General features: G+C 42.1%; 69 protein-coding genes (1 of these 69 only partly in view). 68 read left to right on the top strand and 1 reads right to left on the bottom strand.

What is annotated here, in order from left to right; translation table 11 throughout:
* The 60 genes from mgtA to HMPREF9965_RS10495 form a co-directional block, all read left to right on the top strand.
* On the top strand, positions 1-2,478 hold the 3' portion of the coding sequence (gene mgtA, locus HMPREF9965_RS10785; RefSeq protein ID WP_000858844.1) for a magnesium-translocating P-type ATPase. 183 nt of this gene lie to the left of the window's left edge; only the last 2,478 of its 2,661 coding nucleotides appear in the window; its start codon lies beyond the left edge, outside the window; its stop codon occupies positions 2,476-2,478.
* A 134-nt stretch (positions 2,479-2,612) separates the two neighbouring features.
* Positions 2,613-3,011, top strand: a complete 399-nt coding sequence (gene spx / locus HMPREF9965_RS10780) for a transcriptional regulator Spx (protein WP_000591165.1) — start codon at positions 2,613-2,615, stop codon at positions 3,009-3,011.
* A gap of 63 nt (positions 3,012-3,074) precedes the next feature.
* The gene (locus HMPREF9965_RS10775) at positions 3,075-3,644 is read left to right on the top strand and encodes an SP0191 family lipoprotein (RefSeq protein WP_000724882.1); all 570 of its coding nucleotides are present in this window, start codon (positions 3,075-3,077) and stop codon (positions 3,642-3,644) included.
* An 87-nt stretch (positions 3,645-3,731) separates the two neighbouring features.
* On the top strand, positions 3,732-3,998 hold the full coding sequence (locus tag HMPREF9965_RS10770; protein ID WP_000507060.1) for an IreB family regulatory phosphoprotein: 267 nt from the start codon (positions 3,732-3,734) through the stop codon (positions 3,996-3,998).
* A gap of 3 nt (positions 3,999-4,001) precedes the next feature.
* Positions 4,002-4,421 carry a Holliday junction resolvase RuvX gene (ruvX, locus tag HMPREF9965_RS10765; protein WP_004244031.1) on the top strand — a complete coding sequence of 140 codons (420 nt, stop codon included), beginning with the start codon at positions 4,002-4,004 and terminating at the stop codon, positions 4,419-4,421.
* A 15-nt stretch (positions 4,422-4,436) separates the two neighbouring features.
* A complete protein-coding gene (locus tag HMPREF9965_RS10760; protein WP_000017624.1) occupies positions 4,437-4,742 on the top strand; it encodes a DUF1292 domain-containing protein in 306 nt (101 codons plus the stop codon).
* Positions 4,743-5,001: 259 nt separating this feature from the next.
* A complete protein-coding gene (locus HMPREF9965_RS10755; RefSeq protein WP_000464321.1) occupies positions 5,002-6,252 on the top strand; it encodes a bifunctional folylpolyglutamate synthase/dihydrofolate synthase in 1,251 nt (416 codons plus the stop codon).
* A gap of 87 nt (positions 6,253-6,339) precedes the next feature.
* Complete coding sequence (locus HMPREF9965_RS10750) at positions 6,340-6,783, top strand: SP_0198 family lipoprotein (RefSeq protein ID WP_000853135.1); 444 nt, start codon at positions 6,340-6,342, stop codon at positions 6,781-6,783.
* Positions 6,784-6,968: 185 nt separating this feature from the next.
* Positions 6,969-8,120: an iron-containing alcohol dehydrogenase gene (locus tag HMPREF9965_RS10745; RefSeq protein WP_000190426.1), complete on the top strand. Its 1,152-nt coding sequence runs from the start codon at positions 6,969-6,971 to the stop codon at positions 8,118-8,120.
* A gap of 87 nt (positions 8,121-8,207) precedes the next feature.
* The gene (locus HMPREF9965_RS10740; RefSeq protein WP_025170867.1) at positions 8,208-9,476 is read left to right on the top strand and encodes a glycosyltransferase; all 1,269 of its coding nucleotides are present in this window, start codon (positions 8,208-8,210) and stop codon (positions 9,474-9,476) included.
* Positions 9,477-9,479: 3 nt separating this feature from the next.
* Positions 9,480-10,460, top strand: a complete 981-nt coding sequence (locus HMPREF9965_RS10735) for an NAD-dependent epimerase/dehydratase family protein (protein ID WP_000757300.1) — start codon at positions 9,480-9,482, stop codon at positions 10,458-10,460.
* On the top strand, positions 10,435-11,250 hold the full coding sequence (locus HMPREF9965_RS10730; protein WP_000034629.1) for an MBL fold metallo-hydrolase: 816 nt from the start codon (positions 10,435-10,437) through the stop codon (positions 11,248-11,250). The genes HMPREF9965_RS10735 and HMPREF9965_RS10730 overlap by 26 nt, the downstream gene beginning before the upstream one ends.
* A complete protein-coding gene (locus HMPREF9965_RS10725) occupies positions 11,228-12,490 on the top strand; it encodes a F390 synthetase-related protein (protein ID WP_000724373.1) in 1,263 nt (420 codons plus the stop codon). The genes HMPREF9965_RS10730 and HMPREF9965_RS10725 overlap by 23 nt, the downstream gene beginning before the upstream one ends.
* A gap of 14 nt (positions 12,491-12,504) precedes the next feature.
* A complete protein-coding gene (locus HMPREF9965_RS10720; protein ID WP_000141194.1) occupies positions 12,505-13,449 on the top strand; it encodes a 3-oxoacyl-[acyl-carrier-protein] synthase III C-terminal domain-containing protein in 945 nt (314 codons plus the stop codon).
* A 135-nt stretch (positions 13,450-13,584) separates the two neighbouring features.
* The gene (gene cls, locus HMPREF9965_RS10715; protein ID WP_000126968.1) at positions 13,585-15,117 is read left to right on the top strand and encodes a cardiolipin synthase; all 1,533 of its coding nucleotides are present in this window, start codon (positions 13,585-13,587) and stop codon (positions 15,115-15,117) included.
* A 74-nt stretch (positions 15,118-15,191) separates the two neighbouring features.
* Positions 15,192-15,335 carry a hypothetical protein gene (locus tag HMPREF9965_RS13220; RefSeq protein ID WP_000934189.1) on the top strand — a complete coding sequence of 48 codons (144 nt, stop codon included), beginning with the start codon at positions 15,192-15,194 and terminating at the stop codon, positions 15,333-15,335.
* Positions 15,336-15,370: 35 nt separating this feature from the next.
* Positions 15,371-16,927: a hypothetical protein gene (locus HMPREF9965_RS10710; protein WP_001103702.1), complete on the top strand. Its 1,557-nt coding sequence runs from the start codon at positions 15,371-15,373 to the stop codon at positions 16,925-16,927.
* A 116-nt stretch (positions 16,928-17,043) separates the two neighbouring features.
* Positions 17,044-19,251 (top strand): anaerobic ribonucleoside-triphosphate reductase, encoded by a 2,208-nt coding sequence (gene nrdD, locus HMPREF9965_RS10705; protein ID WP_000636184.1) that lies wholly within the window; start codon positions 17,044-17,046, stop codon positions 19,249-19,251.
* An 11-nt stretch (positions 19,252-19,262) separates the two neighbouring features.
* A complete protein-coding gene (locus tag HMPREF9965_RS13075; protein WP_000521630.1) occupies positions 19,263-19,403 on the top strand; it encodes a hypothetical protein in 141 nt (46 codons plus the stop codon).
* A 38-nt stretch (positions 19,404-19,441) separates the two neighbouring features.
* Positions 19,442-19,942 (top strand): GNAT family N-acetyltransferase, encoded by a 501-nt coding sequence (locus tag HMPREF9965_RS10695; protein ID WP_000423433.1) that lies wholly within the window; start codon positions 19,442-19,444, stop codon positions 19,940-19,942.
* A 5-nt stretch (positions 19,943-19,947) separates the two neighbouring features.
* Positions 19,948-20,544, top strand: a complete 597-nt coding sequence (nrdG, locus tag HMPREF9965_RS10690) for an anaerobic ribonucleoside-triphosphate reductase activating protein (RefSeq protein WP_000220159.1) — start codon at positions 19,948-19,950, stop codon at positions 20,542-20,544.
* A complete protein-coding gene (locus tag HMPREF9965_RS10685; RefSeq protein ID WP_000725979.1) occupies positions 20,541-21,170 on the top strand; it encodes a uridine kinase family protein in 630 nt (209 codons plus the stop codon). Before nrdG ends, HMPREF9965_RS10685 begins: the two co-directional genes overlap by 4 nt.
* Before the next feature lie 265 nt (positions 21,171-21,435).
* On the top strand, positions 21,436-21,744 hold the full coding sequence (rpsJ, locus tag HMPREF9965_RS10680) for a 30S ribosomal protein S10 (RefSeq protein ID WP_001284513.1): 309 nt from the start codon (positions 21,436-21,438) through the stop codon (positions 21,742-21,744).
* A gap of 82 nt (positions 21,745-21,826) precedes the next feature.
* Positions 21,827-22,453 (top strand): 50S ribosomal protein L3, encoded by a 627-nt coding sequence (rplC, locus tag HMPREF9965_RS10675; protein WP_000160197.1) that lies wholly within the window; start codon positions 21,827-21,829, stop codon positions 22,451-22,453.
* A 24-nt stretch (positions 22,454-22,477) separates the two neighbouring features.
* A complete protein-coding gene (gene rplD, locus HMPREF9965_RS10670) occupies positions 22,478-23,101 on the top strand; it encodes a 50S ribosomal protein L4 (RefSeq protein ID WP_000024537.1) in 624 nt (207 codons plus the stop codon).
* Entirely contained in the window at positions 23,101-23,397 is a 297-nt protein-coding gene (locus HMPREF9965_RS10665) for a 50S ribosomal protein L23 (RefSeq protein WP_001055345.1), read from the top strand. Before rplD ends, HMPREF9965_RS10665 begins: the two co-directional genes overlap by 1 nt.
* Before the next feature lie 17 nt (positions 23,398-23,414).
* A complete protein-coding gene (rplB, locus tag HMPREF9965_RS10660) occupies positions 23,415-24,248 on the top strand; it encodes a 50S ribosomal protein L2 (RefSeq protein ID WP_000512901.1) in 834 nt (277 codons plus the stop codon).
* 102 nt (positions 24,249-24,350) lie between these two features.
* On the top strand, positions 24,351-24,632 hold the full coding sequence (gene rpsS, locus HMPREF9965_RS10655; RefSeq protein ID WP_000533766.1) for a 30S ribosomal protein S19: 282 nt from the start codon (positions 24,351-24,353) through the stop codon (positions 24,630-24,632).
* 11 nt (positions 24,633-24,643) lie between these two features.
* The gene (gene rplV, locus HMPREF9965_RS10650) at positions 24,644-24,988 is read left to right on the top strand and encodes a 50S ribosomal protein L22 (RefSeq protein WP_000818137.1); all 345 of its coding nucleotides are present in this window, start codon (positions 24,644-24,646) and stop codon (positions 24,986-24,988) included.
* A 12-nt stretch (positions 24,989-25,000) separates the two neighbouring features.
* Positions 25,001-25,654: a 30S ribosomal protein S3 gene (gene rpsC / locus HMPREF9965_RS10645; RefSeq protein ID WP_000529936.1), complete on the top strand. Its 654-nt coding sequence runs from the start codon at positions 25,001-25,003 to the stop codon at positions 25,652-25,654.
* Positions 25,655-25,657: 3 nt separating this feature from the next.
* The gene (rplP, locus tag HMPREF9965_RS10640) at positions 25,658-26,071 is read left to right on the top strand and encodes a 50S ribosomal protein L16 (protein WP_000960948.1); all 414 of its coding nucleotides are present in this window, start codon (positions 25,658-25,660) and stop codon (positions 26,069-26,071) included.
* 9 nt (positions 26,072-26,080) lie between these two features.
* Positions 26,081-26,287: a 50S ribosomal protein L29 gene (gene rpmC / locus HMPREF9965_RS10635; protein WP_000772918.1), complete on the top strand. Its 207-nt coding sequence runs from the start codon at positions 26,081-26,083 to the stop codon at positions 26,285-26,287.
* 24 nt (positions 26,288-26,311) lie between these two features.
* A complete protein-coding gene (gene rpsQ, locus HMPREF9965_RS10630; protein WP_000440801.1) occupies positions 26,312-26,572 on the top strand; it encodes a 30S ribosomal protein S17 in 261 nt (86 codons plus the stop codon).
* 25 nt (positions 26,573-26,597) lie between these two features.
* A complete protein-coding gene (gene rplN, locus HMPREF9965_RS10625) occupies positions 26,598-26,966 on the top strand; it encodes a 50S ribosomal protein L14 (protein WP_000616548.1) in 369 nt (122 codons plus the stop codon).
* A 179-nt stretch (positions 26,967-27,145) separates the two neighbouring features.
* Entirely contained in the window at positions 27,146-27,451 is a 306-nt protein-coding gene (gene rplX, locus HMPREF9965_RS10620; RefSeq protein WP_000497691.1) for a 50S ribosomal protein L24, read from the top strand.
* 23 nt (positions 27,452-27,474) lie between these two features.
* The gene (gene rplE, locus HMPREF9965_RS10615) at positions 27,475-28,017 is read left to right on the top strand and encodes a 50S ribosomal protein L5 (protein WP_000013542.1); all 543 of its coding nucleotides are present in this window, start codon (positions 27,475-27,477) and stop codon (positions 28,015-28,017) included.
* 17 nt (positions 28,018-28,034) lie between these two features.
* Positions 28,035-28,220 carry a type Z 30S ribosomal protein S14 gene (locus HMPREF9965_RS10610; protein WP_001085697.1) on the top strand — a complete coding sequence of 62 codons (186 nt, stop codon included), beginning with the start codon at positions 28,035-28,037 and terminating at the stop codon, positions 28,218-28,220.
* A 212-nt stretch (positions 28,221-28,432) separates the two neighbouring features.
* On the top strand, positions 28,433-28,831 hold the full coding sequence (rpsH, locus tag HMPREF9965_RS10605) for a 30S ribosomal protein S8 (RefSeq protein WP_000245504.1): 399 nt from the start codon (positions 28,433-28,435) through the stop codon (positions 28,829-28,831).
* Between the two features lie 187 nt (positions 28,832-29,018).
* Complete coding sequence (gene rplF / locus HMPREF9965_RS10600) at positions 29,019-29,555, top strand: 50S ribosomal protein L6 (protein WP_000086638.1); 537 nt, start codon at positions 29,019-29,021, stop codon at positions 29,553-29,555.
* An 83-nt stretch (positions 29,556-29,638) separates the two neighbouring features.
* Positions 29,639-29,995, top strand: a complete 357-nt coding sequence (gene rplR / locus HMPREF9965_RS10595; protein WP_004244055.1) for a 50S ribosomal protein L18 — start codon at positions 29,639-29,641, stop codon at positions 29,993-29,995.
* Positions 29,996-30,012: 17 nt separating this feature from the next.
* Positions 30,013-30,507, top strand: coding sequence for a 30S ribosomal protein S5 (gene rpsE, locus HMPREF9965_RS10590; protein WP_000874204.1), 495 nt, complete (start codon positions 30,013-30,015; stop codon positions 30,505-30,507).
* A gap of 13 nt (positions 30,508-30,520) precedes the next feature.
* Entirely contained in the window at positions 30,521-30,703 is a 183-nt protein-coding gene (gene rpmD, locus HMPREF9965_RS10585) for a 50S ribosomal protein L30 (protein WP_000057241.1), read from the top strand.
* Between the two features lie 144 nt (positions 30,704-30,847).
* A complete protein-coding gene (rplO, locus tag HMPREF9965_RS10580) occupies positions 30,848-31,288 on the top strand; it encodes a 50S ribosomal protein L15 (RefSeq protein ID WP_000766092.1) in 441 nt (146 codons plus the stop codon).
* An 11-nt stretch (positions 31,289-31,299) separates the two neighbouring features.
* Positions 31,300-32,610 (top strand): preprotein translocase subunit SecY, encoded by a 1,311-nt coding sequence (secY, locus tag HMPREF9965_RS10575; RefSeq protein ID WP_000465380.1) that lies wholly within the window; start codon positions 31,300-31,302, stop codon positions 32,608-32,610.
* A gap of 147 nt (positions 32,611-32,757) precedes the next feature.
* Complete coding sequence (locus tag HMPREF9965_RS10570) at positions 32,758-33,396, top strand: adenylate kinase (protein ID WP_001050433.1); 639 nt, start codon at positions 32,758-32,760, stop codon at positions 33,394-33,396.
* 116 nt (positions 33,397-33,512) lie between these two features.
* On the top strand, positions 33,513-33,731 hold the full coding sequence (infA, locus tag HMPREF9965_RS10565) for a translation initiation factor IF-1 (protein WP_001029883.1): 219 nt from the start codon (positions 33,513-33,515) through the stop codon (positions 33,729-33,731).
* 24 nt (positions 33,732-33,755) lie between these two features.
* Positions 33,756-33,872: a 50S ribosomal protein L36 gene (rpmJ, locus tag HMPREF9965_RS10560; protein ID WP_001808836.1), complete on the top strand. Its 117-nt coding sequence runs from the start codon at positions 33,756-33,758 to the stop codon at positions 33,870-33,872.
* Positions 33,873-33,889: 17 nt separating this feature from the next.
* The gene (rpsM, locus tag HMPREF9965_RS10555; protein ID WP_000090781.1) at positions 33,890-34,255 is read left to right on the top strand and encodes a 30S ribosomal protein S13; all 366 of its coding nucleotides are present in this window, start codon (positions 33,890-33,892) and stop codon (positions 34,253-34,255) included.
* A 17-nt stretch (positions 34,256-34,272) separates the two neighbouring features.
* A complete protein-coding gene (rpsK, locus tag HMPREF9965_RS10550; protein WP_001118385.1) occupies positions 34,273-34,656 on the top strand; it encodes a 30S ribosomal protein S11 in 384 nt (127 codons plus the stop codon).
* A 42-nt stretch (positions 34,657-34,698) separates the two neighbouring features.
* Complete coding sequence (locus tag HMPREF9965_RS10545; protein ID WP_000568994.1) at positions 34,699-35,634, top strand: DNA-directed RNA polymerase subunit alpha; 936 nt, start codon at positions 34,699-34,701, stop codon at positions 35,632-35,634.
* An 11-nt stretch (positions 35,635-35,645) separates the two neighbouring features.
* Positions 35,646-36,032 carry a 50S ribosomal protein L17 gene (rplQ, locus tag HMPREF9965_RS10540; RefSeq protein ID WP_000331493.1) on the top strand — a complete coding sequence of 129 codons (387 nt, stop codon included), beginning with the start codon at positions 35,646-35,648 and terminating at the stop codon, positions 36,030-36,032.
* A gap of 263 nt (positions 36,033-36,295) precedes the next feature.
* Positions 36,296-36,562 carry an ACT domain-containing protein gene (locus tag HMPREF9965_RS10535; RefSeq protein WP_000644113.1) on the top strand — a complete coding sequence of 89 codons (267 nt, stop codon included), beginning with the start codon at positions 36,296-36,298 and terminating at the stop codon, positions 36,560-36,562.
* A gap of 9 nt (positions 36,563-36,571) precedes the next feature.
* Complete coding sequence (locus HMPREF9965_RS10530; RefSeq protein WP_000354870.1) at positions 36,572-37,909, top strand: PFL family protein; 1,338 nt, start codon at positions 36,572-36,574, stop codon at positions 37,907-37,909.
* A gap of 236 nt (positions 37,910-38,145) precedes the next feature.
* Entirely contained in the window at positions 38,146-38,838 is a 693-nt protein-coding gene (locus tag HMPREF9965_RS10525) for a histidine phosphatase family protein (protein WP_000049288.1), read from the top strand.
* Positions 38,839-38,997: 159 nt separating this feature from the next.
* Entirely contained in the window at positions 38,998-41,499 is a 2,502-nt protein-coding gene (leuS, locus tag HMPREF9965_RS10520; RefSeq protein WP_000011803.1) for a leucine--tRNA ligase, read from the top strand.
* A gap of 193 nt (positions 41,500-41,692) precedes the next feature.
* Entirely contained in the window at positions 41,693-42,388 is a 696-nt protein-coding gene (locus HMPREF9965_RS10515) for a GNAT family N-acetyltransferase (RefSeq protein ID WP_001144882.1), read from the top strand.
* A gap of 11 nt (positions 42,389-42,399) precedes the next feature.
* Positions 42,400-42,816, top strand: coding sequence for a GNAT family N-acetyltransferase (locus HMPREF9965_RS10510; protein ID WP_000988295.1), 417 nt, complete (start codon positions 42,400-42,402; stop codon positions 42,814-42,816).
* A 385-nt stretch (positions 42,817-43,201) separates the two neighbouring features.
* Positions 43,202-44,200 carry a Holliday junction branch migration DNA helicase RuvB gene (gene ruvB / locus HMPREF9965_RS10505; RefSeq protein ID WP_004244026.1) on the top strand — a complete coding sequence of 333 codons (999 nt, stop codon included), beginning with the start codon at positions 43,202-43,204 and terminating at the stop codon, positions 44,198-44,200.
* A complete protein-coding gene (locus HMPREF9965_RS10500) occupies positions 44,181-44,753 on the top strand; it encodes a nucleotidyltransferase family protein (RefSeq protein ID WP_001094982.1) in 573 nt (190 codons plus the stop codon). Before ruvB ends, HMPREF9965_RS10500 begins: the two co-directional genes overlap by 20 nt.
* Before the next feature lie 333 nt (positions 44,754-45,086).
* Positions 45,087-46,091 (top strand): sugar transferase, encoded by a 1,005-nt coding sequence (locus tag HMPREF9965_RS10495; RefSeq protein WP_000862850.1) that lies wholly within the window; start codon positions 45,087-45,089, stop codon positions 46,089-46,091.
* 262 nt (positions 46,092-46,353) lie between these two features.
* On the opposite strand, the gene HMPREF9965_RS10490 is transcribed toward HMPREF9965_RS10495, so the two are convergent.
* Positions 46,354-46,767 (bottom strand): EamA family transporter, encoded by a 414-nt coding sequence (locus HMPREF9965_RS10490; RefSeq protein ID WP_000264213.1) that lies wholly within the window; start codon positions 46,765-46,767, stop codon positions 46,354-46,356.
* 215 nt (positions 46,768-46,982) lie between these two features.
* On the opposite strand from HMPREF9965_RS10490, the gene glmS reads away from it, so the two are divergent.
* From glmS to HMPREF9965_RS10450, 8 genes are all read left to right on the top strand, one after another.
* Entirely contained in the window at positions 46,983-48,791 is a 1,809-nt protein-coding gene (gene glmS / locus HMPREF9965_RS10485; RefSeq protein ID WP_000334308.1) for a glutamine--fructose-6-phosphate transaminase (isomerizing), read from the top strand.
* 228 nt (positions 48,792-49,019) lie between these two features.
* Complete coding sequence (locus HMPREF9965_RS10480; RefSeq protein WP_000202169.1) at positions 49,020-50,024, top strand: uroporphyrinogen decarboxylase family protein; 1,005 nt, start codon at positions 49,020-49,022, stop codon at positions 50,022-50,024.
* Positions 50,025-50,035: 11 nt separating this feature from the next.
* Positions 50,036-50,239, top strand: a complete 204-nt coding sequence (locus HMPREF9965_RS10475; protein WP_000837743.1) for a hypothetical protein — start codon at positions 50,036-50,038, stop codon at positions 50,237-50,239.
* A gap of 2 nt (positions 50,240-50,241) precedes the next feature.
* Entirely contained in the window at positions 50,242-51,240 is a 999-nt protein-coding gene (locus HMPREF9965_RS10470; protein WP_001291553.1) for a uroporphyrinogen decarboxylase family protein, read from the top strand.
* Between the two features lie 11 nt (positions 51,241-51,251).
* On the top strand, positions 51,252-52,130 hold the full coding sequence (locus HMPREF9965_RS10465) for a transporter substrate-binding domain-containing protein (protein WP_000037000.1): 879 nt from the start codon (positions 51,252-51,254) through the stop codon (positions 52,128-52,130).
* A 32-nt stretch (positions 52,131-52,162) separates the two neighbouring features.
* Positions 52,163-52,855 (top strand): amino acid ABC transporter permease, encoded by a 693-nt coding sequence (locus HMPREF9965_RS10460; RefSeq protein ID WP_000255455.1) that lies wholly within the window; start codon positions 52,163-52,165, stop codon positions 52,853-52,855.
* A 3-nt stretch (positions 52,856-52,858) separates the two neighbouring features.
* Complete coding sequence (locus HMPREF9965_RS10455; protein WP_000350571.1) at positions 52,859-53,581, top strand: amino acid ABC transporter permease; 723 nt, start codon at positions 52,859-52,861, stop codon at positions 53,579-53,581.
* 9 nt (positions 53,582-53,590) lie between these two features.
* Positions 53,591-54,355, top strand: a complete 765-nt coding sequence (locus tag HMPREF9965_RS10450) for an amino acid ABC transporter ATP-binding protein (RefSeq protein ID WP_000942258.1) — start codon at positions 53,591-53,593, stop codon at positions 54,353-54,355.
* Positions 54,356-54,789 lie beyond the last annotated feature (434 nt).

Raw genomic sequence — 54,789 nt, 5'->3', positions numbered from 1 at the left:
TCTATTATCAATCCATTTACAATCATCCTGCTGGTCATCGCTATGATTTCCATGGTGACCAATGTCTGGTTGGCAAAGCCTGGACAAGAAGATCCGACGACCTCTATCATCATCGTCGTTCTCGTTCTAATCTCTGGTGGCATACGCTTTGTTCAAGAATTACGGAGTGACAAGGCTGCGACCAATCTATCAAAAATGATTGTGAACACAGCCACGGTGATTCGCGAAGGCCAGAGTTTAGAGGTCGCAATTGAAGATTTGGTCGTTGGAGATATAGTCAAATTAAGTGCTGGGGATATGATTCCAGCAGACCTCATTTTAATTGAATCACGTGATTTCTTTGTCCAACAGTCTGGTTTGACAGGTGAAAGTGATTCGGTTGAAAAACTGGCCTTATCTAAAATGAGTCAGTCAAATTTTGATAGTCTGCTAGAAGCAGAAGCGCTCGCCTTTATGGGAACCAACGTGATATCAGGAAGTGCTAAGGCTTTGATTCTAGCAGTCGGTGATGACACCATGATGGGAGAAATCGAGCAGACCCTCAATACCTATGACGAACCGACCTCTTTTGAGCGGGAGATGAACAGCATCTCTTGGCTCTTAATCCGTTTGATGTTAGTCATGGTTCCCATCGTGTTTCTCTCTAATGGCTTGACAGATGGAGATTGGTTAGAAGCTGGCGTATTTGCTTTGAGCGTAGGAGTCGGGCTTACACCTGAGATGCTTCCTATGATCATCACGGCCAGTCTAGCAAAAGGCTCCATTATCATGGCTAAGGAAAAAGTCGTCATCAAAAAACTCAATGCCATACAGGACCTAGGTGCTATTGATATCCTATGCACGGATAAAACCGGAACCCTTACCCAAGACGAAATTGTCCTTGAATATCCTTTGGATATACATGGAGATTTGGATTTGTCTGTGTTGAGACGTGCCTATCTCAATTCCTATTTTCAAACGGGTTTGAAAAACTTGATGGACCGTGCCATTATCAGTAGAACTGAAAAAGAAGCTAAAGAACACGCTATTTTACAAAGTTTGGATACTAGCTTCCAAAAAATAGATGAATTGCCCTTTGATTTTGAACGCAGACGGATGAGTGTTATCGTCAAGGATGAAAACGAAGTTGTTAGTTTGGTAACCAAGGGTGCCCTAGAGGAAATGCTTGCGATTTCAACCCAGGTGGAATATCAAGGTCAGATTAGTTCTTTGACGGATGATATCCGAGTGGAAATCTTAAAAGAAGTGGACCAACTTAATCAACAGGGATTGCGAGTCTTGGGAGTCGCCTATAAAACAGGCCTAAAAGAAGGTTTTGCTTACTCCGTTGAAGATGAAAAGGAGATGATTCTAACAGGATATCTTGCTTTCCTAGACCCACCAAAACCATCAGCAGCACCTGCTATTCAAGCTTTGTTAGAGCACGGTGTTCAAACCAAGATCTTGACTGGGGACAATGAGAAGGTAACCCAAGCAGTATGTGAAAAAGTTGGTTTAGACGTTGATCAAATCTTGTTGGGTTCTGATATTGATGCCATGTCGGACAAAGAGTTGGCCCAAGCAGTCGAGAAGGTGACCGTCTTTGCCAAACTCTCTCCTGATCAAAAAGCACGAATCATCTTACAAATCAAATCCAACGGACATTGTGTCGGCTATATGGGAGATGGGATCAATGATGCCCCTTCTATGAAAGTAGCAGATGTGGGGATTTCTGTTGATACAGCAGTGGATATTGCCAAAGAAACAGCTGATGTCATTTTACTAGATAAAGATTTGATGGTGCTTGAAAAAGGTCTGGTTGAAGGTCGCAAAGTCTATGCTAATATGACCAAATATATCAAGATGACGGTCAGCTCTAATTTCGGGAATATTCTTTCACTCTTAGTATCTGGTATCTTTTTGCCTTTCCTTCCCATGGCCCCCATTCACTTAATTGTTTTGAATCTTGTCTATGACCTTTCTTGTGTTGCCTTGCCATTTGATAATGTGGATGAAGACTTCTTGAAGAAGCCTCATAAGTGGGAGGCTCAGTCCATTACTCGTTTTATGATTTGGATGGGGCCAATTTCTTCTGCCTTCGATATTTTGACCTTTATCTTGCTCTATTTTATCATTGTTCCAATGGCGACAGGTCAAGCCTATGTCCACGGAGCAGAGTCCGCAACGGGCTTTATCATCTTGTTCCAGACAGGTTGGTTCATTGAATCCATGTGGTCCCAAACCATGGTTATCCATATGCTTCGTTCAGCAAAGCTTCCTTTCTTGCAAAGTCGTCCATCATGGTTTGTTCTTGGAACAACCTTGCTAGCAGCCAGTTTTGTGACCTTCCTTCCCTATTCTTCAATCGCTGGCCTCCTTCGTTTAATCCCTTTGAAACCAATTTATTTCCTTTTTTTGCTCTTGATAATCGTTCTCTATATGATCAGTGTTACAGTAGTGAAACGAATCTATATCAAAAAATTTAAAAGTTGGCTATAAATTGATTTTGTCAAGGGAAAAGTACGGAAATCGCTAAAAAAGTTAAATTTTTTTAAAAATAGGTCGCAAGTCGGATGTTTTTTATGGTATAATAGACTAAACTGATAGTAACATGTAGCGAAAGGGGTAGGCACATGATTAAGATTTATACCGTCTCCAGTTGCACAAGCTGTAAGAAAGCGAAGACTTGGCTCAACGCACACCAGTTAAGTTATAAAGAACAAAACCTTGGTAAAGAAGGGATTACGAGAGAAGAACTACTTGATATTCTGACAAAGACAGATAATGGAATTGCCAGCATTGTATCATCAAAAAACCGCTATGCGAAAGCTTTAGGAGTTGACATCGAAGATTTGAGTGTGAATGAAGTACTCAACTTAATCATGGAAACGCCACGGATCTTAAAAAGTCCTATTCTAGTTGACGAGAAGCGTTTGCAGGTCGGTTACAAAGAAGATGATATCCGTGCCTTTTTACCACGCTCTGTCCGTAATGTAGAAAATGCAGAAGCACGTTTGCGTGCAGCTCTATAAACATCGAGGCTGGGGTATCTCCTAGCCTTGTTCATTTTTTATCAAAAAATCATGTGAGGAATTATGAAAAAGATAGTAATTGGCGCAGCTACTCTCCTCCTGCTACTTGCAGGATGTAGCCAAAAGAAGGAAACGACATCCAGTTCAAAACATGAATCCGAAACGCTCCAGTCTACTCTGCCAGTTTTGGAAAATGCGGAAAAGAATACGATTGTGACCAAGACTTTGATTTTCCCTGAGTCAGGAGATGGCGTCAAGCAAACGCAAACCATTACCTATAAAGGGAAACAATTTCTAAAATTGGTTATTCGGCAGATACGGCCCTTAAGTGAGGAATTGAAATCCTTTATCGCTGACCACGGTCTTGAAGAAACTCAAAAAGCTCTTTTAGAAGCAGAAGAAAAGGATGAAATGCTTCAGGAAGCGCGCAAATTGGCAGGTTTTACACTTGAAACCAAACTGCTCAGTGAGACTGAAATCCAGACCACAACGACCTATGATTTACAAGTCTTGGATGTCAAAAAGGCGTCACAGACAGATTATTTGAAAAATCTTGGCTTAGAGAGTCTTTTGCAACAGGACCCAAGTCAGTATATCGCAGACAGAGTGGCAAATGGTGCGACAGAACAGTAAGAAAATCCAAATAAATGGATTGACTTAATTGTAGAACGTAAGGAAATATGCTATAATAGTACTATTCTAAGGAAAGAGGGTGTTAGAATGGGATTTACTGAAGAAACTGTACGTTTTAAATTGGATGATTCCAACAAGAAGGAAATCAGTGAAACGTTGACAGATGTCTATGCTTCTCTGAATGAAAAGGGTTATAATCCGATAAATCAAATCGTCGGTTATGTATTGAGTGGAGACCCTGCCTACGTTCCTCGTTACAACAATGCACGAAATCAAATCCGTAAGTATGAGCGTGATGAAATTGTTGAAGAATTGGTGCGCTATTACCTTAAAGGACAAGGAGTCGATCTATAATCTATGAGAATTATGGGATTGGACGTCGGTTCAAAAACGGTAGGTGTGGCCATTAGCGATCCACTGGGATTCACCGCTCAGGGACTTGAAATCATCCAGATTAATGAGGATCAGGGCCAGTTTGGTTTTGACCGTATCAAGGAATTGGTTGACAGCTATAAGGTGGAACGCTTTGTGGTAGGTCTGCCTAAAAACATGAACAATACCAGCGGTCCGCGAGTAGAAGCTAGTCAAGCCTACGGAGCAAAACTAGAGGAACTTTTTAGTTTGCCAGTAGAGTATCAAGATGAGCGCTTGACGACAGTCGCAGCTGAGCGTATGTTGATTGAGCAGGCTGACATCAGTCGCAACAAGCGAAAAAAAGTCATTGATAAATTGGCTGCTCAGCTGATTTTGCAAAATTATTTAGATAGAAAATTTTAAGACAGAGGAGAAACTATGTCACACGATCACAACCATGACCACGAAGAGCGTGAATTGATTACACTAGTAGACGAGCAAGGAAATGAAACCTTATTTGAAATTCTTTTGACCATTGACGGGAAAGAAGAATTTGGTAAGAACTATGTTCTTCTAGTGCCAGTTAACGCAGAAGAAGATGAAAACGGCGAAGTTGAAATCCAAGCTTACTCATTCATCGAAAATGAAGACGGAACAGAAGGCGAATTGCAACCAATCCCAGAAGACTCAGAAGATGAATGGAATATGATTGAAGAAGTCTTCAACAGCTTTATGGAGGAGTGATACAGTCTGGGAGACTGTATCAGCCCAACTCCTGAAAATTAGAAGAGTTGGAACGTTCGGGGAACGTTTTTAGCCTAGCTCCTTGAAATAAGAGAGAGCTGGTGAGTCCAGTGGACGTTTTTAGCCCTGCGCTAAAATTCATACTAGCTAGTGATTAGCTAACCAGGTAAGAGGTCGGGATTTTTGTCCCGACCTCGCTTTTTACTTGTAATTATACTTTGTTGTGGTAGTGGAATGTACTTTTGTTAAGGAGATATGCATGTTTGAAGTAGAAGAATGGCTTCATAGTCGGATTGGTTTAAACTTTAGATCTGGACTTGGACGAATGCAGCAAGCAGTGGATTTGCTGGGGAATCCTGAGAAGACTTATCCTATTATCCACGTGACAGGGACCAATGGCAAGGGATCAACTATTGCCTTTATGAGGGAGTTGTTTGTTGCTCATGGTAAAAAAGTTGGTACTTTTACCTCTCCCCATATCATCAGTATCAATGATCGAATTTGTATCAATGGACAACCGATTGCTGATGAAGATTTTATTCGTACAGCTAACCAAGTCAAGGAGATGGAAAAAACTCTTTTGGAAACACATGACCAATTGTCTTTCTTTGAGTTGTTGACCTTGATTGCTTTGCTTTACTTTAAAGAGCAGGACGTGGATCTAGTCCTGCTAGAAGTGGGGATTGGTGGTCTGCTTGATACCACTAATGTCGTAACAGGAGAGATTGCAGTTATTACTTCCATTGGGTTAGATCATCAGGAGACCTTGGGCGATAGTTTGGAAGAAATAGCAGAGCAGAAAGCTGGTATCTTCAAGGCTGGAAAGAAGGCGGTCATTGCCAAGCTCGCTCCAGAAGCTAAACTTGTCTGTCAAAAAAGAGCAAGAGAGTTAGACGTAGACATTTATCAAACTGGGCAAGACTTCACCTTGAAAACTGGAAATTTCTCAAGCAGCCTAGCAAGCTTTTCCCAGCTTGAAATCGGTTTGGAAGGTGCTTATCAGCAAGAAAATGCCGCCTTGGCTTTACAAACCTTTCTTCTATTTATGGCGTCAAGAGAGGAAAGGGTCGAAGAAGAGCTTATCAGACAGGCCTTGAAAGAAACACATTGGGCGGGTCGATTGGAACGGATTCGTCCGAAAATCTACCTAGATGGGGCTCACAATCTGCCAGCCTTGACTCGTCTAGTAGAGTTTATACAGGGGAAAATCCAGCAAGGCTACCAGGTTCATGTCCTTTTTGGTGCCCTTAAACGCAAGGATTATCAGGGGATGTTAGGCTATCTAACGGAGCAGTTGCCTCAGGTGGAACTTAAGGTAACAGGCTTTGACTACCAAGGTTCTTTGGATGAGAAGGATGTGGCGGGTTATAAACTGGTTGACTCTTATCGTGATTTTATCAGCGAATTTGAAGAAAATGCCAATGATCAGGACCTGCTTTTCGTGACGGGCTCCCTCTACTTTATCTCGGAAGTGCGAGCAAGTTTGGTAGGAAGCGATGAGATTAGTTGACCTTCTAGGTTTAGGTTGCTATACTGGGGATAGGAAAACTCGAAAACGATTTCAGAAATACATTAGCGCAAAAGAAAGGAAATCGCTATGAAAACGAAAACATTCACACTTTCTATTGCTTCCCTAGCAATTCTTAGTCTTTTAGCAGCTTGTGGACCTAAGGTACAAGCCCCTACCCAGCAATCATCTACTCAACAAGAATCATCTTCTAGCACTGCTACAAGTGCTAGTCAACCACAGGCATCCTCAAGTCAGGACACTACTGTAGCTCAACCTACGAATATCGATGGTACCTATACTGGAAAAGATGAGAATGACCAAATCACTCTTGTTGTAACAGGTAAAACTGGTACATGGACTGAGGTCGAGCCAGATGGAGATAAGGAAATCAAGCAAGTCACCTTTGAGCCAGAAAATCAACGTGTCATTATCGGTGATGATGTCAAAATTTACACGGTTAATGGTAATCAATTGATTATCGATGATATGGACCGAGAGGCATCTGACCGAGTGGTATTAACTAAGCAATAATGATTAAGTAGAAGTTCCAATGAGATGAAATTAGTCTTTTTGGAGCTTTTTTGTTTAAAAACGTGACCAGTGCTTCTTTACTGATTTTTTACTTAAAACGCTTACAAATATTTGTAAAACTTCTTATAAGGTCGTATACTTATAGTAAATAATCAAATAGCGCAGAGGCGCAGGAGGAAAAGCATATGGCTACATTTTACGTTCCATCAGTTAACCTTATCGGTAAAGGTGTTGTAAATGAAGTAGGCCCGTATATCAAGGAACTTGGGCATAAGAAGGCCCTTTTGGTGACAGACAAGTTCATCGAAGGAAGTGATATTTTACCTAAGGTCCTAAAACCACTAGATGCTGAAGGGATTGAATATGTGATCTTTAGCGATGTGGAGCCAAATCCTACTTGCAAGAACGTCACAGACGGAGTGGCTGCCTTGAAAGAGCATGGATGTGACTTCATTATCAGTCTTGGGGGAGGATCTCCTCAGGATGCGGCTAGTTGTATCTCTATCATCGCTACAAATGGTGGCAAACCACAGGACTACGAAGGACTTCACAAGTCTGCTGAAAAAGGGTTGCCAGTGGTTGCGATCAATACAACAGCTGGAACTTCTGCAGAAATTACTATTAACTATGTCATTACTGACGAAGAACGCAAGGTCAAGATGGTAATGGTTGATAAGAACAGCCTAGCCCTCATCTCAGTCAATGATCCAGAACTTATGGTATCAAAACCTAAGGGATTGACAGCAGCGACAGGTATGGATGCTCTTACTCATGCTGTAGAAGCCTTGGTAACACCGGGTGCTTATGATGTGACCAAGAAACTCTCTATCGGAGCTATTGAACTCATCAAGGAGTATCTTCCTCGTGCTGTGGCTAATGGACAAGATATCGAAGCGCGTGAGGCTATGGTCAATGCCATCTTCCTCGGTGGTATGAGCTTTAACAATGCTGGTTTGGGCTATGTTCACTCTATGGCTCACCAACTCGGTGCAGTATATAACTTGCCACATGGTGTCTGCTGTGCCATGCTTCTCCCAGTTGTAGAACGTGAAAATGCCAAACGGGTACCAGAAGCTTTCCGCAATGTAGCTAAGGCCTTGGGCCTTCATGTGGAAGAGAAAACAGACCAAGAATGTGCTGCCTACGCTATCGCTGAGATTGAAAAACTGTCTGAAACAGTAGGTATTCCAAAGAAACTCACTGAACTCGGTATCCAAGAAAAAGACTTTGACTTTGACTACCTTTCTAAGAATGCCTTGATTGATGCCTGTGCACCAGGAAATCCATTTATGCCAACCTTAGAAGAAACTATTGCCTTCTATAAAGAATTGTTCTAATTCTTAAAGTGAAAAAGAAGCTAAATAATGCTGGGAAGAACTATCATTTTGGTAGTTCTTTTTTTAAAAATTTGCTATCCTAGACATATGAGAAAAATCAAAATCGATGTGGTTGTAGTGCCCTTAAGTGGGCATCTCTTCCCAACCTTGAATCTACTCGCACCCTTGTTGAAGGATCCCTTGTATGAGATTCGATTATTTACAGGACCACAACGAAAAGTTGTCGCAGAGGAGATGGGATTCCAGGTGATTCCCATTTTAGAAAATTCTGTAGATGAATTTGAGCGCGTAGCCAACAATGAAGGGCAATTAAACCTTATTTCTGCTTATCGACAGTTGTCAGCTAGTCTTGATTTGATCGATGTGGTGTCTGACCAACTAGTGCAAGAGTGGCAGGAAAATCGACCTGATATTGTGATTGCCGACTTCATCACCTTATCTGGGGGGTTAGTAGCGGAACAGTTGGGAATTCCTTGGATAACAACCATGGCGACACAATTTGCCATTGAAACGACAGATGGACCGCCTTGTTTCTTTGGAGGAATTGGCAGTCCAAAGACACCGTTCCAATCTGTCCAGCAATGGCTGGGGAGAAAAGTGACTCGTTTAGGGAAACGAATCGTAACCTTTTTATTGAGAGAACGCTTAAAACGTTACGATTTTAAGCTCTACAATCAGAAAGGTCAAGAAACTATCTATTCCCCCTATTCTATCTTAGGGATTGGGATGAAAGAGTTGGAGCTGAAAAGTGGTTTTCCAGAGCATTACCTTTGGGTGGGACCTTTTGGGTCTTCGATTGAGAGGGCAGAGAATTATCCCCTAGATTTGGCTCCTTATGCAAATCATAAGAAAGTCCTCGTATCTTGTGGGACTCAGCTAGCATGGGCCAAAGACAACCTCCTCTACCAGACCCAACAATTGGCAAAAGCCCATCCAGACTGTCACTTCTTTGTGACTCTGGGGTTTGGCGGACAAGACTTCCAATGTGAGGAGCTCGTGGACAATGTTTCTGTGGTATCCTATCTTCCCTATAAGGAATACATTCCCCAGATGGACTATGTGATTCATCATGGCGGTGCGGGTATTTTTTACCAATGTATTATCTATGGCAAGCCTGCCTTGATTCTCCCTCATGACTATGATCAGTATGACTATGCGATTCGTGGCTTAGAGGCAGGGATTGCCCTGACTGCTAAACGAGAGGATACGGAAGCGATTGGGCGAGCTTTTGATGAGTTATTGGCTAGAGATGACTGGGCAGACTTGAACAAACTTAGTCGTGTAGCTCAAATCTATCAGCCAACAGAGATTCTGAAGAGCGAAATACATCGGCTCTTAGGGGACAAGGAGAAGTAAAAAATGAAGAAAGTATTGGTAACAGGTGCTACGGGCTTTCTAGGCAAGTATGTTGTTGAAGAACTCAGTCAGCAAGGCTATCAGGTACGTGCTTTTGGACGCAATCCCAAGGCAGGTCAGTCTTTGGAAAATTCCTTAGTAACATTTTTTCAGGGAGATTTGACCAAACAAGAGGATTTGGCTCAGGCTTGTCAGGGGATGGACATGGTTGTGCATGCGGGTGCTCTTTCTACCGTTTGGGGTCCTTGGGAGGATTTCTACCAGACAAATGTCTTGGGAACCAAGTATGTTCTGGATGCTTGTCGAGAGACCGGTATTCAGCGTTTAGTTTATGTATCATCGCCGAGCATCTATGCTGCGCCTCGAGATCAGCTTGCTATCAAAGAAAGCGATGCGCCTCAGGAAAATAATCTTAACAACTACATTCGTAGTAAGCTGGCTTCGGAGAAGCTGTTTAAGGATTATCACGATGTTCCGAGCATTATCTTACGACCTCGTGGGCTTTTTGGGATAGGGGATACCAGTATTTTGCCTCGAGTTCTCAAACTCAGTCAGAAGATTGGCATTCCCTTGATAGGGGACGGTCGTCAGCTCATGGATATGACCTGTGTGGAAAATGTCGCTCTGGCAATTCGCTTGGCTCTAGAGGCTCCTCAAGCTAGTGGCGAAGTTTATAATATTACCAACGGGGAACCAAGAGCCTTTAAAGATTTGATAGAAGAAACCTTGAGAGGACTGGACTATCCAATAACATACAGAAAAGTGCCAGCTCCTCTTCTTTCAGTTATTGCCAGTAGTTTAGAGTTTCTGTATAAGGTCTTGAAACTCAAAGGTGAACCGCCTCTGACACGCTATACCTATTATCTGCTCCGTTATAGCCAGACGCTAGACATCAGCAAGGCGGAGCGAGACTTGGGGTATCGCCCTCAAATCAGTATTTCGGAAGGGATTGAACAATATGTCCAAGATTATCGAAAGCATTGATTATTTCCCAGCAGGCTACTGTACCAGTTACACAGGTTTGCTATTTAAGGGAGTCAAGAATAAAAAGATGACCTTCCCAGCGGGTGTCTTTTTGATTAAGCACAGAGGCAAAGGCTATTTGCTCTATGATACTGGCTATCACTATGATATTAAGACGAAGCTTCGCTATGGTTTTTATCGTCTAGGAACACCTGTTCAAATGACGGAGAAGGACCAGATTTCACATTTACTGAAAGCGAAGGGAATCAAACCAGAAGAAATAAACTATGTCCTTCTATCTCATTTACATCCAGATCATCTGGGAGGAGCTAGTTTCTTTCCTCATGCAACCTTTATCCTGACCAAAGAAGTATATGAAGTCTACCAAAAACCTAATTTGAAAGACTTGATTTTCAAGGAGTTTTTGCCAGCTTCTTTTGAAGAAAATCTAACCATTATCAGAACTGACCAGCATCATCCGGGATTTCCCTATCGTCCGATTTGTGATCTTTTCGGAGATGGCAGTATCCTAGTAGCTTCTGTTGATGGGCATGCTAGGGGGCAAGCCTGTCTGTACCTTCCAGACTTCAATCTCCTCATTGCAGCAGACCTCTGTTGGGGAATTGACCTCTTACCTTATACCAAGCAGATGCACCTGCTTCCTTCCTTGGTTCAAGATAACAAGGTGGACTATATCAAGGGGACGGAGTTTCTGGAGGCAGTCTTGAAAGACGGAATTGAGGTGCTCGTTAGTCATGACCCTGTAGAAAGGATAGAGTCAATCTTATATGAAAAAAATAACCTTTCTTAAAACCTTTATCCAAACTCGCTGGCTTTATAACTTCAAATCTCGAGAGGCTTTAGAGAACTACCAGAAAGTGCAATTAGCTAACTATATGGACTTTTTAGAGCGAGAGTCTCCTTACTTTAAAAATGTGGTTCCTAGCGACTTTGACCATATGGACAAGGCTTTTATGATGGAACATTTCAATGAGCTCAACACCCAAGGAGTGGATCGGGATGAAGCCTTGGCCTTGGCTATTGAAAGCGAGAAGACCCGTGATTTCACTGAACTTAAAGGCGAAGTGGCAGTCGGTCTGTCTTCAGGGACATCTGGACATCGGGGCCTCTTTATCACAACAGAGAAAGAGCGAAGTATGTGGGCGGCGGCTATCTTGGCAAAGATGTTGCCCAAAGGTCAACTTTTTGGACACCGCATCGCCTTTTTCCTGAGAGCCGATAATGAACTCTATCAGACCATCAATACGGCCCTCATTCGTTTAGAGTATTTTGATATTTTCAAACATACAGATGAGCATATCGGGCGTCTCAATAGTTACCAACCGACCATTGTGGTAGCACCAGCCTCTATGTTGCTTGAATTGAGCAAGCACCTCACAGCTGGAGAGTTGGTCATTCACCCACAAAAAATCGTTTCGGTGGCGGAAATCTTGGAAGATAGTGACAGGGGACGGATCGCAGAAGCCTTTTCACTATCCATCATTGACCAAGTTTATCAGGCGACAGAAGGTTTCCTAGCCTGCACTTGCTCAGCTGGCAATCTGCATCTCAACGAAGACATTATCTTTGTGGAAAAGCAGTATCTAGATGATTGCCGTTTTTATCCAGTGATTACGGACTTTAAACGAAGCAGTCAGCCTGTTTATCGCTACCAGCTTAATGATATCTTGGTTGAAAATCCGGAGCCTTGTCCATGTGGCTCCTGCTATACACGGATTGACAAGGTCGAAGGACGCTCTGACGACATCTTCTATTTCGAAGGACTGGATGGGGAACAGGTGACCATCTATCCAGACTTTATCAGGCGGTGCATCCTCTTTGTGGAGAATGTAGGAGATTACCAAGTCAAGCAACATTCTGAGAAGGTAGTGGAAGTTTGTCTAAGCCAACGAGATGAGGCAGTGGAAGCATCTATTCTAGCCCAGTTTCAACTCCTAGCCCAGCAAAAGCAGTTTATAGTTCCTCAAATCCAATTTTCAGATTATCACTGGGATACTAGCCGTAAACTCAAACGAATCCAACGTTTATGAAAGGATAATAGACAATGACAGAAGTAAAAAGACATGTAGAAATCGCAGGTTATGGCATTTGCCTTCCCAAAAATACGGTGCAATTTAAAGACCAGACCCGTTATCGTGTAGTTGAAAATGAAGAAACCCAACTAGATTTGGCAGAAGCAGCTATCCAGCAGGCACTTGAAAAAGCAAATTTAAAAATAGAAGACATTGATTGTCTGGTTTCGGCGAGTGCAGTTGGTGTTCAGCCTATTCCTTGTACGGCTGCCTTGATTCATGAGCGCGTGGCAAAAGGACTCTCAATCCCAGCTATGGATATCAATACGACCTGTACCAGCTTTATTTCTGCTCTATCGACCATGTCCCACTTGATTGAGGCGGGCGAATACGGTCGTGTCCTGATTGTGTCTAGTGAGGTTGGTAGTTTAGGGCTCAATCCCAAGCAAAAAGAAAGTTTTGAACTCTTTAGTGACGGGGCAGCAGCCTTTATTTTCCAAAAAAGTCATCAGGAAAAAGGGGTCATTGCTAGTCTCCAACGTACTTGGTCAGAAGGAGCTCACGATACGGAGATTCGTGGAGGTCTGACTTCTTTTCAACCCAAAGAGTACTCTGAAGCGACTAAGACCAACTATATGTTTGACATGAAGGGGAAGAAAATCCTCCTCTTGTCTGCTCGTAAAATCCCAGCCATGTTTGAAGAGTTTCAAGAAAAAACACAGCTAGCCTTGGCAGACGTGGACTATATCATTCCTCACCAAGCGAGTCGTGCTCTTCCTTTGGTCATGGAAAAACTAGGTGTGGCCGAGGATCAGTACCTCAATCTCGTCACTAACTATGGAAATATGGTGTCAGTCTCTGTGCCGTTTGGCTTGGCTTATTCTTTGAAACATGGACTTATCAAGGAGGGAGATGTCGTCTACCTTATGGGGACTGCAGCTGGTATGACGGTCAATATGTTGGCTCTGAAATTGTAATAATCATCTAAAAATGGAAGGCTTGGAACTTGAGCAAAGGTAAAAGGTTGCCATCTCCCCCTGAACTGAGGTATACTAGTAGAAACATTAGTTCATCAAGCGGTTAAGGAGAATGTTAGAAAAGGAAGGGGATGTATGACAGCTAGAAAAATGCAGCTACTCATGTCCAAGTATGGTTTTAGTATTACCATTATGTTGGCAGAGTTGTTTATCGTCTTTGGTTTATTTATCTATCTAGGACAGATGGCTCCGATTCTCTGGATTATCCTTGTCATTTTAGTAAGCTTAGCGACCATTGTATCGATTGTCAATCGGTCCATGAATCCTGAGAGTAAGGTAACATGGCTGTTAGTAGCCTTTGTGCCAGTATTTGGTCCCTTGCTCTATATCATGTTTGGAGAACGCCGTTTATCTAAAAAAGAAATGAAACAACTAAAGCAACTCCAATCAATGGTTGACCGAGAGGATAATAGCAGAGCCCTCCGTTTGGAGTTAAAAGAACAAGATAAGTCGGCTTACGGAGTCATCAAATCCCTCCTCAGTATGGATACGAACGCAGATGTCTATAATCGAACAGATACCCATTTCTTCCCTTCAGGTGAAAGTATGTGGCGCCAGATGTTGGAGGATCTCAAAAAAGCTGAGAAATTTATCTTTCTCGAATACTATATCATCGAAGAAGGCTTGATGTGGGACAGCATTTTAGAGATTTTGGAAGAAAAGGCAGCTCAAGGAGTAGAAGTGAAGCTCCTCTATGATGATATTGGTTGTATGGCAACCTTGCCTGGAGATTACACCATCCAGCTTCGTGGTCGAGAGATTGAAGCCCATAAATTTAACAAGGTGATTCCACGCTTGACCGTTGCTTATAACAACCGTGATCACCGTAAAATCATGATTATCGATGGTCAAATTGCTTATACAGGTGGTGTCAATCTGGCAGATGAGTATATCAACCATATCGAGCGCTTTGGTTATTGGAAGGATAGCGGTATTCGTTTGGATGGGTCGGCTGTAAAGGCTTTTACTAGACTCTTTTTATCAACCTGGTATATCAACCGTGGGGAAATTAGTGACTTTGACCAATACCATCTCGAAAATCAACCAAAAGATGGGATGGGGCTCTGTATTCCCTATAGTAGCGGGCCAAAACCCATCTACCGAGCTCAAGTTGGGAAAACGGTCTATCAAAATCTTATCAATCAAGCTACAGATTACGTCTATATCACGACTCCCTATCTGATCACTGACTATGATCTAACTGAAAGTATCAAAAATGCAGCATTGAGAGGGGTAGATGTGCGAATTGTGACGCCTTGTATCCCAGATAAGAAGGTTATTCAGTTAGTTACTCGCGGAGCCTATCCTGACTTGTTGTCTGCTGGAGTTCGCATTTACGAGTACAGTCCTGGATTTCTTCATAGCAAGCAAATGCTTGTCGATGGAGAGGTGGCTACTGTGGGAACCATCAATTTTGATTATCGTAGCTTGCTTCACCACTATGAAAATGCCGTTTTACTTTATAGAACACAGTCTATCATCGATATTGAGAGGGACTTCGAAGAGATTTTTAAGGTTTCTCAAGAAATTTATCCCCACACTATCAAAACTAGCTGGTATCAAAGCCTAATCAAGGAAATTGTCCAGTTGTTTGCGCCCATGCTCTAACTATCCACCAAGATCTAGCCCAAGGCTGGATCTTATTTTTGTCTTTTTGCGAATAGATAAGCAGGAGGATAAAAATGCTAAATCAAAAAGAATATGATTTTATCCTAGAGTTTCAAACAAGCAGTTTACACCGTTTTCGAGAGATTGAACGCTTTGCTGAGCTAGATAAGAAGTTAAGGAAATATCAATCCCTAGCTGACATTCCTGTAAGATTTTGATATACTAAAACAGATAAACTTAGAGGAGAAATTGAATGAACGTATACGAGGAAAAAGACGAACAGCTAGAAGAATTTCGATACCAGTATCGGGATCGGCTGGATCAAGAGTCTGAATTTGGACTGGAGCGAGGTAAGAAGAAACGAACTCCGCTTCCATTTTTTAGTATGGCAATTTGGAGTCTGGCTGCTACAGCTGTTTCTGTAATGTTGCCTCTGTTCTTTGGTTTGGTGAGCCCCCAACAGATGCAAGATCTTTATACTGGTTGGGCGCTACATCAGAATGGGCAGATTTACACGGATTATTATGGTTCAAATGGACTGCTTTATTACGTACTAATCTATCTCTCTCAAGGGAGTATTCTTTTTGCTTTGGTGGAGTGGTTGGCCTTGTTCGGAGCTGGTGTTTTTCTATTTAAATCCGCTGATACCTTGACAGGTCAGGGGGAACAGGCTAGACAGCTTTTGTTGATTTTCTATCTTTTTGTGGGCAGTCTGGGATTTGGCGGTAGCTATGCAGTAGTTGTGGCCTTGCCTTTCCTGTTTTATAGTTTTAGCCTAGTGGCTGACTATCTGGATGATCCAAGTAACGATAAAGGTTTTTTGCGAGTTGGGATGAGTTTAGCATTAGCTTTCTTCCTATCACCTATTCCCACAGCTTTGTTTGCAGCCACACTTGCCTTGAGTTTGTTTGGATTTAATATTGCCAAGCGTCGATTTGCTCATGGTTTGTATCAATTTTTCGCATCAGCTCTAGGATTTTCTCTCCTTTTTTATCCAATTGGCTACTATACAGTCTTAACAGGAACTTTTGGTGATGCGATTAGCCATACCTTGTATCCAATAGATACGCTTAGTCTATTTTCAAATGCCAATCTTATGGAGAATGCTGCTTTCTATGGTTTGCTATCCATCGGTATTGGGATTCTGACATTGATCTTTTCAGGATTGTTTCAGACTAAGCCAGCTCAGCAATCTGCTGTCTCAACAGGCGCTATTTTAGGTTTATTAGTAACTCTTTCTTTGTTAATTCTTTCAAAGGAACCTTTGCATGGCTCACGTTTGGCAGCGATTTTGCCCTTTCTGACATTGTTATTGTTAACCAACATCAAAGAAGGAAGCTCTGATCGTATCAGTCGTAGTAGACGAAGAGTTCGTTCTTCATCACTCTTTGGTCGCTACCTCAAGGGAAATTTCTATCTACCATTAATTGCGATAGTCTATTTACTTTTCCTACCTGTTTTGAGTCGCTATATTTCGCATCCAAGTACTTATCAGGAACGCGAGCAACTTGCTAGCTTGGTCAAACAGCAAACGAGTTCTGAGGATCGTGTCTATGCTTGGGATGATCGTCCAGATTTTTATCGAGCAAGTGAACGCTTGGCACCAAGCTCTCTAGTAACACCGACACTCTATACTGCAAGCGACGAGAATAAAACGAAACTAGTCAATGACTTGAAAGAAAATCAACCGAAGATGATTTTGGTCAATCAAAAGGTTGCCTTGTGGTCGGATGTAGAGAGCCTACTTAGTGAAAAATACGAGCTTGTTCAGACGGATAGTAAGGAATTCAAGCTTTATAAATCTAAATAATAAATCAATATCTTGTGTATTTTTAAAAATTTTAGAATTTTTAACACAAGATATTGATTTTTCTTTTTGGAGTGGTATAATATCATTTAAGAAGAAAAATAGAAAAGAGCCTGGATATGATTGTATTAGAAGAAAACCTTGCAACCGTTCCCACTTTGTTCGTTGAAAAACGAGATGGTAGACGTGTAGTGTTTGATATAGACAAGATTGACAAAGCTCTCCACAAGGCGGCTGACAAAGTCATGGATGTGACACCCTTGGTCGAAAAACGTCTAAATGGACTGCTTGAGCGTATTGTTGCGGAAATTCACAGTCGTTTCCCTCAAGGTGTCAAGATTTACGAGATTCAAAATATCGTAGAACATGAACTCCTTGAAGCCAAAGAATATGCGCTAGCTGAGGAGTATATCACTTATCGGACACAAAGGGATTTTGAGCGCTCAAAAGCGACAGATATCAACTTTAGCATTCATAAACTTCTCAATAAAGACCAGGCGGTTGTCAATGAAAATGCCAATAAAGACAGTGATGTCTTTAACACTCAGCGTGATTTGACAGCAGGGATTGTGGGGAAATCAATCGGACTGCAAATGCTTCCTAAGCACGTAGCCAATGCTCACCAAAAGGGGGATATCCACTATCATGACTTGGACTACAGCCCCTACACTCCTATGACCAACTGCTGTTTGATTGATTTCAAGGGTATGTTGGAAAATGGTTTTAAGATTGGAAATGCGGAGGTAGAGAGTCCCAAGTCTATCCAGACTGCGACTGCTCAGATTTCCCAAATCATTGCCAATGTTGCTTCTAGCCAGTACGGGGGCTGTTCAGCTGACCGTATCGATGAAGTCTTGGCGCCTTATGCGGAGAAGAATTATCAGAAGCACCTAAAGGATGCGGAAGAGTGGGTCTTGCCTGAAAAACGGGAAGATTACGCGTGGAGGAAAACGCAAAAAGATATCTACGATGCCATGCAATCTCTTGAGTATGAAATCAACACCCTCTTCACTTCAAATGGACAAACACCTTTTACTTCACTAGGTTTCGGTCTAGGAACCAATCGTTTTGAACGTGAAATTCAAAAAGCTATCTTGACCATTCGTATCAAGGGGCTTGGTTCAGAACACCGCACAGCCATCTTCCCTAAACTCATCTTTACGCTAAAAAGAGGACTCAACTTAGAGGAAGGTTCACCTAACTACGACATCAAACAGTTGGCTCTCGAGTGTGCAACCAAGCGGATGTATCCAGATGTCTTGTCCTATGATAAGATTATCGAACTGACTGGTTCTTTCAAGGTTCCTATGGGATGCCGTTCTTTCCTTCAAGGATGGAAGGATGAAAATGGTGTCGAGGTCAATTCAGGTCGGATGAATCTAGGTGTTGTGACAGTCAATTTACCTCGTATCGCCCTCGAGTCTGAAGGAGATCTGAATAAGTTCTGGGAAATCTTCAACGAGCGGATGAATATCGCAGAAGATGCTCTGGTTTACCGTGTTGAACGGACCAAGGAAGCAACACCAGCGAATGCCCCTATCCTTTATCAGTACGGAGCCTTCGGTCGCCGTCTCGGAAAAGAAGAAAGTGTAGATCAACTCTTTAAGAATCGCCGCGCGACAGTTTCGCTGGGCTACATCGGTTTGTACGAAGTGGCGACGGTCTTCTTTGGAAACAGCTGGGAAAGTAATCCTGAAGCCAAGGAATTCACATTGGATATCATTCGCGATATGAAACGTCGTGTGGAAGAGTGGTCTGACCAATATGGTTACCATTTCTCTATCTACTCCACACCGTCTGAAAGTCTGACAGACCGCTTCTGTCGCTTGGATACAGAGAAGTTCGGCTCTATTCCTGACATCACGGACAAGGAATACTACACCAACTCTTTCCACTACGATGTTCGTAAAAATCCAACACCGTTTGAAAAACTGGATTTTGAAAAAGTTTATCCAGAAGCAGGTGCGTCAGGTGGCTTTATCCACTATTGTGAGTATCCAGTTCTTCAACAAAATCCAAAAGCCCTGGAAGCTGTTTGGGACTATGCCTATGACCGAGTTGGCTATCTAGGAACCAATACTCCGATTGATCGTTGCTACAAGTGTGACTTTGAAGGAGATTTTGAACCAACTGAAAGAGGCTTTGCTTGTCCAAACTGTGGCAATAGCGACCCTAAAACAGTAGACGTTGTCAAACGTACGTGTGGTTATCTGGGAAATCCGCAAGCGCGTCCGATGGTCAATGGACGCCACAAGGAAATTGCTGCGCGTGTCAAACACATGAACGGTTCAACCATTAAAACAGCCGGACATGAAGTAACAAATTAGAAGGAAACGCAATGGGGAAATACCAATTAGATGATAAGGGACGCGCTCAAGTGACCCGTTATCATGAAAAACATTCGAAAGGTGGAGTAGGAAAAAAAGAACGCTTGCTCAATCTCAGAGAACAATATTTAAACAAGAACAAGAAAAAGTGAGAGTCCGCTCTCGCTTTTCTCTTAGCGGGGAGGGGAATATGGAACTACGCAGACCAACATTGGCAGATAAAGAAACAGTTTTAGAGATGATGGCAGAGTTTGAACAGACTCAATCAGCCCACGATGGTGGGTTTTGGAGCGCCAACAATTTTGTTTATGAAGAGTGGCTAGAAGAAAATCTTCAAGCGGAAGCGGGACTCAATATTCCTGAAAACTGGGTTCCTGCTATCCAGCTGGTTAGTTTTGACGTAGCAGGCCAGGCTCTTGGCTTTCTCAACCTTCGTCTCCGATTAAATGACTACTTACTAGAAAATGGGGGCCATATTGGCTACTCCATTCGTCCATCTGAAAGAGGTAAGGGTTATGCGAAAGAATCCCTCCGACAAGGTCTACAAGTTGCTAAGGGAAAGAATATTAAACGAGCTTTAGTGACTTGTAGCACAGAAAATCCAGCAAGTCGAGCTGTTATCTTAGCTAATGGTGGGGAGTTGGAGGATGTTCGAAACGGAACGAAGCGCTATTGGATAGACTTGGAGTAGACAGCATGACATGGAATACACCAAAACCAGGTGAATGGAAAAGTGAGGAACTTAGTAAAGGGCGAATCATTGATTACAAGGCCTTTAACTTTGTCGATGGAGAAGGTGTACGCAACTCTCTTTATGTATCAGGTTGCATGTTTCACTGCGAGGGGTGCTATAATGTTGCGACTTGGTCTTTCAACGCAGGCATTCCCTATACGGCAGAATTAGAAGAACAAATCATGGAAGACCTTGCCCAACCCTATGTTCAGGGTTTGACCTTGCTAGGAGGAGAACCCTTTCTTAATACGGGCATTCTCTTGCCACTCGTTAAACGCATCCGAAAGGAATTGCCAGACAAAGACATCTGGTCCTGGACGGGCTACACTTGGGAAGAAATGATGCTGGAGACTCCAGATAAACTGGAACTCTTATCATTGATTGACATCCTTGTCGATGGACGGTATGATAAAAGCAAGCGCAATCTCATGCTCCAGTTTCGAGGTTCCTCTAATCAACGAATTATAGATGTGCAAAAATCTCTCAAAAGTGGGCAAGTGGTGATTTGGGACAAGCTTAATGACGGAAAAGAAAGCTATGAACAGGTGAAGAGAGAATGAAGAAAAAAGACCTGATAGAACAACTGGTTTCAGAAATCGAAACGGGAAGAGTTAGGACGCTAGGGATCTACGGTCATGGGGCTTCAGGTAAATCAACCTTTGCACAGGAATTGTACCAAGCTTTAGATTCTACTACAGTAAATTTACTAGAAACAGACCCCTATATCACTTCAGAACGTCACCTGGTAGTACCAAAGCAAGCACCAAATCAAAAGGTGACAGCTTGTCTGCCAGTGGCACATGAACTGGCAAGTTTGCAGAGAGATATTCTCGCCTTGCAGGCAGGTATGGATGTCTTGACAATCGATGAACCTTGGAAGGCTAGTGAGGTCTTGTCTGGAGCAAAGCCAATTCTTATTGTTGAAGGGATGTCTGTGGGCTTTCTACCTGAGAAACTCTTTGACAAAACTATCTGTTTCTACACGGATGAAGAAACAGAATTAAAGAGGCGTCTAGCTCGAGATACGACTATGAGAAATCGCGATGCTTCCTTTATATTGGCTAGCCATCAGATGAGACGAGAGCAGTATCTGCAATACTATAGAGAAAACGAGTCTAAAGCGGATATCTTAGTGGATCAATCGGAAGATAAGTTTGAAGTCGCAATGAAACACATTATTATATAGAAGAAAAGATTGATTTTTATAGACGTAAATCAGTAATCATAGAAAGATGAAAAGAGAAAACAGTTTCATCTTAAAAAAACGAAAAAAAGCTAACAAATCCCTTGCAATCGCAGGGGCTTTGTGTTATTCTATTATGGTGCTGTAAATTACAGCCTTAGCTTTGATGCAAGAGGTTGCGACACGCTCGGTTGCATTGCCACGCAACGCGCGTCGGTTTTCTTGTGGAGCTAGCCTATTATCTTAAATAGACGAAAAGGAGAAAAAGATGGCAAACAAAAAAATCCGTATCCGTTTGAAAGCTTACGAACACCGTACGCTTGACACAGCGGCTGCAAAAATCGTAGAATCAGCTACTCGTACAGGTGCACAAGTTGCGGGTCCAATCCCACTTCCAACTGAGCGTAGCCTCTACACAATCATTCGTGCGACTCACAAATACAAAGACTCTCGCGAACAATTTGAAATGCGTACACACAAACGTTTGATCGATATCGTTAACCCAACTCAAAAAACAGTTGATGCCTTGATGAAATTGGATCTTCCAAGTGGTGTAAACGTAGAAATCAAACTTTAATCTAAAGCTTGATACCTTGAGCATAAAAAACGCTCGTTAAAAACTTTTTGAATAAAAAATATAGAAAAGGAACTATTTTCTCATGACAAAAGGAATCTTAGGGAAAAAAGTGGGAATGACTCAAATCTTCACTGAAGCTGGCGAATTGATCCCTGTAACAGTTATTGAAGCAACTCCAAACGTTGTTCTTCAAGTTAAAACTGTTGAAACAGACGGATACAACGCTATCCAAGTTGGTTTCGATGACAAACGCGAAGTATTGAGCAACAAACCTGCTAAAGGACATGTAGCGAAAGCTAACACGGCTCCTAAGCGCTTCATTCGTGAATTCAAAAACGTTGAAGGCTTGGAAGTTGGTGCTGAAATCACAGTTGAAACATTCGCAGCTGGAGACGTTGTTGACGTAACTGGTACTTCTAAAGGTAAAGGTTTCCAAGGTGTTATCAAACGCCACGGACAATCACGTGGACCAATGGCTCACGGTTCTCGTTACCACCGTCGTCCAGGTTCTATGGGACCTGTTGCACCTAACCGCGTATTCAAAGGTAAAAACCTTGCAGGACGTATGGGTGGCGACCGCGTAACAATTCAAAACCTTGAAGTTGTACAAGTTGTTCCAGAAAAGAACGTTATCCTTATCAAAGGTAACGTACCAGGTGCTAAGAAATCTCTTATCACTATCAAATCAGCAGTTAAAGCTGGTAAATAATAAAGAAAGGGGAAATCAGTCACAATGGCAAACGTAACATTATTTGACCAAACTGGTAAAGAAGCTGGCCAAGTTGTTCTTAACGATGCAGTATTTGGTATTGAACCAAATGAATCAGTTGTGTTTGATGTGATCATCAGCCAACGCGCAAGCCTTCGTCAAGGAACACACGCTGTTAAAAACCGCTCTGCAGTATCAGGTGGTGGACGCAAACCATGGCGTCAAAAAGGAACTGGACGTGCTCGTCAAGGTTCTATCCGCTCACCACAATGGCGTGGTGGTGGCGTTGTCTTCGGACCAACTCCACGTTCATACGGCTACAAACTTCCACAAAAAGTTCGTCGCCTAGCTCTTAAATCAGTTTACTCTGAAAAAGTTGCTGAAAACAAATTCGTAGCTGTAGACGCTCTTTCATTTACAGCTCCAAAAACTGCTGAATTTGCAAAAGTTCTTGCAGCATTGAGCATCGATTCTAAAGTTCTTGTTATCCTTGAAGAAGGAAATGAATTCGCAGCTCTTTCAGCTCGTAACCTTCCAAATGTGAAAGTTGCAACTGCTACAACTGCAAGTGTTCTTGACATCGCAAATAGCGACAAACTTCTTGTCACACAAGCAGCTATCTCTAAAATCGAGGAGGTTCTTGCATAATGAATTTGTATGATGTTATCAAAAAACCTGTCATCACTGAAAACTCAATGGCTCAACTTGAAGCAGGTAAATATGTATTTGAAGTTGACACTCGTGCACACAAGCTTTTGATCAAGCAAGCTGTTGAAGCTGCTTTCGAAGGTGTTAAAGTTGCCAACGTTAACACAATCAACGTAAAACCAAAAGCTAAACGTGTTGGACGTTACACTGGTTTTACTAACAAAACTAAAAAAGCTATCATCACACTTACAGCTGATTCAAAAGCAATCGAGTTGTTTGCTGCTGAAGCTGAATAATCTAAGGAGGAAATATCGTGGGAATTCGTGTTTATAAACCAACAACAAACGGTCGCCGTAATATGACTTCTTTGGATTTCGCTGAAATCACAACAAGCGCTCCTGAAAAATCATTGCTTGTTGCTTTGAAGAACAAGGCTGGTCGTAACAACAACGGTCGTATCACTGTTCGTCACCAAGGTGGTGGGCACAAACGTTTCTACCGTTTGGTTGACTTCAAACGTAACAAAGACAACGTTGAAGCAGTTGTTAAAACTATCGAGTACGATCCAAACCGTTCTGCAAACATCGCTCTTGTACACTACACAGACGGTGTGAAAGCATACATCATCGCTCCAAAAGGTCTTGAAGTTGGTCAACGTATCGTTTCAGGCCCAGAAGCAGATATCAAAGTCGGAAATGCTCTTCCACTTGCTAACATTCCAGTTGGTACTTTGATCCACAACATCGAATTGAAACCAGGTCGTGGTGGAGAATTAGTGCGTGCAGCTGGAGCTTCTGCTCAAGTATTGGGTCAAGAAGGTAAATACGTTCTTGTTCGTCTTCAATCAGGTGAAGTTCGTATGATTCTTGGAACTTGCCGTGCTACAGTTGGTGTTGTCGGAAACGAACAACATGGGCTTGTGAACCTTGGTAAAGCAGGACGTAGCCGTTGGAAAGGTATCCGCCCAACAGTTCGTGGTTCTGTAATGAACCCTAACGATCACCCACACGGTGGTGGTGAAGGTAAAGCACCAGTTGGTCGTAAAGCGCCATCTACTCCATGGGGCAAACCTGCTCTTGGTCTTAAAACTCGTAACAAGAAAGCGAAATCTGACAAACTTATCGTTCGTCGTCGCAACGAGAAATAATTTAAAACTAGTCGCATAAGCGCTAGATAATCCGCCAGCTCGGTAGCGCTCCATGTGAGCGCAAGCCGCTGTGGTACAACATTTAAAGGAGAAAACATAAAAATGGGACGCAGTCTTAAAAAAGGACCTTTCGTCGATGAGCATTTGATGAAAAAAGTTGAAGCTCAAGCTAACGACGAAAAGAAAAAAGTTATCAAAACTTGGTCACGTCGTTCAACGATCTTCCCAAGTTTCATTGGTTACACTATTGCAGTTTATGACGGACGTAAACACGTACCTGTTTACATCCAAGAAGACATGGTAGGTCACAAACTTGGTGAATTCGCACCAACTCGTACTTACAAAGGTCACGCTGCAGACGACAAGAAAACACGTAGAAAATAAGGAGAACATAAATGGCAGAAATTACTTCAGCTAAAGCAATGGCTCGTACAGTACGTGTTTCACCTCGTAAATCACGTCTTGTTCTTGACAATATTCGTGGTAAAAGCGTAGCCGACGCTATTGCAATTTTGACATTCACTCCAAACAAAGCTGCTGAAATCATCTTGAAAGTTTTGAACTCAGCTGTAGCTAACGCTGAAAACAACTTTGGTTTGGATAAAGCTAACTTGGTAGTATCTGAAGCATTCGCAAACGAAGGACCAACTATGAAACGTTTCCGTCCACGTGCGAAAGGTTCAGCTTCACCAATCAACAAACGTACAGCTCACATCACTGTAGCTGTTGCAGAAAAATAAGGAGGTAACATCGTGGGTCAAAAAGTACATCCAATTGGTATGCGTGTCGGCATCATCCGTGATTGGGATGCCAAATGGTATGCTGAAAAAGAATACGCGGATTACCTTCATGAAGATCTTGCAATCCGTAAATTCGTTCAAAAAGAACTTGCTGACGCAGCAGTTTCAACTATCGAAATCGAACGCGCAGTAAACAAAGTTAACGTTTCACTTCACACTGCTAAACCAGGTATGGTTATCGGTAAAGGTGGTGCTAACGTTGATGCACTCCGTGCAAAACTTAACAAATTGACTGGAAAACAAGTACACATCAACATCATCGAAATCAAACAACCTGATTTGGATGCTCATCTTGTAGGTGAAGGAATTGCTCGTCAATTGGAGCAACGTGTTGCTTTCCGTCGTGCACAAAAACAAGCAATCCAACGTGCAATGCGTGCTGGAGCTAAAGGAATCAAAACTCAAGTATCAGGTCGTTTGAACGGTGCAGATATCGCCCGTGCTGAAGGATACTCTGAAGGAACTGTTCCACTTCACACACTTCGTGCAGATATCGATTACGCTTGGGAAGAAGCAGATACTACATACGGTAAACTTGGTGTTAAAGTATGGATCTACCGTGGTGAAGTTCTTCCAGCTCGTAAAAACACTAAAGGAGGTAAATAACCAATGTTAGTACCTAAACGTGTTAAACACCGTCGTGAATTCCGTGGAAAAATGCGCGGTGAAGCAAAAGGTGGAAAAGAAGTAGCTTTCGGTGAATACGGTCTTCAAGCTACAACTAGCCACTGGATCACTAACCGCCAAATCGAAGCTGCTCGTATCGCCATGACTCGTTACATGAAACGTGGTGGTAAAGTTTGGATTAAAATCTTCCCACACAAATCATACACTGCTAAAGCTATCGGTGTGCGTATGGGATCTGGTAAAGGGGCACCTGAAGGTTGGGTAGCACCAGTTAAACGTGGTAAAGTGATGTTTGAAGTTGCTGGTGTATCTGAAGAGATCGCTCGCGAAGCGCTTCGTCTTGCTAGCCACAAATTGCCAGTTAAATGTAAATTCGTAAAACGTGAAGCAGAATAAGGAGAAGGCATGAAACTTAATGAAGTAAAAGAATTTGTTAAAGAACTTCGTGGTCTTTCTCAAGAAGAACTCGCGAAGCGCGAAAACGAATTGAAAAAAGAATTGTTTGAACTTCGTTTCCAAGCTGCTACTGGCCAATTGGAACAAACAGCTCGCTTGAAAGAAGTTAAAAAACAAATCGCTCGTATCAAAACAGTTCAATCTGAAGCGAAATAATAGACTAGGGAAGGAGAAATTTCAATGGAACGCAATAATCGTAAAGTTCTTGTTGGACGTGTTGTATCTGACAAAATGGACAAGACAATCACAGTTGTAGTTGAAACAAAACGTAACCACCCAGTCTATGGTAAACGTATTAACTACTCTAAAAAATACAAAGCACATGATGAAAACAATGTTGCCAAAGAAGGCGATATCGTACGTATCATGGAAACTCGTCCGCTTTCAGCTACAAAACGTTTCCGTCTTGTAGAAGTTGTTGAAGAAGCGGTCATCATCTAATCAAACCTGAAAGGAGAAAACTGAAATGATTCAAACAGAAACTCGTTTGAAAGTCGCAGACAACAGCGGTGCGCGCGAAATCTTGACTATCAAAGTTCTTGGTGGTTCTAAACGTAAATTTGCGAACATCGGTGATGTCATTGTGGCATCTGTAAAACAAGCTACTCCTGGTGGTGCGGTTAAAAAAGGTGACGTTGTAAAAGCTGTTATCGTTCGTACTAAATCAGGTGCTCGTCGTGCTGATGGTTCATACATCAAATTTGACGAAAATGCAGCAGTTATAATCCGTGAAGACAAAACTCCTCGCGGAACACGTATCTTTGGCCCAGTTGCACGTGAATTGCGTGAAGGTGGCTTCATGAAGATCGTGTCACTTGCTCCAGAAGTACTTTAATTGATTGCTCAAAGAAAATTGAAACAAGTCTAGGAAGTGAAACGAAAGCATAACTTGAGTTAGGTGAGTTGAAACTGACGAAGAATTGCTTTGATTTTCGCAGAGTAAAAACAAACTAGTCCCCTGGATTTACCTCCAGGGTGCCCTTATGGGCGTAAGAAAAATCAAGGAGAAATCTAATGTTTGTAAAAAAAGGCGACAAAGTTCGCGTAATCGCTGGTAAAGATAAGGGAACAGAAGCTGTTGTCCTTACTGCCCTTCCAAAAGTAAACAAAGTTATCGTTGAAGGTGTGAACATCGTTAAGAAACACCAACGTCCAACTAACGAACTTCCTCAAGGTGGTATCATCGAGAAAGAAGCAGCTATCCACGTATCAAACGTTCAAGTATTGGACAAAAACGGTGTAGCTGGTCGTGTTGGTTACAAATTTGTAGACGGTAAGAAAGTTCGCTACAACAAAAAATCAGGCGAAGTGCTTGATTAATCACGAAGGAAAGGAGAAGTATAATGGCAAATCGTTTAAAAGAAAAATATCTTAATGAAGTAGTTCCTGCTTTGACAGAACAATTTAACTACTCATCAGTGATGGCTGTGCCTAAAGTAGATAAGATCGTTTTGAACATGGGTGTTGGTGAAGCTGTATCAAATGCTAAAAGCCTTGAAAAAGCTGCTGAAGAATTGGCACTTATCTCAGGTCAAAAACCACTTATCACTAAAGCTAAAAAATCAATCGCCGGCTTCCGTCTTCGTGAAGGTGTTGCGATCGGTGCAAAAGTTACCCTTCGTGGTGAACGTATGTACGAATTCTTGGATAAATTGGTTTCAGTTTCACTTCCACGTGTGCGTGACTTCCACGGTGTTCCAACAAAATCATTTGACGGACGCGGGAATTACACACTTGGTGTGAAAGAACAATTGATCTTCCCAGAAATCAACTTCGATGACGTTGACAAAACTCGTGGTCTTGACATCGTTATCGTAACAACTGCTAACACTGACGAAGAGTCACGTGCATTGCTTACAGGCCTTGGAATGCCTTTTGCAAAATAATATAGGAGGTAAATCTAATGGCTAAAAAATCAATGATTGCTAAGAACAAACGTCCAGCGAAGTTCTCTACTCAAGCTTATACTCGTTGTGAAAAATGTGGTCGTCCACATTCAGTTTACCGCAAATTTAAACTTTGCCGTGTTTGCTTCCGTGAATTAGCTTACAAAGGACAAATTCCTGGTGTAACAAAAGCATCTTGGTAATATCATGATACAAAGAGCGTAACAACCACAGCAAAAATAGGAGATTTGGTGTAGGAGCGATGCTCCAAAACAAATCTATCTTTTTTGCCTAGGTTGTAGCTCGTGTTCAAATAAGAGTTATCTCATTTGAATGTGTCAATACTATCTGAGCACAGCTCAATCATTAACTAGCAAGTGCGACTTGCAAACTACTAGTAAGAGGAGAATAAAAAATGGTTATGACTGACCCAATCGCAGACTTCCTAACTCGTATTCGTAACGCTAACCAAGCGAAACACGAAGTACTTGAAGTACCTGCATCAAACATCAAAAAAGGGATTGCTGAAATCCTTAAACGCGAAGGTTTTGTTAAGAACGTAGAAATCATCGAAGATGACAAACAAGGCATCATCCGTGTATTTCTTAAATATGGACCAAACGGTGAAAAAGTTATCACTAACTTGAAACGTGTTTCTAAACCAGGACTTCGTGTCTACAAAAAACGTGAAGATCTTCCAAAAGTTCTTAACGGACTTGGAATTGCTATCCTTTCAACATCTGAAGGTTTGCTTACTGATAAAGAAGCACGCCAAAAGAATGTTGGTGGGGAAGTTATCGCTTACGTTTGGTAATATTTAGCTCCCAATTTCTTTGTGCCTCTTCGTTATCGTCTCTTGCCTAACCTAAAGTTATGCCTGCGAGACGATGCCTAGATTCACTTTGAAATTGAAACCTAAATGTTCCTTTAAATCGAGAAATCGATTTAACCCCGTGAAAACTGGCCATCACGGCCTGACAATTTAACAGGAGAAAATAAACATGTCACGTATTGGTAATAAAGTTATCGTGTTGCCTGCTGGTGTTGAACTCACTAACAATGACAACGTTGTAACTGTAAAAGGACCTAAAGGAGAACTTACTCGTGAGTTCTCAAAAGATATTGAAATCCGTGTGGAAGGTACTGAAGTAACTCTTCACCGTCCAAACGATTCAAAAGAAATGAAAACAATCCACGGAACTACTCGTGCCCTTTTGAACAACATGGTTGTTGGTGTATCAGAAGGATTCAAGAAAGAACTTGAAATGCGTGGGGTTGGTTACCGTGCACAACTTCAAGGAAAAAAACTTGTTTTGGCTGTTGGTAAATCTCATCCAGACGAAGTTGAAGCTCCAGAAGGAATTACTTTTGAACTTCCAAACCCAACAACAATCGTTATCAGCGGAATTTCAAAAGAAGTAGTTGGTCAAACAGCTGCTTACGTACGTAGCCTTCGCTCACCAGAACCATATAAAGGTAAAGGTATCCGTTACGTTGGCGAATACGTTCGTCTTAAAGAAGGTAAAACAGGTAAATAATGTTGAGTGGTTGATCTTCAACCACCGACCTATTTTCCAACTTTGTGCATAGCACACGATTTAAAACTAAAGAGGTGAAAACTGTGATTTCTAAACCAGATAAAAACAAACTCCGCCAAAAACGCCATCGTCGCGTTCGCGGAAAACTCTCTGGAACTGCTGATCGCCCACGTTTGAACGTATTCCGTTCTAATACAGGCATCTACGCTCAAGTGATTGATGACGTAGCGGGTGTAACGCTCGCAAGTGCTTCAACTCTTGACAAAGAAGTTTCAAAAGGAACTAAAACTGAACAAGCCGTTACTGTCGGTAAACTCGTTGCAGAACGTGCAAACGCTAAAGGTATTTCAGAAGTGGTGTTCGACCGCGGTGGATATCTATATCACGGACGTGTGAAAGCTTTGGCTGATGCAGCTCGTGAAAACGGATTGAAATTCTAATAGGAGGACACTAGAAAATGGCATTTAAAGACAATGCAGTTGAATTAGAAGAACGCGTAGTTGCTGTCAACCGTGTTACAAAAGTTGTTAAAGGTGGACGTCGTCTTCGTTTCGCAGCTCTTGTTGTTGTTGGTGACCACAATGGTCGCGTAGGATTTGGTACTGGTAAAGCTCAAGAAGTTCCAGAAGCAATCCGTAAAGCAGTAGAAGATGCTAAGAAAAACTTGATTGAAGTTCCTATGGTTGGAACAACAATCCCACACGAAGTTCTTTCAGAATTTGGTGGAGCTAAAGTATTGTTGAAACCTGCTGTAGAAGGTTCTGGAGTTGCCGCTGGTGGTGCAGTTCGTGCCGTTGTGGAATTGGCAGGTGTGGCAGATATTACATCTAAATCACTTGGTTCTAACACTCCAATCAACATTGTTCGTGCAACTGTTGAAGGTTTGAAACAATTGAAACGCGCTGAAGAAGTTGCTGCCCTTCGTGGTATTTCAGTTTCTGATTTGGCATAAGAAAGGGGATAAAATGGCTCAAATTAAAATTACTTTGACTAAGTCTCCAATCGGACGCATTCCATCACAACGTAAAACTGTTGTAGCACTTGGACTTGGCAAATTGAACAGCTCTGTTATCAAAGAAGACAACGCTGCTATCCGTGGTATGATCACTGCAGTATCTCACTTGGTAACAGTTGAAGAAGTAAACTAATGAATTTTTAGGGGATGTGGCAATACTTATCCCCTAAAACTAGATATAGTCATCTAAGATGACGAATGTATAGGCGAGTTGATAAGGGAGACAACCTTTTCTCTCTTATCGGCGCTAGCATTTTACAAAAGAGGAGAAAAAATAATGAAACTTCATGAATTGAAACCTGCAGAAGGTTCTCGTAAAGTACGTAACCGTGTTGGTCGTGGTACTTCATCAGGTAACGGTAAAACATCTGGTCGCGGTCAAAAAGGTCAAAAAGCTCGTAGCGGTGGCGGAGTTCGCCTTGGTTTTGAAGGTGGACAAACTCCATTGTTCCGTCGTCTTCCAAAACGTGGATTCACTAACATCAACGCTAAAGAATACGCAATTGTAAATCTTGATCAATTGAACGTTTTTGAAGATGGTACTGAAGTTACTCCAGTTGTTCTTATCGAAGCAGGAATTGTAAAGGCTGAAAAATCAGGCGTTAAAATTCTTGGTAACGGTGAGTTGACTAAGAAGTTGACTGTGAAAGCAGCTAAATTCTCAAAAACAGCTGAAGAAGCTATCACTGCTAAAGGTGGTTCAGTAGAAGTCATCTAGAGAGGTGACCTATGTTTTTTAAATTATTAAAAGAGGCCCTCAAGGTTAAGAAAGTACGATCAAAAATTCTCTTTACGATTTTTATCATACTTGTCTTCCGTATCGGGACTAGTATTACTGTACCAGGTGTGAATGCAAAAAGTCTGGAAGCTTTGAGTGGATTATCCTTCTTAAACATGCTTAGTTTAGTTTCAGGGAATGCCATGAAGAACTTCTCGGTTTTTGCACTCGGTGTGAGTCCGTATATCACAGCTTCCATCGTTGTTCAATTGCTACAAATGGATATTGTTCCAAAGTTTGTAGAGTGGGGCAAGCAGGGGGAAGTAGGACGGAGAAAGATAAACCAAGCGACTCGTTATATTGCGCTTGTACTTGCGTTTGTGCAATCAATCGGAATCACTGCTGGTTTTAATACTCTATCTGGTGCAAAATTATTAACGACAGATCTAACCCCTCAAGTCTTTGTTACGATTGGTATTATCCTGACTGCAGGTACTATGATTGTTACTTGGCTAGGGGAGCAAATCACTGATAAGGGATATGGTAACGGGGTGTCTATGATTATCTTTGCAGGGATTGTGGCTTCAATTCCAGAGATGATTCATGGTATCTATGAGGACTATTTTGTCAATATTCCAAGTGATCGGTTGACGTCATCTATTATATTTGTCGTTATTCTCATTATCGCTGTCTTGTTGATTGTATACTTTACAACATATGTACAACAGGCAGAATATAAAATTCCGATCCAATATACAAAAGTTGCTCAAGGTGCTCCATCCAGTTCTTACCTTCCTTTGAAGGTCAATCCTGCTGGTGTTATCCCAGTTATCTTTGCAAGTTCCATTACAGCAGCACCTGCGGCTATTCTTCAGTTTGTCAGCGCTACAGGTCATGATTGGGCTTGGGTACGTACAGCACAGGAAATGTTATCTACAACATCTCCAACAGGTGTTGCCATGTATGCACTGCTGATTATTCTCTTTACATTCTTCTATACATTTGTACAGATCAATCCAGAGAAAGCAGCAGAAAACTTGCAAAAGAGCGGAGCCTATATCCATGGTGTCCGTCCAGGTAAAGGAACGGAAGAGTTTATGTCAAAACTTCTTCGTCGCCTTGCAACAGTCGGTTCCCTTTTCCTTGGTGTGATTTCAATCTTGCCGATTGTAGCAAAAGATGTCTTTGGTCTTTCAGAAGCCGTTGCTTTTGGGGGAACTAGTCTTTTGATCATTATTTCGACAGGTATTGAAGGCATCAAACAGCTAGAAGGTTACCTATTGAAACGTAAGTATGTTGGTTTCATGGACAAAACAGAATAAAAGCAAGATTACTTTTGCTTAGGGAGTGGAGTATGAAGGTCTATCTAGAAAGATAGATTTTCATCTCCCCTCTTCTATTTTGTTTTTAAATAGGGGTTGAAACAAACTTTCTGCTTCTATTTAAATACAAAATAAGGAGATCAGATCATGAATCTTTTGATTATGGGCTTACCTGGAGCAGGTAAGGGAACGCAAGCAGCTAAAATTGTGGAACAATTCCACGTGGCACACATTTCAACTGGAGATATGTTCCGTGCTGCTATGGCAAATCAAACTGAAATGGGTGTACTCGCAAAGTCATACATTGACAAAGGTGAGTTGGTTCCAGATGAGGTCACAAATGGAATCGTTAAAGAGCGCCTTTCACAGGATGATATCAAAGAAACAGGCTTCTTGTTGGATGGTTACCCACGCACAATTGAACAAGCCCATGCTTTGGACAAAACATTGGCTGAACTTGGTATCGAACTTGAAGGTGTGATTAACATCGAAGTGAATCCAGATTGTCTCTTGGAACGTTTGAGTGGTCGTATCATCCACCGCGAAACAGGCGAAACCTTCCACAAAGTTTTCAACCCACCAGTTGACTACAAAGAAGAAGATTACTACCAACGTGAAGATGACAAACCTGAGACTGTTAAACGTCGTTTGGATGTGAATATCGCACAAGGTGAACCAATCATTGCTCACTATCGTGCCAAAGGTTTGGTCCACGATATCGAAGGAAATCAAGATATCAACGATGTGTTTAAAGACATCGAAAAAGTATTGACAAATTTGAAATAAAGCGTTTTTCACACTTGCAAAAAATCGCTACAAATGTTATACTGAAATAGTCTGACTTATAATTGTTGTCTCTGTGTTTAGAGGCATCGAATCGAAATTTATGGAGGTGCTTTTGCGTGGCAAAAGACGATGTGATTGAAGTTGAAGGCAAAGTAGTCGATACAATGCCTAACGCAATGTTTACGGTTGAACTTGAAAATGGACATCAGATTTTAGCAACAGTTTCTGGTAAAATTCGTAAAAACTATATTCGTATTTTAGCGGGAGATCGTGTTACTGTCGAGATGAGTCCATATGACTTGACACGTGGACGTATCACTTACCGCTTTAAATAATCGAAAAACTTGGAGGGATAAGAAATGAAAGTAAGACCATCGGTCAAACCAATTTGCGAATACTGTAAAGTAATTCGTCGTAATGGTCGTGTTATGGTAATTTGCCCAGCAAATCCAAAACACAAACAACGTCAAGGATAAGATAGAAAGGAGAAAACATGGCTCGTATTGCTGGAGTTGACATTCCAAATGACAAACGCGTAGTAATCTCATTGACTTACGTTTATGGTATCGGACTTGCAACATCTAAGAAAATTTTGGCTGCTGCTGGAATCTCAGAAGATGTTCGTGTACGTGACCTTACATCAGATCAAGAAGATGCTATCCGTCGTGAAGTGGATGCAATCAAAGTTGAAGGTGACCTTCGTCGTGAAGTAAACTTGAACATCAAACGTTTGATGGAAATCGGTTCTTACCGTGGTATTCGTCACCGTCGTGGACTTCCTGTCCGTGGACAAAACACTAAAAACAACGCTCGCACTCGTAAAGGTAAAGCTGTTGCGATTGCTGGTAAGAAAAAATAATATAGGAGGTAAAAGTCTTGGCTAAACCAACACGTAAACGTCGTGTGAAAAAGAATATCGAATCTGGTATTGCTCATATTCACGCTACATTTAATAACACTATTGTTATGATTACTGATGTGCATGGTAATGCAATCGCTTGGTCATCAGCTGGTGCTCTTGGTTTCAAAGGTTCTCGTAAATCTACACCATTCGCTGCTCAAATGGCTTCTGAAGCTGCTGCTAAATCTGCACAAGAACACGGTCTTAAATCAGTTGAAGTTACTGTAAAAGGTCCAGGTTCTGGTCGTGAGTCAGCTATTCGTGCGCTTGCTGCCGCTGGTCTTGAAGTAACAGCAATTCGTGATGTGACTCCAGTGCCACACAATGGTGCTCGTCCTCCAAAACGTCGCCGTGTATAATCATTGCATTACACTGCTTTTCGTTTAAGAGGGAGTAACTAAATGATCGAGTTTGAAAAACCAAATATAACAAAAATTGATGAAAATAAAGATTATGGCAAGTTTGTAATCGAACCACTTGAACGTGGCTACGGTACAACTCTTGGTAACTCTCTTCGTCGTGTACTACTAGCTTCTCTACCAGGAGCAGCAGTGACATCTATCAACATTGAAGGTGTCTTGCATGAGTTTGACACAGTTCCAGGTGTTCGTGAAGACGTGATGCAAATCATTCTGAACATTAAAGGGATTGCAGTGAAATCATACGTTGAAGACGAAAAAATCATTGAACTTGACGTTGAAGGTCCTGCTGAAATTACGGCTGGAGACATTTTGACTGACAGTGATATTGAAATTGTAAATCCAGATCATTATCTCTTTACAATCAGTGAAGGTTCTTCTCTAAAAGCGACAATGACTGTTAACAGTGGTCGTGGATATGTACCTGCTGATGAAAACAAAAAAGATAATGCACCAGTTGGAACACTTGCTGTAGATTCTATTTATACACCAGTTACAAAAGTCAACTATCAAGTAGAGCCTGCTCGTGTAGGTAGCAACGATGGCTTTGACAAATTAACCCTTGAAATCTTGACTAATGGAACAATCATTCCAGAAGATGCTTTAGGGCTTTCAGCACGTATCTTGACAGAACATCTTGATTTGTTTACAAATCTTACAGAGATTGCTAAATCTGCAGAAGTGATGAAAGAAGCTGATACTGAATCTGACGATCGTATTTTGGATCGGACGATTGAGGAACTGGACTTGTCTGTGCGTTCATACAACTGTTTGAAACGTGCCGGTATCAATACTGTGCATGATTTGACAGAAAAATCTGAAGCAGAGATGATGAAAGTACGAAATCTTGGACGCAAGAGTTTGGAAGAAGTGAAACTCAAACTCATTGACTTGGGTCTTGGATTAAAAGATAAATAAAGGAGGAATACATGGCTTACCGTAAACTAGGACGCACTAGCTCACAACGTAAAGCAATGCTTCGCGATTTGACAACTGACCTTTTGATCAACGAATCAATCGTGACAACTGAAGCTCGTGCTAAAGAAATCCGTAAAACTGTTGAAAAAATGATTACTTTAGGTAAACGTGGTGATTTGCATGCACGTCGTCAAGCAGCTGCTTTCGTACGTAATGAAATCGCATCTGAAAACTATGATGAAGCAACTGATAAGTACACTTCTACTACAGCACTTCAAAAATTGTTCTCAGAAATCGCACCTCGTTATGCTGAACGTAACGGTGGATACACTCGTATCCTTAAAACTGAACCACGTCGTGGTGATGCTGCGCCAATGGCGATCATCGAATTAGTATAAAATCATCAATTTTGTTGAGTGTTATGATGATGGAGTCTTGTGCTCTTAGTCTAGCTCTGGTCTACCGCTGGGACTTCGGTCCCAGCGGGAACACTCATCATCATTTGATAGGGTAGACGCTTGTTTACGAAATTGTTTTTTGTTTAAGAACAACTTCGTAAGCAGGCGTTTTTTAGTAATTTTTACGTAAATATGCTATACTAAGGAAAAAGAAAATCAAAAACGTTCAGGTTTTCTAATAATCGTAGAAATGGGGTATAAGGATGAAGGCTATTATTACAGTGGTTGGCAAGGACAAGGCTGGTATTGTTGCAGGCGTGTCTACTAAAATTGCAGAATTGGGTTTGAATATTGATGATATTTCTCAAACAGTACTGGATGAGTATTTTACCATGATGGCAGTCGTATCTAGTGATGTAAAACAAGATTTTACAACTCTTCGAAATGAGTTTGAAACTTTCGGACAGACCTTGAATGTTAAAATCAATATTCAAAGTGCAGCGATTTTTGATGCTATGTACAATATCTAGGAGGGTATCATGGATATTAGACAAGTTACTGAAACCATCGCTATGATTGAAGAGCAGAATTTTGATATCAGAACCATCACTATGGGGATTTCCCTTTTGGACTGTATTGACCCAGATATCGAACGTGCCGCTGAAAAAATTTACAAAAAAATCACAACTAAAGCGGCAGATCTTGTGACTGTAGGAGATGAAATTGCTGCAGAATTAGGGATTCCTATTGTCAATAAACGAGTATCGGTGACTCCGATTTCCTTGATTGGAGCAGCGACTGATGCGACAGACTATGTTGTTTTGGCAAAGGCACTTGACAAGGCTGCCAAGGAGATTGGTGTTGACTTTATTGGTGGTTTTTCGGCCTTGGTACAAAAAGGATACCAAAAAGGAGATGAGATTCTCATCAATTCTATCCCACGTGCTCTAGCAGAAACGGACAAGGTTTGTTCGTCAGTCAATATCGGCTCAACCAAGTCAGGTATCAACATGACTGCGGTCGCAGATATGGGACGTATTATCAAGGAAACAGCTGCATTATCAGATATGGGTGCGGCCAAGTTGGTCGTATTTGCTAACGCTGTTGAGGACAATCCTTTTATGGCGGGGGCTTTCCATGGTGTTGGAGAAGCAGATGTTATCATTAATGTTGGTGTTTCGGGTCCTGGTGTTGTCAAGCGTGCCTTAGAAAAGGTTCGTGGTCAGAGTTTTGATGTAGTAGCTGAGACAGTCAAAAAAACAGCCTTTAAGATTACTCGTATTGGTCAATTGGTTGGTCAAATGGCGAGCGAACGCCTTGGTGTTGACTTTGGAATCGTAGACCTAAGTTTGGCGCCAACTCCTGCAGTTGGTGATTCTGTGGCTCGAGTACTGGAGGAAATGGGCCTAGAAACAGTTGGTACACATGGGACGACTGCTGCACTCGCTCTTTTGAATGATCAAGTTAAAAAGGGCGGAGTTATGGCTTGTAACCAGGTTGGTGGCTTGTCAGGGGCTTTTATCCCTGTTTCTGAAGACGAGGGTATGATTGCTGCGGTGCAAAATGGTTCTCTGAATTTAGAGAAACTAGAGGCCATGACGGCTATTTGTTCTGTTGGACTGGACATGATTGCTATTCCAGAAGATACGCCTGCTGAAACCATTGCGGCGATGATTGCGGATGAGGCGGCAATCGGTGTCATTAATATGAAAACAACGGCCGTCCGTATTATTCCAAAGGGCAAAGAAGGCGATATGATTGAGTTTGGTGGATTGCTAGGAACAGCGCCAGTTATGAAAGTCAACGGGGCTTCATCTGTCGATTTCATCTCTCGTGGAGGTCAAATCCCAGCTCCAATCCATAGTTTTAAAAATTAATAAAAAGGAGAGAGAATTTAAGTTGAGTTTAAGGATGACTGTGTATACTATAATCATTAAATAAAGATCTCCTAACTTTATTTAATTAGAATCCTAAACTTTTTCATAATAATCTCCTAGGAAAGCTACCGTTAGGGTAGCTTTTCTTGTGGCAAAATTAGGAGAGCAGGCTTTGCTTTTGAAAGCCGAATATTTCTTTGATCCATGATATAATAGAAGAAAATGGAGGATAGAAAATGTCTAAAGTAAGATTGTACTTGGTTCGTCATGGGAAAACCATGTTTAACACGATTGGACGTGCTCAAGGATGGAGTGATACACCTCTGACAGCAGAAGGTGAGTTGGGGATTCATGAGTTAGGAATTGGCTTGAGAGAGTCTGGTTTGCAGTTTGACCGAGCTTATTCCAGTGATTCAGGGCGTACTATCCAGACGATGGGAATTATCCTAGAAGAACTGGGCTTGCAGGGGAAAATCCCTTACCGTATGGATAAGCGCATCCGTGAGTGGTGCTTTGGTAGTTTTGATGGGGCCTATGATGGGGATCTCTTTATGGGGGTCATTCCTCGTGTTTTCAAGGTGGATCATGTTCATCAGTTATCCTATGCAGAGCTAGCAGAAGGTTTGGTAGAGGTTGATACTGCTGGTTGGGCTGAAGGCTGGGAAAAACTCAGTGGTCGAATCAAGGAAGGATTTGAATCGATTGCCAAAGAAATGGAAGAACACGGTGGTGGGAATGCCCTTGTTGTCAGTCATGGAATGACGATTGGTACCATTGTGTATCTGATCAATGGCATGCATCCGCATGGTCTGGATAATGGTAGTGTGACCATCCTAGAATATGAGGACGGCCAGTTTAGCGTAGAAGTTGTTGGTGACCGTAGTTACCGAGAGCTAGGACGTGAGAAGATGGAAGAAAGTAAGCATTGATCAAGATAGCTTCGTATAGGAGCTATTTTTTTATTCAGCTTAGTAAGAGTGTTTTCAGAGCCAATCTTTCTTGATAATGGAGGGGAAAAGATTCTTTCTCGACTTTCAAATTCCCCCAAAAATGGTATAATAGTAACATCATAAAATTGGAGAAATAGCATGAGTTTTTACAATCATAAGGAAATTGAGCCCAAGTGGCAAGGCTACTGGGCTCAACATCATACATTTAAGACAGGAACAGATGCCTCTAAACCGAAGTTCTATGCCCTCGATATGTTCCCATATCCTTCAGGAGCTGGATTGCACGTAGGACATCCAGAAGGCTATACAGCAACGGATATTCTTAGCCGTTACAAACGTGCGCAAGGCTACAATGTCCTTCACCCAATGGGGTGGGATGCCTTTGGATTGCCTGCAGAGCAATACGCCATGGATACGGGGAATGACCCAGCTGAATTTACAGCGGAAAATATTGCTAACTTCAAACGCCAAATCAATGCGCTTGGATTTTCTTACGACTGGGATCGTGAAGTCAATACAACAGATCCAAACTACTACAAGTGGACTCAGTGGATCTTCACCAAGCTCTACGAAAAAGGTTTGGCCTATGAAGCGGAAGTGCCAGTAAACTGGGTAGAAGAATTGGGAACGGCCATCGCCAACGAAGAGGTCCTTCCTGACGGAACTTCTGAGCGTGGAGGTTATCCAGTTGTCCGCAAACCAATGCGCCAATGGATGCTCAAAATTACTGCCTATGCTGAGCGCTTGCTGACTGACTTGGATGACCTGGACTGGCCAGAGTCTATCAAGGACATGCAACGTAACTGGATCGGGAAATCAACTGGTGCCAATGTAACCTTCAAGGTAAAAGGTACGGATAAGGAATTCACAGTATTTACCACTCGTCCGGACACCCTTTTCGGTGCGACTTTCACGGTCTTGGCTCCTGAGCATGATTTGGTAGATGCTATCGTCAGTCCAGAACAAGCTGAAGCCGTAGCAGACTACAAACATCAAGCCAGCCTCAAGTCAGACTTGGCTCGTACCGACCTTGCCAAGGAAAAAACAGGGGTTTGGACTGGTGCTTATGCCATCAACCCTGTCAATGGCAAAGAAATCCCAATCTGGATTGCCGACTATGTTCTTGCTAGCTATGGAACAGGTGCTGTCATGGCTGTGCCAGCCCATGACCAACGTGACTGGGAATTTGCCAAACAATTTGACCTTCCAATCGTAGAAGTGCTAGAAGGTGGAAACGTTGAAGAAGCTGCCTATACTGAAGATGGACTTCACATCAACTCGGACTTCTTGAACGGACTTAATAAAGAAGATGCTATCGCCAAGATTGTCGCTTGGTTGGAAGAAGCAGGTTGTGGTCAAGAGAAGGTCACCTACCGTCTCCGCGACTGGCTCTTTAGCCGTCAACGTTATTGGGGTGAACCAATTCCAATCATTCATTGGGAAGATGGGACTTTAACAGCTGTTCCTGAAAGTGAATTGCCACTTGTCTTGCCAGTAACCAAGGATATCCGCCCTTCAGGTACTGGTGAGAGTCCGCTAGCTAACTTGACAGACTGGCTTGAAGTGACTCGTGAAGATGGTGTCAAAGGTCGTCGTGAAACCAACACCATGCCACAGTGGGCTGGTTCAAGTTGGTACTACCTCCGCTATATTGATCCACATAACACTGAGAAATTGGCAGATGAGGACCTCCTCAAACAATGGTTGCCAGTAGATATCTACGTGGGTGGAGCAGAGCATGCTGTACTTCACTTGCTTTACGCTCGTTTCTGGCACAAATTCCTCTATGACCTCGGTGTTGTTCCGACTAAGGAACCATTCCAAAAACTCTTTAACCAAGGAATGATTTTGGGAACAAGCTACCGTGACCACCGTGGTGCTCTTGTGGCAACTGATAAGGTTGAAAAACGTGACGGTTCCTTTTTCCATGTGGAAACGGGGGAAGAATTGGAGCAAGCGCCAGCCAAGATGTCTAAATCCCTTAAGAACGTTGTCAATCCAGACGACGTAGTAGAGCAATACGGTGCTGATACCCTTCGTGTCTATGAAATGTTCATGGGACCGCTTGATGCTTCGATTGCTTGGTCTGAAGAAGGTTTGGAAGGAAGCCGTAAGTTCCTTGACCGTGTTTACCGTTTGATTACAAGTAAAGAAATCGCTGCGGAAAATAATGGCGCTCTTGACAAGGTCTACAATGAAACAGTCAAATCTGTCACTGAGCAAATCGAGTCTATGAAATTCAACACAGCCATTGCCCAACTTATGGTCTTTGTCAATGCGGCTAACAAGGAAGAAAAGCTCTATGTGGACTATGCCAAAGGCTTTATCCAATTGATCGCCCCATTTGCACCTCACTTGGCAGAAGAACTATGGCAAACTGTTGCAGCAACAGGTGAGTCCATCTCTTACGTGGCTTGGCCAGCATGGGACGAAAGTAAATTGGTCGAAGACGAAATCGAAATCGTCGTTCAAATCAAAGGAAAAGTTCGTGCCAAACTCATGGTCGCTAAAGACCTATCACGCGAAGAATTGCAAGAAATTGCTCTCGCTGACGAAAAAGTCAAGGCAGAAATTGACGGTAAGGAAATCGTTAAGGTGATTAGTGTACCAAATAAATTGGTTAATATTGTTGTGAAATAACCAATTTATTTGCTCATTTGCAACCTCAAACAGTTTCCCAAACTGTTTGAGCCAACTAAACTCGTTAATATCGTTGTGAAATAAGAAATGAATCCTTCAGAGGTAGAATCTGGAGGATTTTTGAATTTTTTCATGAAAGTATGATATACTATGTGCAATTATAAAGTTTGAAAAGCAAAACAAGGAGAAAGCTATGCCAGTAAACGAATATGATCAGATGATTGGTGAGTCAATGGAAGGTTATACACCAGGTGAATTACCTTCCATTGATTTCTTAGAAGGACGTTATGCTCGGATAGAGGCTCTTTCTGTGGAAAAGCATGCGGAGGATTTGCTAGCTGTTTATGGCCCAGATACTCCTCGGGAGATGTGGACCTACCTTTTTCAGGAGCCAGTGGCAGATATGGAGGAACTGGCTGCCGTTTTAAATCAGATGTTGGCTCGTAAGGACCGTTTTTTCTATGCTATCTTGGATAGGGAGACGGGTAAGGCCTTGGGAACTTTTTCTCTTATGCGCATCGACCAAAATAATCGTGTAGTTGAAGTTGGTACTGTTATCTTTTCTCCAGAGCTTAGGGGGACACGAATAGGGACAGAAGCTCAGTATCTCTTGGCTCGCTATGTTTTTGAGGAGCTTAACTATCGTCGCTATGAGTGGAAATGTGATGCCTTAAATTTACCATCAAGACGAGCAGCAGAGCGTTTGGGCTTTGTCTATGAAGGAACCTTCCGCCAGGCTGTCGTTTATAAGGGGCGGACGAGGGATACGGATTGGTTGTCTATGATTGATAAGGACTGGTCCCAAGCCAAAGCTCGCTTGGAAATGTGGCTGGCTCCTGAAAACTTTGATAAAGATGGACGGCAGTACAGGAGCTTAAGAGAATTCTGAGAGGTGTTGAGATGATGACTATTAGAAAGCAAGAAATTGTCAAGCTAGAGGATGTTTTGCATCTCTATCAGGCAGTTGGATGGACAAATTATACACATCAACCTCAGATGCTGGAGAAGGCCTTGTATCACTCATTAGCAATTTACCTGGCACTTGATGGTGATGCCGTGGTGGGCTTGGTTCGTTTGGTCGGAGATGGTTTTTCATCGGTTTTTGTCCAGGATTTGATCGTTTTGCCTAGCTATCAGCGCCAAGGGCTTGGTAGCGACTTGATGAAAGAGGCTTTAGAGGATTTTAAAGATGCCTATCAAGTCCAACTAGTGACCGAACAGACAGAAAAAAATTTGGAATTCTACTGTTCACTGGGTTTTGAAACCTTATCTACTTATGATTGTACGGGAATGATTTGGGTGGATCGAAAAAAATAAAAATAATTATTTTTCTTAAGTAAAGTTTAAGTCTCCTCGTGTATCATATAGTTATTAAATAAAGACCTCCTAACTTTATTTAATGAAATCCTAAACTTTTCTTTTTCATCATAATCTCCTAAAGAAGTCACCCAATCAGGTGGCTTTTTTGTGACTTGAGAAAGGAAATTTTATTTGGAAAAAATTTTTCTAAAAAAATGATAAATTAGAAAAAAGTTAAGGTAATTTTAAGTCTCCTTGTGTATCATATAGTCATTAAGTAAAGACCTCCTAACTTTATTTAATGAAATCCTAATCCTTTCTTTTTCATAATAATCTCCCTAAAGAGGCCACCCAATCAGGTGGCTTTTTTGTTTGTCAACTAGATTTTTGCTATAATAGGAACATGAGTAGAATTTTAGATAATGAGATAATGGGTGATGAGGAGTTGGTAGAACGTACGCTCCGTCCTCAATACTTACGTGAATATATCGGGCAGGATAAGGTGAAGGATCAGCTCCAAATCTTTATCAAAGCTGCCAAAATGCGGGATGAAGCGCTGGACCATGTTCTTTTGTTTGGCCCTCCAGGACTTGGGAAAACAACCATGGCCTTTGTCATTGCCAATGAACTGGGAGTCAACCTCAAGCAAACGTCTGGTCCTGTCATTGAAAAAGCGGGTGATCTGGTAGCGATTTTGAATGATTTGGAGCCTGGAGATGTCCTCTTTATCGACGAGATTCATCGTTTGCCCATGTCGGTGGAAGAGGTGCTCTATAGTGCCATGGAGGACTTCTACATTGATATCATGATTGGTGCAGGGGAAGGCAGTCGTAGTGTTCATCTGGACTTGCCACCTTTTACCTTGATTGGTGCGACGACTCGGGCTGGTATGCTCTCAAATCCGCTACGAGCACGTTTTGGGATTACGGGTCATATGGAGTATTATGCCCATGCTGACTTGACAGAGATTGTTGAGCGGACGGCAGATATTTTTGAGATGGAAATCACTCATGAAGCAGCTGCTGAGCTGGCCTTACGCAGTCGAGGAACTCCCCGTATCGCCAATCGTCTCCTCAAGCGCGTGCGCGACTTTGCCCAGATTATGGGGGATGGCTTGATCGATGATGTTATTACGGATAAGGCTTTGACCATGCTGGATGTAGACCATGAAGGATTGGACTATGTGGACCAGAAAATTCTCCGTACCATGATTGAGATGTATGGTGGAGGTCCTGTCGGGCTGGGAACTCTTTCTGTTAATATTGCTGAGGAGCGTGAGACGGTTGAAGACATGTACGAACCCTACCTGATCCAAAAAGGATTTATCATGCGAACCCGTTCAGGACGGGTGGCGACAGCTAAGGCATATGAGCATTTAGGCTATGAATACAATGAAAAATGAGCAAGAAACTCTAGATGCTTTCAGAGGAAATCCAGATATAATGGCTATTCTGACCATCATCCGAGATCTTGGTCTGAAAGACTCGTGGTTGGCAGCAGGTTCTGTCAGGAATTTTATTTGGAATCTCTTGTCAGATAAATCCCCTTTTGATAGTGAGACGGATGTGGATGTGATTTTCTTTGATCCAGATGTTTCTTATGAGGAAACAGTATCCCTAGAGAAAAAACTGAGAGAAGATTTCCCTCAGTATCAGTGGGAGTTGAAAAATCAGGTCTATATGCATCTGCACAATCCCCACACTGCGCCCTACACGAGTTCTCGTGATGCTATGAGTAAGTATCCAGAACGATGTACGGCGATAGGACTTCGCTTGAATGAAGATTCCACTTTAGAGTTCTTTGCCCCCTATGGACTCGAGGATATCTTGAACTTTCAAGTTTCTCCAACTCCTCATTTCCTAGATAATGAAGACCGAATGAAGCTCTATCAAGAACGCTTGTCCAAGAAAAATTGGCAAGAAAAATGGAAAAACCTCACTTTCTCAAATCTTTGAAAAGAAGTTAGTGACTTGATTACATAAGAATTCTATATGTGAGTTTGTAATCATCACAAGATAAACAGAGAAATCTAAAGGTACAAAAAATTATATACTCAATAGGAAAAATTTATTCAATCTATCATAGCTAACAAAGATACCGAATTTGTGAGATTGAGTGAGAAAAACATCTATTAAGGCTATCCTTATTGTTCTTGGAAGATAAGACTCCTGAAAAATTATCCCAAGTAACTAACTTGAGCTTGAAAATTGGCATGTAAACGCTTTTGAAAAGTCGTAAATTATGATACAATGTTTAGAGAAATTACTGAGACGAGGATTTAGAAAACAATGAAAGTACATTTCACAAATTTATTTGGGCAAGCATCAACGAGTGTTGCCTTGATGGCGCAGAACAATGTCATGAAAATTGTTCGAGACTTTGGAGTTAACGAACTGGGAATATATTTTTATGATGCAAGCCATGAACCGTGGGAAGAACTGAACTCGCGGATGGATGGGATTGTCGCGGGGGTATCTTATGGAGATGTTGTTTTTTTCCAATCTCCTTCATGGAATAGTGTTGAATGGGACAATCACTTGGTAGAAAAGTTAAAGCTTTCTCATGTAAAAATGGTGATGTTTATCCATGATGTTCAGCCACTAATGTTTGAGAGCAATTATTATCTTATGAAGGCTCACATTGACATGTATAATAAATGTGATGTGGTGGTAGTACCATCCGAACAAATGTACCAGAAACTCGTTTCGGAGGGATTAACCGTCAAGAACTACGTTGTTCAAAAACTCTGGGATCTTCCCCATGGTTTGGAACTCTATACTCCAAAATTTGAGAAAAAATTAATCTTCTCAGGAGACCCATCTCGTTTTCCACATATTGTTGACTGGAAACACAGTACCCCCCTTCATGTTTATGCTACGAGAGCAGAGGGGGTAGATTATTCCAAAGTCCATCTTGAGGGGTGGCGAACTCAGCAGGAATTATTGTTGGAGTTGTCTAAAGGAGGAGGATTTGGTCTAGTATGGGGAAATTCCGAAAATCCTGCGGAAGAGCGTGATTACTACAAAGAAAATGTTTCTTATAAGTTGACAACTTATCTGGCTGCGGGTATTCCTGTGGTTGTGCCAGACTATCTTTCTAATGTGGACTATATCCGTGAGAAAGGTTTGGGCTTTGTCGTGTCCAGTTTGGAAGAAGCTAGCCGCGTGGTTCAAGAATGTACGGCAGAAGAGTATGATCAAATGGTCACAAGAGCAAAATATACAGCTTACTTAATAAAAAATGGTTATTTCACAAAGAAATTGTTTATTGATTCCATGATGCTCTTAGATTAGTCAAAAGTCGGTCATCGGTTTACCACATTCAGATTTAGAAAGGCAAAATTTCAAGTCGAAGTTAGCCAGCTGAGATAATTAGTTTTTATATCAACTGTAATGGGTTGATGAAAAAATTCATCTTGGAGGGAACCAATTTGGTTCTCTCCTTTTTGCTAGACGCTTGAAGCTGATTCCCTGTACTTATAAATTTAGACGTAATAAATACCCCCAAAAACTATCTAACTTTTTTGGGGGAGGTCATATATGGAGGGGGAGAGGTTTACAAAATCATCACCAAGGTCCCAATCGTAATTAAGATACAGCCAATGATTGTTTTAAACGTCAGGACATCCTGTAGCAAGAAAAAGGCTAAAACGAGTGTAATGACGAGACTAAACTTATCGACAGCAGATACCTCAGTCGCATTACCCATCTGCAAGGCCTTGTAGTAGCAGAGCCAGGAGGCGCCTGTTGCCAAACCAGACAGGATGAGAAAGAGCCAACTTTTTCTGCTGATGTTGCCAAGCTCAGTCTGACTATTGGTCAAGAAAACTATGGCCCAGGCCATAAGAATGACGACGACCGTACGAATAGCAGTTGCTAGATTGGATGGAACTCCCTCAATCCCAATCTTGGCTAAAATTGATGTTAAGGCTGCAAAGACAGCAGATAAAAGTGCGAAGAAAAACCACATGGTAACTACCTCCTCTCTCTATTATAAGTAATCGAATCCTACTTGTCAGTTCTCAAGTGAAATCTTGCTCTGATGGCATTTTTAAAAACTATACCAATTTTTATGCTTGACAAGTGAGAAAAACAAGTATATACTGTCTTTGCTGGTTCTGTAAAAGGAAAATCAGACTATACCAATTTAAGGGGAAAGCACAGCTGGTCTGTGTCGTATATACTATGTGTGGAATTGTCGGTGTTGTTGGAAACACAAATGCAACTGATATTTTGATTCAAGGGCTTGAAAAGCTCGAGTACCGTGGCTATGATTCTGCGGGAATTTTTGTTCTAGGTGGTGCTGAAAATCATCTAGTCAAGGCTGTTGGCCGTATCGCTGAATTGTCTGCTAAAACTACCGGTGTTGAGGGAAAAACTGGTATCGGACATACGCGTTGGGCGACTCATGGTAAACCAACTGAGGACAATGCTCACCCACATCGCTCTGAGACTGGACGTTTTGTCTTGGTGCACAATGGGGTGATTGAAAACTACCTTGAAATCAAGGAAGAATACCTTGCAGGTCACCACTTTAAGGGACAAACCGATACGGAAATCGCCGTTCACTTGATTGGAAAATTTGTCGAAGAAGACGGCTTGTCAGTTCTCGAAGCCTTCAAAAAAGCTCTTCACATCATCCGTGGTTCTTATGCCTTTGCCTTGATTGACTCTGAAAATCCAGATGTCATCTATGTAGCTAAAAATAAATCACCACTTTTGATTGGTCTTGGACAAGGCTATAACATGGTCTGCTCAGATGCTATGGCTATGATTCGTGAGACCAACCAATACATGGAAATCCATGACCAAGAGTTGGTAATCGTCAAGGCTGATAGCGTCGAAGTTCAAGACTATGATGGCAATCGCCGTGAGCGTGCTAGCTATACTGCGGAGCTAGACTTGTCAGATATCGGTAAGGGAACTTACCCTTACTACATGCTCAAGGAAATTGATGAGCAACCAACTGTTATGCGCAAACTCATCCAAGCCTATACAGATGAGGCTGGTCAAGTTGTCGTGGATCCAGCTATCATCAAGGCTGTTCAAGACGCAGACCGAATCTACATCCTTGCAGCTGGAACATCTTACCATGCAGGATTTGCTTCTAAGAAGATGCTGGAAGAATTGACGGATACACCAGTGGAACTTGGAATCTCATCTGAGTGGGGCTATGGTATGCCACTTCTCAGCAAGAAACCACTTTTCATCTTTATCAGTCAGTCTGGTGAAACAGCTGACAGCCGTCAAGTTTTGGTCAAGGCCAATGAAATGGGCATCCCAAGCTTGACAGTGACAAACGTGCCAGGTTCAACTCTTTCACGTGAAGCCAACCATACCATGCTTCTTCATGCAGGGCCTGAAATCGCCGTGGCTTCAACCAAGGCCTACACAGCGCAAATCGCAGCCCTAGCCTTCCTTGCAAAAGCAGTCGGTGAAGCAAACGGCAATGCCAAAGCACAAGCCTTTGATCTGATTCGTGAGTTGTCTATCGTGGCTCAGTCTATCGAATCAACTCTTTCTGAGAAAGAAACCATTGATGCCAAGGTTCGAGACCTTCTCGAAACAACTCGTAACGCCTTTTACATCGGACGTGGTCAAGACTATTATGTAGCCATGGAAGCTAGTCTCAAACTCAAAGAGATTTCTTACATCCAATGTGAAGGTTTTGCGGCAGGAGAACTCAAGCACGGAACCATTGCCTTGATTGAAGAAGGAACACCTGTTTTGGCTCTCTTGTCAGATCCAGTCCTTGCCAACCATACTCGTGGAAATATCCAAGAAGTAGCTGCTCGTGGTGCCAAAGTCCTCACTATCGCAGAAGAAAATGTTGCCAAAGATACAGACGATATCGTTCTGACGACCGTACACCCTTACCTCTCACCAATCTCAATGGTCGTACCAACGCAATTGGTCGCTTACTTTGCAACACTCCACCGTGGCCTTGATGTGGACAAACCACGTAACCTTGCTAAGTCAGTAACTGTGGAATAAGACTGAGTATAAATAATTCTTATCAAGCTTATAAAAATTTCATATCGTAGAGAACATCATTTGAAAGCAATGAGTATAAACACCTTAGAAAACCTGATTTAAAGGGATTTCTAAGGTGTTTTTCTTTATAGATATAAAAATTTCCAATCAAGTCAATAGTCAATATATATTGGGAAAAGGGGAAAAGGAGTGGTAAGATGGTTTCAATCCAAATGGAAGGAGAAAGGTATGACAAGTAAAAGAGATCTGGTCTTTAGAGCGATTCGAGGCGAGGAAGTGGAAAGAGTTCCTGTGGGATTTTGGTTTCATTTTGTAACACTCGAAGAAAAGGGGCAGGGATTAAATAATCCACGTATCTTTCAAAAAAGTGTTGATGGGCATCGCAGCTATGTGGAAAGGATTCGTCCTGATTTTGTCAAAATTATGAGCGACGGTTTTTTCCTCTATCCAAGTAATGTCTATAGTCCTAAGATCGTAAGCATTCAGGAGCTGACTTCTATTGAGTCGATTGGTGAGGAACACCCATGGATTCAGCAACAGGTGGAAGTGGTACAAGCGATTCGAGAGACCTTTACCGAAGATATTGCTTCTTTCTACAATATCTTTTCGCCTATCTCCTACCTCAAGCGCTGGTTCCGTACAGAAACTTCGCGGGGAGATAAGGAAGTAGCCTACCTATTGCTTGAAAATCCTGAGCAATTCAGAGCGATTCTAGATGTGATTGCAGGAGATATTGCTATCCTAACTCAGAAAATCATCCAGCAAGGCGGTGTTGACGGGATTTACCTCAGCACCCAGGAAATTCAAGATGAGCGCATCACACCAGCACTCTACCAAACCTATATCGAACCGAGCAATATAGCGGTTTTGGAGGCAGCTAATCAGGTGGGTGGGACCAATATCCTCCATATCTGTGGTTTTGAAGGTGCGAGCAATGATGTGACGATATTTAAGGATTATCCAGCTCAAGTTGTCAACTGGGCGACTCATCATGAGGATGTTAGTTTGACACAGGGTCGAGAGTTGTTTCCAGGCAAGCCCGTTTTAGGTGGATTTGAAAATGGCAAGAACAGTTTGCTTTATCAAGGTTCCAAGGCAGAATTGCAAAATGAAACAAGACGGTTGCTGGCTGAAGCGGGTAGTAAAGGCGTTCTTCTGGGAGCTGACTGTACTGTTCCAGATGACTTTGACTTAGAGAGGTTGGACTGGATTCGGCAGGCGGCTGTTCTCTAAAAGGAGGAGCTATGAAAAGTAAAAGATGGGGCATCTTCATTGCAGTTGTTGGTTTGCTGACCTTGGTCGCCATAAGCGTCGTAAAAAATAGCCACTGCAAAAATGGAGAGAGATGTCGTGGAGTTCAGGATTTTTCCAAGTCCAGTCTCCCCTTTCTACGCTCGAATGATATCGCAAGCAGTTTATTAGTTGAAAAAGTAAGAAATGGAGAATAAGAATGTCAGAAAAAAGAGAATGGGTTTTAAAAGCATTTAGAGGTGAAAAGGTTGATCGTGTGCCAGTTGGTTTTTGGCACCATTTCACATCCGAAGACGAATGGCTACACGGTTTCTCAAATCCAGCTATTATCGAGAAGAATATTGAGGGCCATAAGCGCTTTATCCGAGAAGTTCAGCCAGACTTTATCAAACTCATGAGTGATGGCTACTTTGCTTATCCAAATCCAGCGATTACCAAAGGAAAATCACTTCAAGAATTGGCGGCCATTCAACCACTCGGGCCAGACCACGCTTGGATAAAAGAGCAGGTGGACTTGGTTAAGAAAATTAAGCAAGAGTTTACAGAAGATATCGTTGCGATTTACAATATTTTTGCTCCTGTGACCTATCTTAAGTGGTTGCTTGGGGAAGTGTCTGGTGGGGATGACCTCATTGCAGATTTTTTGGTGGAAGATCCTAAAGCTCTGAAGAAGGTGTTGGATGTGATTGCAGAGGATATTGCTAGTCTCAGTCGAGCTGTTATCGAAGAGGCTGGTGCAGATGGAATCTACCTCAGCGTGCAAAGTATCCAAGATCAACGAGTGTCGGCAGCAGCTTATCAAGCCGTCATTGCACCAAGCGAGATAACTGTTCTGGAAGCAGCTAGTGCTGTTGGTGGCGTCACTGTTCTTCATATCTGTGGCTACGAGGGGGCGCGAAATGATATTCACCTTTTTGCAGACTATCCAGCCCAAGTCTTTAACTGGGCTGTAGGACCGGAGGGAATCACTCTCAAGGAAGGTCGTGAGATTTTCAAGGGACGTACGGTTCTTGGAGGATTCGAAAATGGCAAGACAGGCTTGCTGTATACTGGTAGCAAGGATGCCATTCAGGCTGAGGCAAAGAAACTAGTTGCAGAAGCTGGGGAACAGGGCTTGGTACTTGGGGCATATTGTACCATTCCAAGTGATATCGCAGTTGAACGTATCCAGTGGGTGAGAGAAACGCTTGAAAACTAAAGGAGAAAAAGATGAGTAAAAAAGCATGGATTATCGGTGGTGTAGCAGTTGTTGCAGTAATTGGGGCAACGATTATCGGGAGAAGTTTAGCTGGCGCTCCAGCCAAGGAGGGAGAAACGGCTTCGTCTGCTGAAGTCATAACTTTGAAGGTTGCCCATACACAAAACTATGTACCTTATGACTTTGTCAATGAAAAAGGGGAATCAGATGGTTATGAAGTAGCTGTTTTGAAGGCTGTTGATGAGAAGTTGGCAAACTATAAATTTGAATATACGGGTACCAGTGATGATGATCTCTTGATTGGTTTGGAATCAGGCAAGTATGACATCGGAACCAAGGGAGCTTGGTACACAGATGAACGAGCTAAAAAGTTTGTCATTCCATCTGAACCAGTGGGAGCGAGCATCATCGGATTTACTGTCAGAAAAGAAGATGAACAGAAATACAAAACCATTGATGACTTTGCTAAGAATAAAGGGAAATTGGTTCCCATCTCTCCACAGAATGCTCAATGGAATGTCATCACCAGCTACAATGAAAAACATCAGGATGCACCGATTGAGCTAACAGCAGCTGAATCCTTTAAAGTGGCAGATGCCTATGCCTGGGTCTTAGAAGGACGTTATGACGCCTTCTTTGATATCAAACTGTCCTTTGAAAAAGCAGTTACCGCAGAAGATGGCCCTTACCACCAATATGCGGACAAACTCAGCTGGTTCCCATACAAGGGCATTCCAACCTACCCTTTGATTCACCGTGATGAAAAGGGTGAGAAATTTGCTAAAGAATATGAAAAAGCAATCAAAGAGTTGAAAGAAGATGGCACGCTTGCTAAGCTATCTCAGCAATATTTCAAAGAAGATGTCTTTAGTTACGTAGACAAAGACTAGACCAGAAATTCCAAGACTAGAAAGGGTTTTGCATGGTTTCTTATGATTTTTCCAAGGTCTTTCAGTTTTTGCCGACCTTATGGCAGGCACTTCCTATGACCTTGTCCATTCTCTTTTTTACCACTCTTCTTGGTTCCCTTTTTGGAGGTTTCTTGGCCTGGGCGCAAGTAGGAGAAGACAAGAGTTTTGCAGCAATTTCCAAAGGTTATATTTTTACCCTTCGTTGTACACCGCCGATTGTCTTGCTTTTTCTAGTCTTTTATGGCTTGCCAGAATTTTTGAAATGGTGGCTGGGTTTGGATATCAACAACTGGTCTAAAACTATTTTTGTTCTCCTTACGATGATTCTCTTGTTTGCAGCTATTGTTGCTGAGGTTTTCAAGGCGGCCTATCAAGCTATTCCAAAGGGGCAGACAGAGGCTGGGCTTAGTATTGGTTTGACTCCAAGTCAGACCTTTTGGAGAATCATTTTCCCCCAAGCTTTTCAGGTTGCTCTTCCCAATATAACGACCGCTGTTCTCAATCTCATGCGGGATGCTGCCTTGGCCTATACGATTGGTTTCGTTGATGTTATGGGGGCAGGCAATCTCTTGATCAGTCGCAATTTAGGGAACTACTCACTGGAAACCTATACGGCAGTTGCGCTTCTTTACTGGGGGATTGCTTTGGTTATTTCTAGCTTGAGTCGTTTGCTTGAGAAGTCTTTGGAAACAAAAGGGAGGTAAGAAATGGACATAGACTATATTGTAAAGACCTTTCTGGAGACCTTGAAAGGTGTGCCAATCACCTTGGTCATCATGATTGTGGCCATGGTCTTAAGTTTTTTACCTGCTCTATTTTTAGCCTTGGGGCAGATTTACAAGATTCGAGGGGTGAGGAGTTTTTCTCTGGTCTATCTGGCGTTTATCCGAGCGACTCCTCCGATTTTATTGATTCTCTTCTTTTATAGTTTGTTTCCAAGTCTGCTGAATCAATTTTTCAAAAGCATAGGAAGTGACTTTGATATTTTCAAACTTGATCCTCTCTACTATGCCTTTATCATTTATAGTTTGATGACAGTCGGGAGTTTGTCGGAGATTTTGCGTTCAGCTATTTTGACGGTGGACAAGGGACAACTAGAGGCGGCGCATGCGATTGGACTGACTACGACCCAGGCCTATCTAAGGATTGTTTTTCCTCAAGCCTTGCGCTCAGCCTTGCCTAACTTGGCCAATCTGGTGATCAATATCGTCAAAGGGACCTCCCTGGTCTTTGTTATGACTATCAAGGATATCACTGCTATTGCCCGTGTGGAAGCGTCCTACGGTTACCAGTATTTTGAGTCTTATTTTGTGATCTTTTTGCAGTATATTTTGATCTGTGGTTTGATTCAGTGGGGCTTCTTCCTACTGGAGAAAGGCTATGTGAAAAAAGAAAAGAGAGCAAAAGCATCTAGCGCACGTTTTGTATAGGAGGATAGGATGTTACAAGTAGAACATATCGCAAAAACATTTGGTGAGAGGCAGGTTCTGGAGGATGTCAATCTTCAGGTCAACCAAGGGGATGTCGTCGTTATTTTAGGACCATCAGGTTCGGGGAAAACGACCTTTCTCCGTTGCCTCAACCACTTAGAAAAAGCTGACAGTGGCACGTTGACCTTGGCAGGAAAGACCTATGACTTAGCTAAATTAAGCAAGAAAGACATTCTAGAAATTCGCCAAAAAACAGCCTTTGTTTTCCAACACTACAATCTATTTGCAAACAAAACTGCTCTGGAAAATATTCTAGAAGGCCTAATCGTGGCTCGTAAAGTTCCCAAGGAAGAAGCGCTTAAACGTGCAGAATCTGCCTTGGAAAAAGTTGGTTTACTTGCTTATAAGGACTACTACCCTTCACAACTATCTGGAGGACAACAACAACGAATAGGAATTGCGCGTGCCATTGCCGTCAAGCCCGAGGTCATTTTGCTAGATGAACCAACATCTGCACTAGACCCTGAGTTGGTTGGAGATGTTTTGGATGTTCTGAAACAGTTGGCGGGAGAAGGTGTGACCATGGTGGTCGTCACGCATGAGATGGGATTTGCTAGGGATGTCGCTAACCACGTTATTTTCATGGATGGAGGCCGTATCGTAGAGGAGAACAATCCCCACGATTTCTTTAGTCGTCCACAAGAAGAACGAACCAAGCAGTTTCTGGCTCGTATCTTATCAGATGCTAGCTATAGTGTAGAATATATGATTTGATAGATAAGTGCATTATGAAAGTAACTTATGAGGCAAAGTTTCAATCTATAAACTATGGAAAAAGGTGTCAGCTTGAAATGACCTTCAGAAAAAGCTAGGTTTTAGACTCAGATTGGCTACTTAAGATGATTTGAGGTGCTTTTTCGTACACCCAAGTGGACAATATTATTTTATACTTTTCATTTCTCAAAAAACTTAAGAAAAATTTAAGCTAGGAGGTGTATACTAAGCTCATAAGTTAAGAAGAACTTAACTTAAACTCTTAAAACTTTTTCATAATAATCTCCCTATAAAATAAAGTCGCCCAATCAGGCGGCTTATTTTTTAATGATCAAATAATCGCTAATTCTTCAAGTTTATCATATGGTCAATAAAAGATAATAATCAACATAGAATATAATATAGCCACAGAATATTACATTTTATAATACTGA

The organism is Streptococcus mitis bv. 2 str. SK95 (assembly GCF_000222705.1).
Taxonomy (GTDB): domain Bacteria; phylum Bacillota; class Bacilli; order Lactobacillales; family Streptococcaceae; genus Streptococcus; species Streptococcus mitis_AY.
The sequence above is the reverse complement of the archived record's forward strand: the minus strand, read 5'-3'. Positions and strand labels throughout refer to the sequence as shown.

What these genes read in the sequence shown, in the direction of transcription:
- HMPREF9965_RS10460 (WP_000255455.1), top strand. Translation starts at nt 52,163, where the DNA reads ATGGTTTCTTATGATTTTTCCAAGGTCTTTCAGTTTTTGCCGACCTTA.
- glmS (WP_000334308.1), top strand. Translation starts at nt 46,983, where the DNA reads ATGTGTGGAATTGTCGGTGTTGTTGGAAACACAAATGCAACTGATATT.
- HMPREF9965_RS10610 (WP_001085697.1), top strand. Translation starts at nt 28,035, where the DNA reads ATGGCTAAAAAATCAATGATTGCTAAGAACAAACGTCCAGCGAAGTTC.
- rpmJ (WP_001808836.1), top strand. Translation starts at nt 33,756, where the DNA reads ATGAAAGTAAGACCATCGGTCAAACCAATTTGCGAATACTGTAAAGTA.
- HMPREF9965_RS10525 (WP_000049288.1), top strand. Translation starts at nt 38,146, where the DNA reads ATGTCTAAAGTAAGATTGTACTTGGTTCGTCATGGGAAAACCATGTTT.
- HMPREF9965_RS10720 (WP_000141194.1), top strand. Translation starts at nt 12,505, where the DNA reads ATGACAGAAGTAAAAAGACATGTAGAAATCGCAGGTTATGGCATTTGC.
- secY (WP_000465380.1), top strand. Translation starts at nt 31,300, where the DNA reads ATGTTTTTTAAATTATTAAAAGAGGCCCTCAAGGTTAAGAAAGTACGA.
- rplV (WP_000818137.1), top strand. Translation starts at nt 24,644, where the DNA reads ATGGCAGAAATTACTTCAGCTAAAGCAATGGCTCGTACAGTACGTGTT.
- rplF (WP_000086638.1), top strand. Translation starts at nt 29,019, where the DNA reads ATGTCACGTATTGGTAATAAAGTTATCGTGTTGCCTGCTGGTGTTGAA.
- rpmC (WP_000772918.1), top strand. Translation starts at nt 26,081, where the DNA reads ATGAAACTTAATGAAGTAAAAGAATTTGTTAAAGAACTTCGTGGTCTT.
- rplE (WP_000013542.1), top strand. Translation starts at nt 27,475, where the DNA reads ATGGCAAATCGTTTAAAAGAAAAATATCTTAATGAAGTAGTTCCTGCT.
- HMPREF9965_RS10455 (WP_000350571.1), top strand. Translation starts at nt 52,859, where the DNA reads ATGGACATAGACTATATTGTAAAGACCTTTCTGGAGACCTTGAAAGGT.
- HMPREF9965_RS10735 (WP_000757300.1), top strand. Translation starts at nt 9,480, where the DNA reads ATGAAGAAAGTATTGGTAACAGGTGCTACGGGCTTTCTAGGCAAGTAT.
- HMPREF9965_RS10470 (WP_001291553.1), top strand. Translation starts at nt 50,242, where the DNA reads ATGTCAGAAAAAAGAGAATGGGTTTTAAAAGCATTTAGAGGTGAAAAG.
- HMPREF9965_RS10570 (WP_001050433.1), top strand. Translation starts at nt 32,758, where the DNA reads ATGAATCTTTTGATTATGGGCTTACCTGGAGCAGGTAAGGGAACGCAA.
- HMPREF9965_RS10665 (WP_001055345.1), top strand. Translation starts at nt 23,101, where the DNA reads ATGAATTTGTATGATGTTATCAAAAAACCTGTCATCACTGAAAACTCA.
- HMPREF9965_RS10770 (WP_000507060.1), top strand. Translation starts at nt 3,732, where the DNA reads ATGGGATTTACTGAAGAAACTGTACGTTTTAAATTGGATGATTCCAAC.
- HMPREF9965_RS10710 (WP_001103702.1), top strand. Translation starts at nt 15,371, where the DNA reads ATGAACGTATACGAGGAAAAAGACGAACAGCTAGAAGAATTTCGATAC.
- nrdG (WP_000220159.1), top strand. Translation starts at nt 19,948, where the DNA reads ATGACATGGAATACACCAAAACCAGGTGAATGGAAAAGTGAGGAACTT.
- HMPREF9965_RS10775 (WP_000724882.1), top strand. Translation starts at nt 3,075, where the DNA reads ATGAAAAAGATAGTAATTGGCGCAGCTACTCTCCTCCTGCTACTTGCA.
- rpsE (WP_000874204.1), top strand. Translation starts at nt 30,013, where the DNA reads ATGGCATTTAAAGACAATGCAGTTGAATTAGAAGAACGCGTAGTTGCT.
- rpsM (WP_000090781.1), top strand. Translation starts at nt 33,890, where the DNA reads ATGGCTCGTATTGCTGGAGTTGACATTCCAAATGACAAACGCGTAGTA.
- HMPREF9965_RS10740 (WP_025170867.1), top strand. Translation starts at nt 8,208, where the DNA reads ATGAGAAAAATCAAAATCGATGTGGTTGTAGTGCCCTTAAGTGGGCAT.
- HMPREF9965_RS13220 (WP_000934189.1), top strand. Translation starts at nt 15,192, where the DNA reads ATGCTAAATCAAAAAGAATATGATTTTATCCTAGAGTTTCAAACAAGC.
- HMPREF9965_RS10730 (WP_000034629.1), top strand. Translation starts at nt 10,435, where the DNA reads ATGTCCAAGATTATCGAAAGCATTGATTATTTCCCAGCAGGCTACTGT.
- cls (WP_000126968.1), top strand. Translation starts at nt 13,585, where the DNA reads ATGACAGCTAGAAAAATGCAGCTACTCATGTCCAAGTATGGTTTTAGT.
- HMPREF9965_RS10755 (WP_000464321.1), top strand. Translation starts at nt 5,002, where the DNA reads ATGTTTGAAGTAGAAGAATGGCTTCATAGTCGGATTGGTTTAAACTTT.
- HMPREF9965_RS10745 (WP_000190426.1), top strand. Translation starts at nt 6,969, where the DNA reads ATGGCTACATTTTACGTTCCATCAGTTAACCTTATCGGTAAAGGTGTT.
- HMPREF9965_RS13075 (WP_000521630.1), top strand. Translation starts at nt 19,263, where the DNA reads ATGGGGAAATACCAATTAGATGATAAGGGACGCGCTCAAGTGACCCGT.
- HMPREF9965_RS10530 (WP_000354870.1), top strand. Translation starts at nt 36,572, where the DNA reads ATGGATATTAGACAAGTTACTGAAACCATCGCTATGATTGAAGAGCAG.
- rplQ (WP_000331493.1), top strand. Translation starts at nt 35,646, where the DNA reads ATGGCTTACCGTAAACTAGGACGCACTAGCTCACAACGTAAAGCAATG.
- rplX (WP_000497691.1), top strand. Translation starts at nt 27,146, where the DNA reads ATGTTTGTAAAAAAAGGCGACAAAGTTCGCGTAATCGCTGGTAAAGAT.
- HMPREF9965_RS10685 (WP_000725979.1), top strand. Translation starts at nt 20,541, where the DNA reads ATGAAGAAAAAAGACCTGATAGAACAACTGGTTTCAGAAATCGAAACG.
- rpmD (WP_000057241.1), top strand. Translation starts at nt 30,521, where the DNA reads ATGGCTCAAATTAAAATTACTTTGACTAAGTCTCCAATCGGACGCATT.
- leuS (WP_000011803.1), top strand. Translation starts at nt 38,998, where the DNA reads ATGAGTTTTTACAATCATAAGGAAATTGAGCCCAAGTGGCAAGGCTAC.
- rpsQ (WP_000440801.1), top strand. Translation starts at nt 26,312, where the DNA reads ATGGAACGCAATAATCGTAAAGTTCTTGTTGGACGTGTTGTATCTGAC.
- rplC (WP_000160197.1), top strand. Translation starts at nt 21,827, where the DNA reads ATGACAAAAGGAATCTTAGGGAAAAAAGTGGGAATGACTCAAATCTTC.
- rpsJ (WP_001284513.1), top strand. Translation starts at nt 21,436, where the DNA reads ATGGCAAACAAAAAAATCCGTATCCGTTTGAAAGCTTACGAACACCGT.
- spx (WP_000591165.1), top strand. Translation starts at nt 2,613, where the DNA reads ATGATTAAGATTTATACCGTCTCCAGTTGCACAAGCTGTAAGAAAGCG.
- HMPREF9965_RS10545 (WP_000568994.1), top strand. Translation starts at nt 34,699, where the DNA reads ATGATCGAGTTTGAAAAACCAAATATAACAAAAATTGATGAAAATAAA.
- rpsH (WP_000245504.1), top strand. Translation starts at nt 28,433, where the DNA reads ATGGTTATGACTGACCCAATCGCAGACTTCCTAACTCGTATTCGTAAC.
- HMPREF9965_RS10480 (WP_000202169.1), top strand. Translation starts at nt 49,020, where the DNA reads ATGACAAGTAAAAGAGATCTGGTCTTTAGAGCGATTCGAGGCGAGGAA.
- ruvX (WP_004244031.1), top strand. Translation starts at nt 4,002, where the DNA reads ATGAGAATTATGGGATTGGACGTCGGTTCAAAAACGGTAGGTGTGGCC.
- HMPREF9965_RS10760 (WP_000017624.1), top strand. Translation starts at nt 4,437, where the DNA reads ATGTCACACGATCACAACCATGACCACGAAGAGCGTGAATTGATTACA.
- rplP (WP_000960948.1), top strand. Translation starts at nt 25,658, where the DNA reads ATGTTAGTACCTAAACGTGTTAAACACCGTCGTGAATTCCGTGGAAAA.
- HMPREF9965_RS10490 (WP_000264213.1), bottom strand. Translation starts at nt 46,767, where the DNA reads ATGTGGTTTTTCTTCGCACTTTTATCTGCTGTCTTTGCAGCCTTAACA.
- HMPREF9965_RS10465 (WP_000037000.1), top strand. Translation starts at nt 51,252, where the DNA reads ATGAGTAAAAAAGCATGGATTATCGGTGGTGTAGCAGTTGTTGCAGTA.
- rplD (WP_000024537.1), top strand. Translation starts at nt 22,478, where the DNA reads ATGGCAAACGTAACATTATTTGACCAAACTGGTAAAGAAGCTGGCCAA.
- HMPREF9965_RS10750 (WP_000853135.1), top strand. Translation starts at nt 6,340, where the DNA reads ATGAAAACGAAAACATTCACACTTTCTATTGCTTCCCTAGCAATTCTT.
- rplO (WP_000766092.1), top strand. Translation starts at nt 30,848, where the DNA reads ATGAAACTTCATGAATTGAAACCTGCAGAAGGTTCTCGTAAAGTACGT.
- nrdD (WP_000636184.1), top strand. Translation starts at nt 17,044, where the DNA reads ATGATTGTATTAGAAGAAAACCTTGCAACCGTTCCCACTTTGTTCGTT.
- HMPREF9965_RS10515 (WP_001144882.1), top strand. Translation starts at nt 41,693, where the DNA reads ATGCCAGTAAACGAATATGATCAGATGATTGGTGAGTCAATGGAAGGT.
- HMPREF9965_RS10500 (WP_001094982.1), top strand. Translation starts at nt 44,181, where the DNA reads ATGAATACAATGAAAAATGAGCAAGAAACTCTAGATGCTTTCAGAGGA.
- HMPREF9965_RS10495 (WP_000862850.1), top strand. Translation starts at nt 45,087, where the DNA reads ATGAAAGTACATTTCACAAATTTATTTGGGCAAGCATCAACGAGTGTT.
- HMPREF9965_RS10725 (WP_000724373.1), top strand. Translation starts at nt 11,228, where the DNA reads ATGAAAAAAATAACCTTTCTTAAAACCTTTATCCAAACTCGCTGGCTT.
- HMPREF9965_RS10695 (WP_000423433.1), top strand. Translation starts at nt 19,442, where the DNA reads ATGGAACTACGCAGACCAACATTGGCAGATAAAGAAACAGTTTTAGAG.
- HMPREF9965_RS10475 (WP_000837743.1), top strand. Translation starts at nt 50,036, where the DNA reads ATGAAAAGTAAAAGATGGGGCATCTTCATTGCAGTTGTTGGTTTGCTG.
- HMPREF9965_RS10450 (WP_000942258.1), top strand. Translation starts at nt 53,591, where the DNA reads ATGTTACAAGTAGAACATATCGCAAAAACATTTGGTGAGAGGCAGGTT.
- rplN (WP_000616548.1), top strand. Translation starts at nt 26,598, where the DNA reads ATGATTCAAACAGAAACTCGTTTGAAAGTCGCAGACAACAGCGGTGCG.
- HMPREF9965_RS10510 (WP_000988295.1), top strand. Translation starts at nt 42,400, where the DNA reads ATGATGACTATTAGAAAGCAAGAAATTGTCAAGCTAGAGGATGTTTTG.
- rpsS (WP_000533766.1), top strand. Translation starts at nt 24,351, where the DNA reads ATGGGACGCAGTCTTAAAAAAGGACCTTTCGTCGATGAGCATTTGATG.
- HMPREF9965_RS10535 (WP_000644113.1), top strand. Translation starts at nt 36,296, where the DNA reads ATGAAGGCTATTATTACAGTGGTTGGCAAGGACAAGGCTGGTATTGTT.
- ruvB (WP_004244026.1), top strand. Translation starts at nt 43,202, where the DNA reads ATGAGTAGAATTTTAGATAATGAGATAATGGGTGATGAGGAGTTGGTA.